The sequence below is a fragment of the Nocardiopsis alkaliphila YIM 80379 genome (assembly GCF_000341005.1).
Classification (GTDB): Bacteria; Actinomycetota; Actinomycetes; order Streptosporangiales; family Streptosporangiaceae; genus Nocardiopsis; species Nocardiopsis alkaliphila.
This window is the reverse complement of record NZ_ANBD01000140.1, coordinates 1-49,336: the sequence shown is the minus strand read 5'-3', so window position 1 is coordinate 49,336 and position 49,336 is coordinate 1. Positions and strand designations below refer to the sequence as shown.

45 protein-coding genes and 1 pseudogene are annotated in these 49,336 nt (G+C 66.5%); 24 read left to right on the top strand and 22 right to left on the bottom strand.

All coding sequences use genetic code 11. The annotated features are described in order from the left end of the window. A partial coding sequence (gene helR, locus D472_RS0119725; RefSeq protein WP_017606188.1) for an RNA polymerase recycling motor ATPase HelR occupies positions 1-2,007 on the top strand: 2,007 nt, incomplete at its 5' end. A 359-nt stretch (positions 2,008-2,366) separates the two neighbouring features. Here the strand turns inward: helR and D472_RS0119720 are convergent. After that, on the bottom strand, positions 2,367-2,798 hold the full coding sequence (locus D472_RS0119720) for a RidA family protein (RefSeq protein ID WP_017606187.1): 432 nt from the start codon (positions 2,796-2,798) through the stop codon (positions 2,367-2,369). Positions 2,799-2,973: 175 nt separating this feature from the next. Here D472_RS0119720 and D472_RS26025 point away from each other — a divergent pair, with 175 nt between their 5' ends. The 4 genes from D472_RS26025 (at position 2,974) to D472_RS0119700 (ending at position 7,399) form a co-directional block, all read left to right on the top strand. Continuing rightward, positions 2,974-3,975 carry a GlxA family transcriptional regulator gene (locus D472_RS26025; RefSeq protein WP_239643013.1) on the top strand — a complete coding sequence of 334 codons (1,002 nt, stop codon included), beginning with the start codon at positions 2,974-2,976 and terminating at the stop codon, positions 3,973-3,975. Between the two features lie 244 nt (positions 3,976-4,219). Further along, positions 4,220-5,140 carry a crotonase/enoyl-CoA hydratase family protein gene (locus D472_RS0119710; protein WP_017606185.1) on the top strand — a complete coding sequence of 307 codons (921 nt, stop codon included), beginning with the start codon at positions 4,220-4,222 and terminating at the stop codon, positions 5,138-5,140. Continuing rightward, entirely contained in the window at positions 5,137-6,744 is a 1,608-nt protein-coding gene (locus D472_RS0119705; protein ID WP_017606184.1) for an AMP-binding protein, read from the top strand. The genes D472_RS0119710 and D472_RS0119705 overlap by 4 nt, the downstream gene beginning before the upstream one ends. A 64-nt stretch (positions 6,745-6,808) precedes the next feature. Beyond that, a complete protein-coding gene (locus D472_RS0119700) occupies positions 6,809-7,399 on the top strand; it encodes a TetR/AcrR family transcriptional regulator (RefSeq protein ID WP_033304267.1) in 591 nt (196 codons plus the stop codon). A gap of 7 nt (positions 7,400-7,406) precedes the next feature. On the opposite strand, the gene D472_RS0119695 is transcribed toward D472_RS0119700, so the two are convergent. From D472_RS0119695 to D472_RS0119665, 6 genes and pseudogenes are all read right to left on the bottom strand, one after another. Next, positions 7,407-8,066 carry a helix-turn-helix transcriptional regulator gene (locus D472_RS0119695; protein ID WP_017606182.1) on the bottom strand — a complete coding sequence of 220 codons (660 nt, stop codon included), beginning with the start codon at positions 8,064-8,066 and terminating at the stop codon, positions 7,407-7,409. Next, positions 8,063-8,422 carry a ferredoxin gene (fdxA, locus tag D472_RS0119690; RefSeq protein ID WP_017606181.1) on the bottom strand — a complete coding sequence of 120 codons (360 nt, stop codon included), beginning with the start codon at positions 8,420-8,422 and terminating at the stop codon, positions 8,063-8,065. Before fdxA ends, D472_RS0119695 begins: the two co-directional genes overlap by 4 nt. Positions 8,423-8,697: 275 nt before the next feature. Continuing rightward, positions 8,698-9,690 (bottom strand): bile acid:sodium symporter family protein, encoded by a 993-nt coding sequence (locus tag D472_RS0119685; RefSeq protein ID WP_017606180.1) that lies wholly within the window; start codon positions 9,688-9,690, stop codon positions 8,698-8,700. A gap of 205 nt (positions 9,691-9,895) precedes the next feature. Then, positions 9,896-10,684 (bottom strand): hypothetical protein, encoded by a 789-nt coding sequence (locus D472_RS26020; protein ID WP_051046037.1) that lies wholly within the window; start codon positions 10,682-10,684, stop codon positions 9,896-9,898. 380 nt (positions 10,685-11,064) lie between these two features. Beyond that, a pseudogene (locus D472_RS27800) lies at positions 11,065-11,651 on the bottom strand (integrase core domain-containing protein). 119 nt (positions 11,652-11,770) lie between these two features. After that, positions 11,771-12,184: a nuclear transport factor 2 family protein gene (locus tag D472_RS0119665; protein ID WP_017606177.1), complete on the bottom strand. Its 414-nt coding sequence runs from the start codon at positions 12,182-12,184 to the stop codon at positions 11,771-11,773. An 87-nt stretch (positions 12,185-12,271) separates the two neighbouring features. On the opposite strand from D472_RS0119665, the gene D472_RS0119660 reads away from it, so the two are divergent. Beyond that, entirely contained in the window at positions 12,272-12,712 is a 441-nt protein-coding gene (locus D472_RS0119660; protein ID WP_017606176.1) for a MarR family winged helix-turn-helix transcriptional regulator, read from the top strand. A gap of 301 nt (positions 12,713-13,013) precedes the next feature. Here the strand turns inward: D472_RS0119660 and D472_RS0119655 are convergent, their stop codons facing one another. From D472_RS0119655 to D472_RS0119645, 3 genes are all read right to left on the bottom strand, one after another. Further along, positions 13,014-14,855: a BCCT family transporter gene (locus D472_RS0119655; protein WP_017606175.1), complete on the bottom strand. Its 1,842-nt coding sequence runs from the start codon at positions 14,853-14,855 to the stop codon at positions 13,014-13,016. Positions 14,856-15,220: 365 nt separating this feature from the next. Next, positions 15,221-16,720 (bottom strand): SulP family inorganic anion transporter, encoded by a 1,500-nt coding sequence (locus D472_RS0119650; protein WP_026117881.1) that lies wholly within the window; start codon positions 16,718-16,720, stop codon positions 15,221-15,223. Positions 16,721-16,924: 204 nt separating this feature from the next. After that, positions 16,925-17,332 carry a MerR family transcriptional regulator gene (locus tag D472_RS0119645; RefSeq protein WP_017606173.1) on the bottom strand — a complete coding sequence of 136 codons (408 nt, stop codon included), beginning with the start codon at positions 17,330-17,332 and terminating at the stop codon, positions 16,925-16,927. A 1,069-nt stretch (positions 17,333-18,401) separates the two neighbouring features. On the opposite strand from D472_RS0119645, the gene D472_RS0119635 reads away from it, so the two are divergent. After that, the gene (locus tag D472_RS0119635) at positions 18,402-18,725 is read left to right on the top strand and encodes a MerR family transcriptional regulator (RefSeq protein ID WP_017606171.1); all 324 of its coding nucleotides are present in this window, start codon (positions 18,402-18,404) and stop codon (positions 18,723-18,725) included. Positions 18,726-18,866: 141 nt separating this feature from the next. Here D472_RS0119635 and D472_RS0119630 read toward each other — a convergent pair whose 3' ends face one another. After that, a complete protein-coding gene (locus D472_RS0119630) occupies positions 18,867-19,172 on the bottom strand; it encodes a hypothetical protein (RefSeq protein WP_017606170.1) in 306 nt (101 codons plus the stop codon). A gap of 342 nt (positions 19,173-19,514) precedes the next feature. Between D472_RS0119630 and D472_RS28485 the strand changes: the two genes are divergently transcribed. The 6 genes from D472_RS28485 to D472_RS0119605 all read left to right on the top strand — a co-directional run bounded on the left by D472_RS28485 (position 19,515) and on the right by D472_RS0119605 (position 26,335). Next, entirely contained in the window at positions 19,515-19,670 is a 156-nt protein-coding gene (locus tag D472_RS28485) for a hypothetical protein (RefSeq protein WP_161625120.1), read from the top strand. 259 nt (positions 19,671-19,929) lie between these two features. Further along, a complete protein-coding gene (locus D472_RS0119625) occupies positions 19,930-21,675 on the top strand; it encodes a GMC oxidoreductase (protein ID WP_017606169.1) in 1,746 nt (581 codons plus the stop codon). Continuing rightward, positions 21,656-22,279, top strand: a complete 624-nt coding sequence (locus tag D472_RS0119620) for a hypothetical protein (RefSeq protein ID WP_017606168.1) — start codon at positions 21,656-21,658, stop codon at positions 22,277-22,279. Before D472_RS0119625 ends, D472_RS0119620 begins: the two co-directional genes overlap by 20 nt. Then, positions 22,276-24,213: a GMC family oxidoreductase gene (locus D472_RS0119615; protein WP_017606167.1), complete on the top strand. Its 1,938-nt coding sequence runs from the start codon at positions 22,276-22,278 to the stop codon at positions 24,211-24,213. Before D472_RS0119620 ends, D472_RS0119615 begins: the two co-directional genes overlap by 4 nt. After that, positions 24,210-25,400: a ferritin-like domain-containing protein gene (locus tag D472_RS0119610; RefSeq protein ID WP_017606166.1), complete on the top strand. Its 1,191-nt coding sequence runs from the start codon at positions 24,210-24,212 to the stop codon at positions 25,398-25,400. The genes D472_RS0119615 and D472_RS0119610 overlap by 4 nt, the downstream gene beginning before the upstream one ends. Further along, positions 25,397-26,335 carry a hypothetical protein gene (locus D472_RS0119605; protein ID WP_017606165.1) on the top strand — a complete coding sequence of 313 codons (939 nt, stop codon included), beginning with the start codon at positions 25,397-25,399 and terminating at the stop codon, positions 26,333-26,335. Before D472_RS0119610 ends, D472_RS0119605 begins: the two co-directional genes overlap by 4 nt. Positions 26,336-26,415: 80 nt before the next feature. Here the strand turns inward: D472_RS0119605 and D472_RS0119600 are convergent, their stop codons facing one another. The 7 genes from D472_RS0119600 to D472_RS0119565 form a co-directional block, all read right to left on the bottom strand. Beyond that, positions 26,416-27,417 (bottom strand): L-histidine N(alpha)-methyltransferase, encoded by a 1,002-nt coding sequence (locus D472_RS0119600; protein ID WP_017606164.1) that lies wholly within the window; start codon positions 27,415-27,417, stop codon positions 26,416-26,418. Beyond that, positions 27,414-28,409, bottom strand: a complete 996-nt coding sequence (locus tag D472_RS0119595) for an iron-containing redox enzyme family protein (protein WP_017606163.1) — start codon at positions 28,407-28,409, stop codon at positions 27,414-27,416. Before D472_RS0119595 ends, D472_RS0119600 begins: the two co-directional genes overlap by 4 nt. Beyond that, entirely contained in the window at positions 28,406-28,621 is a 216-nt protein-coding gene (locus D472_RS0119590; RefSeq protein WP_017606162.1) for a CDGSH iron-sulfur domain-containing protein, read from the bottom strand. Before D472_RS0119590 ends, D472_RS0119595 begins: the two co-directional genes overlap by 4 nt. After that, positions 28,614-29,267 (bottom strand): HemK2/MTQ2 family protein methyltransferase, encoded by a 654-nt coding sequence (locus D472_RS0119585; protein WP_193373497.1) that lies wholly within the window; start codon positions 29,265-29,267, stop codon positions 28,614-28,616. The genes D472_RS0119590 and D472_RS0119585 overlap by 8 nt, the downstream gene beginning before the upstream one ends. Before the next feature lie 192 nt (positions 29,268-29,459). Continuing rightward, complete coding sequence (locus D472_RS0119580; protein ID WP_017606160.1) at positions 29,460-30,107, bottom strand: bifunctional 4-hydroxy-2-oxoglutarate aldolase/2-dehydro-3-deoxy-phosphogluconate aldolase; 648 nt, start codon at positions 30,105-30,107, stop codon at positions 29,460-29,462. A 323-nt stretch (positions 30,108-30,430) separates the two neighbouring features. Continuing rightward, entirely contained in the window at positions 30,431-31,177 is a 747-nt protein-coding gene (locus tag D472_RS0119570; protein WP_017606158.1) for an IclR family transcriptional regulator, read from the bottom strand. A 21-nt stretch (positions 31,178-31,198) separates the two neighbouring features. Then, positions 31,199-32,113 (bottom strand): sugar kinase, encoded by a 915-nt coding sequence (locus D472_RS0119565; RefSeq protein WP_017606157.1) that lies wholly within the window; start codon positions 32,111-32,113, stop codon positions 31,199-31,201. 211 nt (positions 32,114-32,324) lie between these two features. Between D472_RS0119565 and D472_RS0119560 the strand changes: the two genes are divergently transcribed. The 5 genes from D472_RS0119560 (at position 32,325) to D472_RS0119540 (ending at position 37,885) form a co-directional block, all read left to right on the top strand. After that, positions 32,325-33,614 (top strand): amidohydrolase family protein, encoded by a 1,290-nt coding sequence (locus D472_RS0119560; protein ID WP_017606156.1) that lies wholly within the window; start codon positions 32,325-32,327, stop codon positions 33,612-33,614. Further along, positions 33,611-34,921 carry an alanine racemase gene (locus D472_RS0119555; protein ID WP_017606155.1) on the top strand — a complete coding sequence of 437 codons (1,311 nt, stop codon included), beginning with the start codon at positions 33,611-33,613 and terminating at the stop codon, positions 34,919-34,921. The genes D472_RS0119560 and D472_RS0119555 overlap by 4 nt, the downstream gene beginning before the upstream one ends. 41 nt (positions 34,922-34,962) lie before the next feature. Further along, positions 34,963-35,349: a RidA family protein gene (locus D472_RS0119550; protein WP_017606154.1), complete on the top strand. Its 387-nt coding sequence runs from the start codon at positions 34,963-34,965 to the stop codon at positions 35,347-35,349. A gap of 132 nt (positions 35,350-35,481) precedes the next feature. Beyond that, the gene (locus D472_RS0119545) at positions 35,482-36,981 is read left to right on the top strand and encodes a sodium:solute symporter family protein (protein WP_017606153.1); all 1,500 of its coding nucleotides are present in this window, start codon (positions 35,482-35,484) and stop codon (positions 36,979-36,981) included. Between the two features lie 403 nt (positions 36,982-37,384). After that, complete coding sequence (locus tag D472_RS0119540; protein ID WP_017606152.1) at positions 37,385-37,885, top strand: hypothetical protein; 501 nt, start codon at positions 37,385-37,387, stop codon at positions 37,883-37,885. A 500-nt stretch (positions 37,886-38,385) separates the two neighbouring features. On the opposite strand, the gene D472_RS0119530 is transcribed toward D472_RS0119540, so the two are convergent. Together D472_RS0119530 and D472_RS0119525 are read right to left on the bottom strand one after the other, a co-directional pair. Then, positions 38,386-39,915: a polysaccharide lyase family 1 protein gene (locus D472_RS0119530; RefSeq protein WP_017606150.1), complete on the bottom strand. Its 1,530-nt coding sequence runs from the start codon at positions 39,913-39,915 to the stop codon at positions 38,386-38,388. Positions 39,916-40,419: 504 nt separating this feature from the next. Continuing rightward, positions 40,420-40,839 carry an arsenate reductase ArsC gene (locus D472_RS0119525; RefSeq protein ID WP_017606149.1) on the bottom strand — a complete coding sequence of 140 codons (420 nt, stop codon included), beginning with the start codon at positions 40,837-40,839 and terminating at the stop codon, positions 40,420-40,422. A 372-nt stretch (positions 40,840-41,211) separates the two neighbouring features. Between D472_RS0119525 and D472_RS0119520 the strand changes: the two genes are divergently transcribed. Together D472_RS0119520 and arsB are read left to right on the top strand one after the other, a co-directional pair. After that, positions 41,212-41,496, top strand: a complete 285-nt coding sequence (locus D472_RS0119520; protein WP_017606148.1) for an ArsR/SmtB family transcription factor — start codon at positions 41,212-41,214, stop codon at positions 41,494-41,496. Continuing rightward, a complete protein-coding gene (gene arsB / locus D472_RS0119515; RefSeq protein WP_017606147.1) occupies positions 41,496-42,575 on the top strand; it encodes an ACR3 family arsenite efflux transporter in 1,080 nt (359 codons plus the stop codon). The genes D472_RS0119520 and arsB overlap by 1 nt, the downstream gene beginning before the upstream one ends. A 391-nt stretch (positions 42,576-42,966) precedes the next feature. On the opposite strand, the gene D472_RS0119510 is transcribed toward arsB, so the two are convergent. Beyond that, a complete protein-coding gene (locus tag D472_RS0119510; protein ID WP_017606146.1) occupies positions 42,967-44,457 on the bottom strand; it encodes an NAD(P)-binding domain-containing protein in 1,491 nt (496 codons plus the stop codon). Positions 44,458-44,551: 94 nt separating this feature from the next. Here D472_RS0119510 and D472_RS0119505 point away from each other — a divergent pair, with 94 nt between their 5' ends. Together D472_RS0119505 and D472_RS26900 are read left to right on the top strand one after the other, a co-directional pair. Then, a complete protein-coding gene (locus D472_RS0119505) occupies positions 44,552-45,451 on the top strand; it encodes a helix-turn-helix domain-containing GNAT family N-acetyltransferase (RefSeq protein ID WP_033304263.1) in 900 nt (299 codons plus the stop codon). Between the two features lie 463 nt (positions 45,452-45,914). Further along, positions 45,915-47,636, top strand: a complete 1,722-nt coding sequence (locus D472_RS26900) for a pyridoxal-dependent decarboxylase (protein ID WP_017606144.1) — start codon at positions 45,915-45,917, stop codon at positions 47,634-47,636. Here D472_RS26900 and D472_RS27790 read toward each other — a convergent pair. Next, complete coding sequence (locus D472_RS27790) at positions 47,591-48,127, bottom strand: glycine--tRNA ligase subunit alpha (RefSeq protein WP_083903536.1); 537 nt, start codon at positions 48,125-48,127, stop codon at positions 47,591-47,593. The two genes, D472_RS26900 and D472_RS27790, sit on opposite strands and share 46 nt — an antisense overlap. A 65-nt stretch (positions 48,128-48,192) precedes the next feature. Between D472_RS27790 and D472_RS0119495 the strand changes: the two genes are divergently transcribed. Then, a complete protein-coding gene (locus tag D472_RS0119495) occupies positions 48,193-48,699 on the top strand; it encodes a flavoprotein (protein WP_026117878.1) in 507 nt (168 codons plus the stop codon). Between the two features lie 14 nt (positions 48,700-48,713). Further along, positions 48,714-49,336 (top strand): helix-turn-helix domain-containing protein (locus tag D472_RS0119490; RefSeq protein ID WP_017606142.1); only part of this gene is annotated, 623 nt, incomplete at its 3' end.

The window sequence follows — 49,336 nt, the reverse complement described above, 5'->3', positions numbered from 1 at the left end:
CGGGCCGCCGGCGGCAACGTCCGTGAGGTCGTGGAGCGCGACATGGAGATCCACCGTCTCTCCTCCCGCCTACGTGCTCTGCGCCGCTTCGGCCTCGACCTGTGCCTGGGACGTATCGTCCACGAGGACGCCCCGAACGAACCCGTCTACATCGGCAGACTCGGCCTCACCGACCCCGACGGGCGTCGGCTCCTGCTCGACTGGCGCTCGCCGGCCGCCGAACCGTTCTTCGCCGCCACCCACGCCGACCCGATGGGTCTGAGGGGACGCCGCCGCTACCGGTGGACCCGAGGCCGGATCAGTGACTACTGGGACGAGGTGTTCACCGACGACGGGTTCTGGGGGCACGCCGCCCTCGATGACCAGTCCGCCTTCATCGCGAGCCTGGCCGAGGACCGGTCGGATCGCATGCGTGACGTACTCGGCACCATCCAAGCCGATCAGCACGCCATCATCCGTGCCGGTTCCGGCGGCGCCCTCGTGGTCGACGGCGGTCCGGGTACCGGCAAGACCGTCGTCGCCCTGCACCGCACCGCACACCTGCTCTACTCCGACCCGCGCCTGGGCCACCGCCGCGGCGGGGTACTGTTCGTCGGCCCGCACCAGCCCTACCTGGCCTACGTCTCCGACGTCCTGCCCAGCCTCGGTGAGGAGGGAGTGCGAACCTGCACCCTGCGCGACCTGCTTCCCGAAGGGGCCACCGCCCTGCCCGACCCTGACCCCGCGATCGCCCGCCTGAAGTCGTCCGCGAAGTTGGTCGATGCGATCGAACCGGCCGTGCGGTTCTACGAAAAGCCGCCCACCCAGGGGATGGAGGTCTCCACTCCCTGGGCCGACCTGTGGTTGAGCGCCGCCGACTGGGCCGAGGCGTTCGGCGCGGTGGAGGCCACGACCCCGCACAACGAGGCGCGTGAGCAGATCTTCGAGGAACTGGTCGAGATCCTGTCCGACGCCCTGACCAGGGCCCTGGGCGAGGAGGACGTCACCACCGACATGCTCCGGGACGCGCTACGGCGCGACCGAGAGCTGGTCGGTGCCCTCTACCGCGCCTGGCCGCTGCTGGAGCCCACCGACCTGGTCGGGGACCTGTGGTCCGTCCCCGCCTACCTGCGTATGTGCGCCCCCTGGCTGGAGCCCGACCAGGTCCGCGCCCTCCAGCGCCAGGACGCCCACGCCTGGACCGAGTCCGACCTACCGCTGTTGGACGCGGCCCGGCGGCGCCTCGGTGACCCGAAGGCGGCCGAGCGCAAGCGCCGCCACGAGGTCGCGGCCGCCACCGAGCGCGAACGTGTGTCCATGGTCATCGACGACCTCCTCGCCGCCGATGACGACGGTGAAGGACTCGTGACGATGCTGCACCACGCCGACCTGCGCGAGAACCTGGTGGACGAGGCCGCGCTGCCCACCGCCGACTCCGATCGGCTCGCCGGCACCTTCGCGCACATCGTCGTGGACGAGGCTCAGGAACTCACCGACGCGCAGTGGCGGATGCTGCTGGCGCGCTGTCCGTCCCGGAGCTTCACCATCGTGGGGGACCGGGCCCAGGCTCGGCACGGCTTCACCGAGTCCTGGAGGCAACGGCTGGAGCGCGTGGGGTTCGACCGCATCGAGCAGGCCTCGCTGAGCATCAACTACCGGACTCCGGAGGAGGTCATGGTGGAGGCCGAACCGATCATCCGGTCCGTGCTCGACGACGCCAACGTGCCGACCTCGATCCGCACCGGCGGACACCCCGTCGTCCACGGGTCCGTTGCGGAACTGGGTTCGATCATCGACGCCTGGCTCGCCGAGAGTCCCGAGGGGATCGCCTGTGTCATCGGTGACCCCACGTTCGAGGACGGGCCCCGGGTACGGTCGCTGAGCCCGCTGCTGGCCAAAGGGTTGGAGTTCGACCTGGTCGTGCTCGTGGATCCGGCGGACTTCGGCGAAGGGGTGGAAGGGGCGGTGGACCGCTACGTCGCGATGACTCGTGCGACCCGGCGTCTGGTCATCCTCACGAGTGCCTGACCGACGCCTCTCTTCGACGGAGGGCCACGTCACCGGAGCCGGCCCGCTCCATGGCCGGCTTCGGACGGCGGAACACGAACCGGATCGCCGCGACCGGTCCCGCGGCGATCCCGACGTACGGGCGCGCTGGTCATCGTCGAACAGGGCCTTGTGTGCGCCGGCGAGGCCTTCGAACCGACCCCAGAGGCGCGCGGTCCCCTTGTTCGCACGGCTCCTCGCCGCACGGCCGGCGAACCCCTTCACCCGGTCCCTTCCACGCCGGGCCACCACCGTCCACCCACTGGGCGGGGCGGTGGCCCGGCCCAGTGGAGAAGCCGAGGGGAGGTTCACGTCGACGATCTCGCCGCCTCGGCCAGGGCTCACACCCTCGCCACGAGCTTGATCTCGACCAACAATTCCGGGAAGGCCAACCCGGAGGTGCCGATCACGGTGCTGGCGACCTGTGGGTCGGGCCGGCCGTACGCCTCCTTGCGCACCGGGCCGGTGACGGCGTCCGCAGCCTCGACGTCCACCACGTAGATCGTTTCGTCGACGACGTCGTCCAAGGACGCGCCGAACCTCTCCAACAACCGGGACGCGTTGGCGTAGCACTGGCGCATCTGCGCTCCCGTGTTGGTGAAGTCCGTGACCCGACCGTCCGCCCCGACCGGTGCCGGGGCGATGAGCTCCGTTCCCTGGTGGGACACCTGACCGGATAGATGGATGACGTCGCCGTGTCTGACCGCCTGCGCGTAACCGTGCTCGTCCTCCCAAGGCACACCGAGGTAGTGGGTCTGCTTCTCAACGCTCATGGTGTTCTCCTCGACTCGTTCGACGACCGAAGGCCGGTTCGGACCGATCTCCTACGTCAGGGACACTATGGAGAAGGCGGGTACGCCGAACAGGGATGAGCGTGCCGCTCGTGGCAAGGATCGTGCCAGGTCGCACCGCACGGACGACGAGCCGGTGGATCGAGGGGAGTCGGACATGACGGGACCGGATGACGACGCCCTGGTGGTGGCCATCCTCGCGGTACCGCGCCTGTACGCCTTGGACGTCATGATCCCGGCCCACGTCCTGGGCCGCCATCCGGGATATCGGGTCCTCGTGTGCGGTGAGGTCGAACGGGGGCGTTCCGACGAGCCAGGGGGAGTGGGACCGGAGACGGTGGTGACCGAGGTGCGCGTGACGCACACGCTCGATGACGCCGTGAACGCCGACGTCCTCGTGGTTCCCGGGTACGCCGCGCCGCACTCGCCAGTGCCGGAACGGTACCTGCGGACCCTGCGCTCGGCCCACGAGAAGGGGGTGCGGATCGTGGGGATCTGCACTGGTGTGTTCGCGCTCGCCGAGGCCGGTCTGCTGACCGGGAGAACCGTCACCGTTCACTGGCGTCACGCCGAAGAACTCCGCGCCGCGTTCCCGAACGTGGAGGTCGCCGAGAACCGGCTGCTGGTCGAGGACGGACGGATCCTCACCTCGGCCGGGGCCAGCGCGGAGATCGATGCCTGCCTGCACATGATCGAGTCGGACTTCGGGACCGTGGCCGCGGACGCCGTGGCCAAAGAGGTGGTGACGGCGCCCGCCCGTGACGTGGCGGAACCGCAGTACAGTACCGTGCGGCCTGGCGCACGTGAGGACCTGCGCGCCACCCTGGACTGGGTGAGCCACAACCTCGGGGCGCCGATCACCGTCGACGTCCTCGCTCGACGCAGTCGGATGTCGCGGCGTACCCTCATCCGCAACTTCGACCGTGAAGTGGGGACGTCGCCCATGCGGTGGGTCCTGTCGCAACGGATCAAAGGCGCGCGCCGGCTGTTGGAGACGGGGGACCGGACGATCGAGAGGATCGCCGAAGAGACGGGGTTCGGGACCGCAGCGAACTTCAGGGCGATCTTCCGGCGTGAAACGGGGGTAGCGCCGAGCACCTACCGAAGGACGCACGGTGTCGACGTCGGAGCCCCGAAGGCGCCGGCCCACCCCTCCTGACGATGACGTCTCCATGTCGGGTGGCGGTCCGGCCGATCCGCCACCCGATCGCGTGTTCAGCACCCATCGCCCGGTGAAGCACGCCCACAAGCCATGGGCGTGCCTCCAAAGCGCGCCGTGACCTGCGCGAACCCAGTGACTCCGTCGAGGTCTCCGTCCGGGGGATCAGTGTCCGCAATTCATTGACAGTCTAGACGGACTGTGAAAATGTGTCGTGAACCACTGTAGGTGAAGGGGTGTGTCCATGACATTCAGCGGTAACACGGTCGACTACGACGTCCGTGAGCATCGTGCCTACATCACGTTGAACCGGCCCGACCGATTGAACGCGATCACCGCCGAGATGGCCCGGGAGATCAGCGCGGCCGTCACCGCGGCCAACGACGATGATTCGGTGCGCGTCATCGTGCTGAAAGGGGCTGGCCGGGCGTTCTGCGCCGGTTACGACCTGAAGTTGTACGCAGAGAGCGGCGATCAGCACCAGGGCGAGGTCTGGGATCCGATCCAGGACTTCCGGTTCATGAAGGCCAACACCGACCACTTCTTCTCGCTCTGGCGTTCGGCCAAACCCACGATCGCCCAGGTCCAGGGGTATGCGGTCGCGGGCGGAAGCGACATCGCCCTCTCCTGCGACCTGGTCGTGATGGCCGAAGACGCCGAGATCGGATACATGCCCGCGCGGATCTGGGGCTGCCCCACCACCGCGATGTGGGTCTACCGCCTGGGAGCCGAACGGGCCAAGCGCATGCTGCTCACCGGCGACACCATCGACGGCGTCCAGGCCAAGGAATGGGGGCTGGTCCTGGACGCCGTACCCGAGGACGAACTGGAGGCGGTGGTCGAAAAGCTCGCCGACCGCATGGCCGGTGTCCCCATCAACCAGCTCGTCATGCAAAAGCTCATGATCAACCAGGCCTACGACAACATGGGCCTGCAGAGCACCCAGAACCTCGCCGTCCTCTTCGACGGCATCACCCGCCACTCACCCGAGGGTCGCTGGTTCGTCGACTTCGCCCAAGAACACGGCTTCGGTGCCGCCGTCCAATGGCGCGACACCGGCCGCTTCATCCCCGATGGCGGCGGTCCCGTCCCGGATCGGGACGAGATCGCCCAGATGCGAGAAGAGCTCGCCGCCAAGGACGCCGCCAAGGAGAAGAACCGATGACGCACCTTCCCGAATCCCTGTGGCCGGCGGACACGAGTCGACCCTTGCTCGACGTCACGGTGGGTGGACTCCTGCGCGGGGCGGCGGCCGAAGCACCCGACAAGCTCGCCTTGGTGTCGGTCGCGCCGGGCCGTGAGGACCGCACCTGGACCTACGGTCGGTTGCTGGACGAGGCCGAACACGCGGCCGCTTGGCTGCTCGACCGGTTCCGGCCCGGCGAACACGTGGCGGTGTGGGCGCCCAACGTGCCCGAGTGGCTCGTGCTCCAGTACGGAGCCGCGTTGAGCGGACTCGTCCTCGTGACGATCAACCCCGCCCTACGCAGCGCCGAACTCCAGTACGCGCTCGACACCTCGCGCGCGGTCGCTGCCTTCTACGTCGATGACTTCCGCGGTACCGACATGGCGGCGATGCTCAAGGAGGTGCTTCCCGCCGTGCCCGCGGTCCGTGAGGCCGTCGCCTTCGAAGGCTGGCTCGAACAGGTGCGCGCCACCGAGAAACGCGCCGACCTACCGACCGTCGATCCCCAAGAGCCCACACAGATCCAGTTCACCTCCGGCACCACCGGCCGTCCCAAGGCGGCGGTGCTCGAGCACATGGCCATGGTGACCAACGCCGCCCACGTGCGTGAGCGTTGTGAAGCTCCCACCGGCGCGACCTTCGCCACCGCCCTGCCCCTCTTTCACACCGCGGGTTGTGGCCTGGCCGGCATGGGTTCGGTGCACGAGAGGGCCACACTCGTGCTCGGCGAGGTATTCGACCCCACCACGATGCTCACCGCGATGCAGGACCACCGCGCCGAGATCCTCGGCGGTGTCCCCGCCATGTTGCACGCCCTGCTCGCACACCCTGACCTGGAGGACTTCGACCTCGGCTCATTGAAGGTGGTCATGTCCGGCGGCGACGCCGTGCCACCACCCTTGGTCGAGGCGTGGGAGAAGCTCTGCGGAGCCACCGCCAGCGCGGTCTACGGGCAGACCGAACTCAGCCCCATCGTCTGCCAGACACGACCCTCCGACACCCGTGCGGACAACCTGTTCACGGCGGGACGGCCCTTGCCCGGCATCGAGGTGGCCATCCTGGACCCCCACACCGGTGAGATTCGCCCGGTCGATTCCGAGGGTGAGATCTGCGCACGCGGTTACTCGAAGATGATCGGCTACCTCGACATGCCGGAGGAGACCGATAAGACGATCGACGCCGATGGGTGGCTGCACACCGGTGACCTCGGAACGATGGACGCACGCGGATACGTGAAGGTCACCGGGCGCCTCAAGGACATGATCATCAGAGGTGGAGAGAACATCTACCCTCGAGAGATCGAAGAGGTGCTGACCAGGCACCCGGCCATCGCCGGGGCGACCGTCATCGGTCTGAAGGATGAGCGGTGGGGCGAGAACGTGGCCGCCATCGTCCGGTTGGACGAGAAACATCCGGCGCCCACCGCCGAGGAGTTGCACGACTACCTTCGCGAACACCTGGCGCCCCACAAGACACCCAAGGCCTGGTACGTCACCGACACCATGCCGACCAACGCCATGGGCAAGCTCCAAAAGTTCCGGCTCCGCGAACAGATCGAGGCCGGGGGACTCCGGTCGCTCTGACCANGACGATCGGCGGGGCCGCCCGCGCCCTCGGGCACGTCCCCGTCTCGTTAGGGTGTGGGACGTGAGTGGCCTGACCCGTAAGGAACAGCGCGCCAGAACCCATGAGGCGCTTCTCGACGCGACGATCCGCTGTTTGGTGACCCATGGGTACGCGGGCACGACGACGCAGCGGATCCAGGATGAGGCGGGGGTGTCCCGGGGTGCCCTGCTGCACCACTTCGGATCCAAGTCGGAGCTGCTCGTGGCCGCCATCCACCACATCGCCGAGATGCGGCTGCGTGAATTCAGTGAACTGGTCGCGGACCTGGGCGAGGGGTCCCAGGCCCTGGAACAGATGGTGCGGGCCATCCGGTCGGTGATGGCCGGGCCACCTTTCCAGGCCGCCATCGAGCTGTGGACCGCTTCACGCACCGACGAACAGCTGCGCGCCGCGTTGTTGCCCGCGGAGCGCAGGCTCGGTTCGGCGCTTCGGGGCCTGTTCAACGAGCACGCGGGCATCGCCGACCCCGAAACGGCCAAGATCGCCTTCGAATCCCTGATGGCGTTGGTCCGCGGCCTCGAACTCACTCGCATCATGCGTACCGACCAGAGCCTGGAGGATCGACTCATCGACGACTGGCTCGGCAACGTCGCCCGCCTGCGTGAGTACTGAACCGCCCCTACGAGGCTTCGACGGAGGCGAGGTGGGCCGAGCACAGGTCCGGTTCCACGAAGGCGTCCAGACGGTCGACCGTGAGGGGTGAGTTCCACGTCTCCAACGCACCTCGCATGAGGCCCAGGTGCAGGGAACACACCACCTCGCGCCGCTCTGCGGCCAGTTCCAGGAACGGGCAGTTCCGCAGGCCGATGTTCTGCGGGTCGGTCAAGGGGCGCTCGGGAGCGAAATCCAGTTCGTCGAGCAACCGCATCAGCAGCGCGATCGATTCAGAGGGTTCGGCCGTCGTCGCGGTCCGGGACGCCTGCCCGCGTCCCCATGAACGACCGGCCTCGATCGCCCGGTTTCGCGCGTCGGGTGTGGCGCAGAGGCTTTCGACGAGCGCCTCGGCCAACGCCCGATAGCGTCGCGGCCCCTTCGGGTCCATGCCCCGAACCGGACGGTACCGGCGGGCCGGGCGTCCGGGAACGCCGCGGTCGGTGGTCACGTGTTCGACCTGGCCGTTGGCGACCAAGGTCTCCAAGTGGAAGCGAACGGTGTTGGCGTGGACGTCGAGCCGCTCGGCGATCTCGGTGATCTCCATGGGCCGGCGGGTGTCACGCAGGAGGCGTAACACCTCCGCGCGGCGTCCCGTGAGACGCTGGTCCACCTTTGACTCGATCAACCCGTTTCCTTTCCCGGATCCGCTGAGGGCAGGCCCGCGACCAGCGGGGTGTCCACTCCCAGGGGGCCGATGTCGTCGGCGCCACCGGGGGAGCCCAAGGCCTGTTCACGGCCGGGCAACGGCGTGGCGAAGAACACCGCGTTGTCGGCCAGGTATGGTCCGAACTCTTCCGGCAGGTCGTCCTCGTAGTAGATGGCCTCGACCGGGCACACCGGTTCGCAGGCACCGCAGTCGATGCACTCGTCGGGATGGATGTACAGGGCTCGGGAGCCCTCGTAGATGCAGTCGACCGGGCACTCGTCCACGCAGGAGCGGTCCAGGACGTCCACACACGGTTGAGCGATCACGTAGGTCATGCTCCAGAGTTTATCCAACCAGAGGTTGTAAAAACTATTCTCAGGAGCAAAGACGCCCTTCAAGAACGCGAACGTCTCCGAACCCCGGGCACCGGCCATGCGTGAAACGCGCAAGCCGACGAGCATCCAGGAATCAGGGTTCACCCTCGACCCGTGCAGTGGGCCTTGGCGAAGATGGTCACCTGGGCCGCCTCCGTCGACGCTGGGGCGGGAGCTGGAATTCCTACCGGAGCCGTCGGGCCAGGCGGCCTCCGGTCGCTCGCCGCCCTGGTGTGCTACCCGCCGGTGCCCTGAGCAGAGGACACGGGCTCCGCCGTTCGGGCGAGTCGGCGGGCGATCACCCCGCACACCAGGAGTTGGATCAGGTGGAAGATCATCAGGGGGAGCACGTACATTCCGACCTGTTCGGAGGGGAACAGCAGGATGGCCATGGGAAGCCCGCTCACCTGGCTCTTCTTCGACCCGCAGAACATCAGCACGACACGGTCGGCCCGCTCCAGGCGCATCGATCGGCCGAGGCCGGCGAAGAGGGTGAGCACGATCGCCAGGAGCACGCACGAGACCAGGACGACCACGAGCAGTTGTGAGGGCGCAACGACCTCCCAGAGCCCTTGCGCCACCCCGATGCTGAACGCCGCGTAGACCACGAGCAGCACCGAGCCCTGGTCGACGAACGACACGACCCGCTTGTGCTCCTTCAACCAGGGGCCGATCCTCTTGTGCAGAAGTTGGCCGGCGATGAAGGGGACCACGAGCTGGCCGAAGATCCCGAGTAGGGACTCCGGGGTGATCTTTACGGTCGATCCCAACAGGATCGCGGCGAGCATGGGGGTGAGGGCCACACCGAGCACGTTGGAGATGGACGCCGAACTCACGGCCAGGGCCACGTTGCCACGCGCGATCGAGGTGAAGGCGATCGAGGACTGCACGGTCGACGGCAGGATGCACAGGAAGAGGAAACCGGTCGCCATCACCGGGTTCAGCACCGAGGCCGGTAGCGCGACGATCGCCAGTCCCAGTAGTGGGAAGACGACGAAGGTACAGCTCAGGACGAGGAGTTGGAAGCGCCACCGAGAGAACCCACGGCGGGTTTCGGTGGGGGAGAGCTTGGCCCCGTGGAGGAAGAAGAGTAGGAAGATCGCCACGACGGTGAGGTGATCGAGAACCTCCGCCGCCATCCCACGAGCCGGCATCAGCGTCGCGATGATGGGCACCAAGACCAGCAGGAGTAGGAAGGGGTCCAGGGACCGGGTCAGACGGGAGAACATCCGTCCACTCTCCCGTCGAAGTGCGTATTCGGGAAAACGGGTGTACCGAATCGACTGTACGCATCACCCCTGGTGGGCGCGGAGCGGGGGTCTACCCCAAGGCGCCCCGACGGTCGGGTTCGAGCCGGCCCGTGGTGAGGCGGTGGGCGGGTCCTTGGGCACCACGATGGGTCGGCCCCCGCTGGAGAGGGCCCGCAGAAGGGCTTCAGTCTCCCCGGCCGGGTCCCGACCTCGGTTCTTCTTCGCGTTCGTATCGCTGCCTGAGTATCTCTTGGTCCACAGGGCTCATCTGGTCGTAACCGACGTGTTCTCGCACCCGCCGGTCCAGCTCTCGCTCGTAGGAGATCTTCGTGCCGGCCCAAGCGATGACACACGCCGGCGCCACCGCGCCCGCCATCGCGAGGATCTTCCAGCGTGGTCGGAGCCTTGGTTCGTCCGACCAATGCAGGATCAGCGCGAAGGCGACGACCAGTGTGTAGACGGTGACGGTGGCGATGGTTCTGACGGGGTCGCTGCCCAAGCCCGGCGTTCCCGCCGCCCAGACGTGGGCCGACCCCGCCAACAGAGCGCACACCATCAGCGCCGTCGCTGTCCCATGACGTGGGAATCCCGATGATCTCAGGTGGAGGTGAAGGACCAGAGTGGCCAGGCGAAAAAGACCCAACAGAGGGGCACCGAAGACCAAGGGGAACCACAGGTAGTGAACCCTGAACATCATCACGAGGAAGGTGGTGACCAGGAAGGAGGCCCATCCGCCCAAGAGGACGAGGGCTGGATAGAAGACCGCTTCGAGCAGGATCGCCACAATCGTGGGACGGGGGAGGTGACCGTCCCTTTCCGGGAACGTGTTCTCGGGGGCGGGGGAGCCATCGGAAGGGTCGGGGGCGATGCGCGGGCTGGGTCCGCCCGGGTCGGTGACGTTGCGATGGGAGACGACCACGGGTGGGGCGCCCTCGATGAACCACTCGATCCGCCCGCTTGGTGCTTCAGCCACCTGGGCGGCTCCAGTACCGTCGAATGACGACTTCGTTTTCCCTCTTGGTCGGAACGGACCCGTACACACTGATGGATCTAGCCAGGTCGGCCTGGGCCAGACCTGTGCGTTGGCGTGCTCGGGCCACCCGGTGACCCGGTTCGGCGCAGTCGAGGGCCGTGTGTTCCACCGTCGAACACTCAGGTCCTCTGAAGCTGTTGGCGCACACCCCGACCGGCAGGGGAGGTGATGTCGGGTCCCGTGCTCACCAGATGCCGAGCCGGTGACCGTTGGAGCGCGGTAACAGGTCTTGCCATCTGCGAGCGTCAGGGCGATCACGCTCGCGACGGATCCAGGTTCAGAGACTGAACGATTCACAGGACGACCCAACCGCCACGGCACTAGATGTGCTGTTCGGTGAGGTTGGTGACACGGGCTGCTGGGACTTGCCCTCCGATCCCGGTGTGGGGCCGATGGTAGTTGTACCAGCCCAAGAAGTCGGGATAAGCGGCTTGGCGCTCGGCCTCGCAGGAGTAGAGGCGAGCGTAGGCCCACTCGGTGGCCAGCGTGCGGTGGAATCGTTCGACCTGGCCGTTGGTCTGGGGCGCCAGTGCCGGGTCCACCGGGCAGCGATGTCGAGCTCGGCGCAGGTTCGTCGCCAGGTGGTCTTGGTGTAGGCCCAGGCGTTGTCGGTCAACACTCGTTGGACAGTGACGCCGTTGGCGGCGAACCAGGCATGGGCCCGACGCAGGAATCCCGCGCAGGTCGCGGCTTTGTCATCGGTCAGGATCTCCGAGTAGGCCAGGCGGGAGTGGTCGTCCATGCCGGCGGGGCCGTGGGTGCGGTAGCGATCGGCCCACCGTTTGGCGGTGGTGTGGGCGACCTGGAAGCGTTCGGCGGCCTGGCGCAGAGTCCATCCGTGCTCGACCACGCAGCGGGCCAGGCGCAGTCGTCCGGTCGGGGTGAGTGGGGCGTTACGGTGGACCATGAGGGCCTCCTGGGCATCGGTGCAGACTTCGCGATCCACACCGGAACCAGAAGGCCCTCACCTGTGTCCAGCACCCGCTGCGGCGTTTCGTTTGTCACCAACGTGCCGGGACATCACATCTAGGCCTCACGGATCCAGAGCGGTCGGACCTCGTGTTCGGTGATGCGCCAGCCCGTTCGCGTGCGTGCCGCGGTGCTTGTCAAGCGCAGGCCGCCGATTCGATGTGGTGACTGTCCCTCACGGAAGTAGTACGCAATCGAATTCGCCGTAACGGCAGCCTGGTCGCCGTTGAGGTCCACCAGCAGGTCGGAGTGCGTGTGCTGAGTGCCCTCCCCTTCGACCTCGGATCTTCGTAGGAAGTCGGCGAGCTCTTGGATACCGCGTAACCGGCCTCCGCGCGGCGAATGCAGCGCCACGTCGTCGTGGAAGATGGTGGCGAGGTCGTCCCAGCGTTGCTCATCGAGTACGAGCGCGAAGCGAGTGAACAGGTCGGCGATGGCGAGGCGGTCGGTGATCAGTGGCTCGTCGGGCATGGAGTCCTCTTCCGTTGGATCCACTAACGTTGGTGACGCCAACTATACACAGGTTCGTTGGCCCTGCCAACGATGTATCTTGGCTTGATGGAGCAAACTCCCGCACGCTTGGTCGGTAAACCCAGTTGGCTGATCACTCAGTTGTCGGTCCACGCCCATCGGCTGGCGTCCGACGCCTTCGCTGAAGCGAACGCACGCGGCTACCACTACCGGATCCTGTCCTCACTCGACGAGTTCGGCACCGCGAGTCAGGCCGACCTCGGCCGACGCTCAAACATGGATCGCAGTGATGTCGTGGCTGCGATCAACGAACTCGCCGAGCAGGGCTGTGTCGAGCGCACGACCGACCCCGGCGACCGCAGGCGCAACCTCGTCTCCCTCACCAAGGCCGGAGAGCAGCAGTTAGGGCGACTCGACCGCGTCCTCGACAAGGCACAGGAGTCGCTCCTGGAACCGCTGACCGCTGAAAGCCGGGACACCCTGGTGTGTTTACTGAGTGAACTACTCGCTCACCACCAGCGCGGTTGATGGCTCAGGGACCTGGCCGGCCTCGGCTGGAGAGGGGAAGGGATCACCTCGATACCCACCGGACCAGTACGGGTACCAGGCCACCTGAGACGCTCACCCCACGCTCTGCCCACCCACCGGTGGCTCGGAGGGGAGGACGAGTCAACGAAGTACTACCGGGAAGGGACGTAGCCCTCACTTATGGGGAGTGGTGAGCGCACTCCCCACGGTGCCGCGCCGTCCGTTCTTCCGGCCCTGCCGGCACCGGGCGAGGTGCCTCGGTGGTGACAGGGCCGCGAACGTGACCTTCGGGATTCCTCCTCTACTGGGAGTCCTTCCCCTCGTCCTTCCCGTCCTGGTCTTCGGACTGGTCCTGGGGCTTGGAATACGGTGTCCGCTTCGGCTTGCGGCTGGGGCGCTTCATCGAACCGGTTCGGGCCGGCAGTGTGCCGGGTGTACCAGTCGACCGGATCTGCTTGACGTAGGGGTCGCGCAACACGGGTGGTTCATCGATGGCTTCGGGCTCGACGACCGTCTCCGAGGTGTCGTGCTCGTCCTCGTCCTGACGACGTTCGTACTCTTCCGGAGGCAAGACCTTCTTCCAGTTGCGTGTCCGCATGGGTGGCAGTTCTCCGGCGTCTTCCCGCAAGGCTCGGTTCAGCGCGTACATCTGGAAGTACCCCATCACGAAGAACGGCAGGCCGACGAGAACGATGATCTTCTCGAGCGCCGCCAGGCCGCCGGTACCGGAGAACACCAGCAGGGTGGCGGTCACCACGGCGATGGCGATGGCCCAGAAGATGCGCTGCCCCAACGGGTTGAAGTCCTCGTGGCCATTGGCCATCGTGTCGGTCACCAAGGCCGCGGAGTCCACCGAGGTGATGAAGAAGACCACCACCAAGAGGATGGCGATCACCGAGACGATGGCGGTTCCCGGATAGTGCTCCAAGAAGGCGAACAAAGCCCCAGGGATGTCCCCCTGCTCCACGACGTTCTCGACCAGGTCACCATCACGATTGAGTTCGATGTCGAAGGCGGAGAACCCGAAGACGCCGAACCACAACACCGAGAAACCGGCCGGAATGAGAAGTACTCCGGAGATGAACTGACGGATGGTGCGTCCCTTGGAGATCCGGGAGATGAAGATCCCCACGAACGGTGACCAACTGATCGTCCAGGCCCAGTAGAACACCGTCCAGTCGGACTGCCAACCACTGTCGGTGAACGTGTCGTTCCACAGGGCCAACTCCGGCAGGTTCACCAGGTAACTGCCCAGGGACTCGATGGTGCCCCGGAGCACGAAGAGCGTGGAACCCGTCAACAGGATGAAGGCCAACATGCCCACGGCTATCCAGATGTTCACGTTGGACAGGACCTTGATGCCACGGTCCAGACCCAACGCCACGGAGATCATCGCGACCCCGCCGACGACGCCGATGATGACCAATTGCCACACGGCGCTCTCCGGGACGCCGAGCACGCGGTTGATCCCGCTGTTGATCTGGAGGGCCCCCAAGCCGAGGGAGACCGCGACACCGAAGACCGTACCGACGATGGAGACGATGTCGATGAACCTGCCGATCGGCCCATGGATCCGTTCTCCCAGAAGCGGCTGGAAGATCGAACTGACACGCGGAGGCAGGTTCCGTTTGTGGATGAAGTAGGCGAAGCACAATGCGGGCAGGGTGAAGATCGCCCAGGTGTGCAGGGTGAAGTGGTAGAACGTGAAGTTCATCGCGTCCGCGGCGGCATCCACCGTTTCCCCCTCCACGCCTAGAGAGGGGCCTCTGGGGGGATCACCGAAATGGCTGATGGGCTCGGCCACGCCCCAGAACATCAGGATGCTGCCGATACCTGCGGCGAAGAGCATGGCGAACCAAGCCGGTCGGGAGTGCTCGGGTGGTTCGTCATCGGGTCCCAACTTCACCCGCCCGAATCGGCCGAGAGCGGTATAAATCAAAAAAACCAAGAACAAGGTGAGGCCGAAAATGTAGAACCAGCCCAGGTTGGTGTACAGCCACTCCGAGGCGATGGTGACGGCCGCGTCCACCGGATCGGTGAAGACGATGGTGATGACCACGAACGTGATGATCACGGCGGCCGAACCGAAGAAGATCGGTGGTGAGGTCCTCAGCCTCAGGAGATCGTGCAAACGGGTCAGCATGTGAACGGCTCCTCGAACTGGCGCCTGTGTCGAAGTCGGATGTGATCTCCTACCCCGCCCGAGCGTTGTTCCACGTGTCCGATATCGGACATGAGAGAGGTCTCCGATAAAGGGTCCTCGACCAAGAAGAACCTGATTACCAGAGACCTCGTACACACCCTAACGTTGACACGGAAGTTCGATCAGAACGACGCGCAATGAGAGGCATATGCGCTGTTCGTCGAATTCGTGGGAGGATCGTCCGGGTGGTGCTGTCGGTGTGGCCTCCACGATGCTCGGCCCCTCGGGCGGTTCTACTCGCCACGAAAAGGCCGAAGGCCCGTGCACGCCCTCGTGCACGAGCCTTCGAATCCATCGGCGGAAAACTAGTGCCCCGATGTCAGGGTCCCCGAGAGCTCCCCGTGCAGCCGACGGCTGGGTTCGTTCAGCCCGGTGATCTCCACCTCCACGCCATGGCGCTGGAAGTGCTCGTTCACCCGGTCCAACGCGGCCACGGCCGAGGAGTCCCACACATGGGCTCCGGACATGTCCACCACGACCCTGCTCAACCCCTGCTCGGCGTAGTCGAACCGGTCGACCAGGTCCCCGGTGGAGGCGAAGAAGACCTCTCCGTTGACCGAGTACACCCGGGTGCCGCCCTCGGGGTCCAGGACACTGGTGACGTCGGCCTGCATCGCGGCCTTACGGGCGAAGAGCACCATCGACACCAGCACGCCGATGATCACGCCCAGCGCCAGGTTGCTGGTCCACACGATCACGACCACCGTGACCACCATGACCAGGGTCTCGGTCCAAGGCATACGACTGAGGGTGGACGGAGCCAGACTGTGCCAGTCGAAGGTCACCAAGGACACGAAGACCATCACCGCCACCAGTGCCGCCATCGGGATCAACCCGACGATGTCACCGAGCAGCACGCACAACAGCATCAGGAACAGCCCCGCCAGGAAGGTGGAGATCCGCGTGCGAGCACCGGAGGAGACGTTGATCATCGTCTGGCCGATCATCGCGCACCCCGCCATACCGCCGAAGAGCCCGACGAGGATGTTGGAGATCCCTTGCCCCCGCGCCTCGCGGGCGTGGTCGGAGGAGGTCTCGGTGCGGTCGTCCACGAGCTTGGCGGTCAGCAGGGACTCCATCAGCCCCACCAGCGCCAGCGTGAGGGAGTACGGGGCGATGAGTGCCAGGGTGTCCCAGGACATCGGAACGTCCGGAAGCAGCGGAACCGGGAAGGAATCGGGCAGTTCGCCCTCATCGCCGACGGTGTGGGTCGAGAGCCCCATCGTGATCGCGGCGATGGTGAGCACCACGATCGCCACCAGCGGAGCCGGCACCGTCTTCGTCAGGCGCGGAAGCCCGAAGATGATCCCCAGCCCGATGGCGACCATGACGTAGGCCGGGACGTCGAAGCCGAGCAGGTAGGGCATCTGGGAGAGGAAGATGAGGATCGCCAGCGCGTTGATGAAGCCGGTCATCACGCTGGGTGGTACGAACCGCATCAGCTTCGACACCCCGGCCAGGCCCAGGGCGATTTGGATGAGCCCGGCCAACAGGGTGGCGGCGATCAAGTGGTCGAGCCCGTACTCGATCGACAACGGCGCGACCACCAGGGCCATGGCACCCGTCGCCGCGGAGATCATCGCGGGGCGTCCACCCAGAAAGGCGATGGATACCGCCATGATGAACGAGGCGTACAGCCCTACCCGGGGATCGACCCCGGCGATGAGGGAGAACGCGATCGCTTCGGGGATCAACGCCAAGGCCACGACCAGTCCGGCGAGGACGTCGGTGCGGATCTGGGCGGCGGAAGGCACCTTCGACCGCAAGGTGCGAACCGGTGTCACAGGCAGGTTCATTGAGCTCATCAGGTGTGCGGGCAGCCCGGACCCAGGGCTGCGGAGATCGTGGTGAGAGGTGTCGGGCTCAGGCCCGCGGGAGTCCGGGCGTTTCAGGGGAACGCCCACCGGCACGGCTCGGGAGGCCAACGCGGGAAACTCTACCCTTACGTAAGGTTAGAGATGGTGTGGTCTGACTGAGACAACGATCACCAAGGGTCGCGCCCCCGATGTTCAGGAGACGGCGGAACCGTGGGAGCGCTTGCTCCGCAGGCGTTCCCCGAACTCCTCCGCCATGGCCAACTGTTTGCGCAGGGTCTGACAGCGCGAAGCGATGGACTCCTCGAAGGCGTCCAGCATCTTGGTCAGGGCCTCACGCTCGACGGTCGGCGTCGTGGGGTCGTCCAATCGGTCCAAGGCCTCCAGGAGTTCACGGGTCTGCTCCAGGCTGAAGTCCAATGGTTTCATCCGCTTGATCAACTGGAGGCGATCCACGTCATCTTCGGTGTAGAGGCGAAACCCTCCGCGTGAGCGCGCCGAGGGCTCCACGAGGCCGACTTCCCCGTAGTAACGGATGGTCCGCAGTGACAGACCGGTGCGCTCGGCCACCTCGCCGATGCGCATGTGTCGGGCGCCGACCATCTTTACGCACACTCCCTTTCCCCGAGCCCACCCTAACGTCGGAACGGGGAGGGAACACACGGCCCTGGAGGAGGAGAACCATCCGCGTCCTCTTCGGTTCAGGGTCTTCCTGGGTGTCAGGATGGGCGGTGCCTTCTCGGCCCCGGCGAGAAGACCCGAGGTGGGGCCCCATCCAGGGCGATGACCCGAGGAACGGGATCTTCCCGGGTCTGAGAACCCACGTGCGGGCGCCACCGTGCCATCGGCGCGATGCCGCCCGCGTCCCCGACAGGGCTCACTCCAGGGCGTCCTTGATCTTGTCGTTCACCTCGCACGGACGTGCGGTCTGCGGCCCGCCCTGTGCTTCGGCCACCTCCATGGTCAAGCCCTTTGGTTTACCTTCCACACGGCGGTTCCGTCCCTGGAACGGGTACCGCGTGGCGAATACGGCGGACGTGGAGTGTCGGCCCTCCCTGCGGGCGCGTCTGAATCGGCGATTTCTCGGGTGGCCGGTCCCCTCTTCGGCCAACGAAGAAAATCTGTACTCGCCAGAGTAGACATGGCTTGCTCGCGCTGCTAAATTTACTGCCATAGCCACTGAGATACATGGCTGGACCACCGGGTTCGCCGGTGGAGAGTAGGACGGCTCGACGGTGTGCGCATGCTTCAAGACACCGGGGCCGGTAGTGCGGAAGTAGAGCAGTACCCGTAGTAACGCAGGACCGGCTTCCCGCCCACATGGGGGTGCCGGAGTAGTAGGAAGAAGGACGCGGTAGGGCTCGACCGGCGCGACGGTTGCACAAGCGTCGGGAGCCGGTAGCACCGTGAAGAGCACTGCACGAAGTGAGAACGAGAGGAGTAGATGCCATCAGGATCGCCCGGGCGAAGGGAAATTCCGCTCGGGTACCGCAGGGCCTGTTTCGGAAGAAGGTGGTCCCCGGTCACACAACCGCGATCCCCGCGTTTCCGTCCGGCTTGATTTCGGGACGCGGAAGACCGGCGATAGCCGGTAGGTGGTATTGAACTCTCGGGCCCCAGCTCCACGTGGCTGGGGCCCTCGACGTGCGTTCGAAAGAAGGAAGACACGCATTTGCCCCGTCCCGACATCGATGATCGGTTCGACGATGACGACTACCCCGCCTACAGCATGGGCCGAGCCGCGGAGATGATCGGTACCACACCGGCGTTCCTGCGAGCCTTGGGCCAAGCCGAATTGATCGAGCCCTTGCGCTCGGAGGGCGGACACCGCCGCTACTCGCGCTACCAACTCAGGATCGCCGCCCGGGCGCGTGAACTGGTGGACCAGGGCACCCCGATCGAGGCCGCGTGCCGGATCATCGTCCTGGAGGACCAACTGGAAGAAGCCCAACGCATCAACGAGGAACTACGCTCCACCGAACCATCCCGGGAATGACCCACGGGTCCGCCCATGCCCGTGGTCCGGACGAGGCTCCGTGCCGTGTCCTCGGTGAGCCGGCCGGCCTCGCCGGTGCCCACGGCAGGCCTCGATGCTCTCCCGCCGATCGTTGGAAGACCTTCTTGTGCCGGGAAACGGTCATCCGGCTTCCAGGTGGCGCAGGGCTTCCTCCCAACGATGACGCCGTTCCCGTCCAGCCATCTCCCACCAGGGGACCCCCCTTTCTCCCAGCCCGTGTTTGGCCCACGAGACCCGGTCCCTCGCCCTACGTTCGGCCTCGACGTCACCTTCCTTCCGAGCGGTGGCGATCTCCCGGCGGGCCGACATCAGATGGCGGACCAGGCGTTCACGCGTTCGGTCGGGCAGCATCGGATCGGAGGCTCGCCACCGTCGCCCTTGGATGAGGAGGTAGCGACCGTCATCGCTGCGTTCAGGTTCCGCCATGCCTTTGGCCCTACCCATCGAACCCCCGTCTTCGGCTTCCACCGCGAAGAAATCGAGACCGAAGCGATGAAGACGGCGGGAGGAGGGTCGATGGGCCCGGGCCGACCACCGAGAAGGCCCTCCGCCAGTTCTTGATCACCGACCGGGCGTGGGTCACGACATCCCCGGTCCGGCACACCGTGGCCGAGTGAGAGCGCGAATCGGCGGCCACCCGATCGAGCCCGCGGCGAGCGATGAACAGGCTGTTCAGAGGCGGTGGGCGCGTCGTATGGGTCCGCGCCGTGGACTCGAGGTTGAGGACATTCCAAAAGTGGAAAAGGCGAATCCTATATTGTTGCTCTCATGATTGCTGTGAGTTCGTCGAATCGTATGCGTGTTCGGCGTTTTGGAGAAAGGGCGGGGGAGCGGGTGGAAAACTCCACTATCGCAATGGTTGATTTAGATGAAATATTCATTATTTCGGTTGTGTTCCAGGCGGCGGATTCGGCCGGCGAGTGAGGGGATACTCCCTTCGATGCTCGCTGATCTCCCTTGTCTGGCCTTGGGGGTCGTGATCTACTTCAGCGCATCCGAGCCACCGCGAAGAACTCTTCGGGCCGCAGGGTCACATCTACGTCCTCTCTTGCGTCCTGGATTTCTGATTTCCGCAATGTCGCAGTTTCCGGTGGTTCGGCTCTGAACGGATGTCCGCTATTTCGCTGAGGAGATCCCGTCCGTGTACGAGCCGGCGCGATCGCGTTCAAGAACGCCGAAGGGCATGTCACAGCTCGATGCCTCCACCGCACCGCGACCTCTCGTGAAGCCTCATCGGGCGAACGAGGATCCGGTCGCCGCACACTACTGCAAGACCCTGGACGAAATTCAGGCGAACCACTACGACGTGGTCATCGTCGGTGGCGGGGCCGTCGGATCCGCCATTTCCCACCGTCTCCTCCAGAACGACCCGAAGGTTCGGGTGCTCGTTCTGGAGAAGGGCTCGTTCCTTCTCCCCGAGCACGTACAGAACCTGCACCCGCAATACCAGAGGCTCATGGCCGAGGCCATCGCGAAACCATGGGACCTGGCCCCGGGGACCACCTTCGACCTGGCGCCGCAGATTCCCTACCTGGGCGGTCGGGCGCTCTTTTGGAGCACCTGGATCCCGCAGCCGAAAAGGGAACAGATGGCGAAGTGGCCCGAGAAGGTCCTGGACGACCTGGACCATGGAGGATACTGGCAGCAGGCCAAGGACTTCCTCGGTGCGGCCCTGCCCAAAGAAATGGGTCCTGCGTTCACGAAGTTCCAACCCGAACTGATCGCTCGGTTGCGGAACGGACTGGGGCACATCCCGAACTTCCTGCCGGTCGAGAACGATGGTGACCTGATCGTTCCGCTCGCCTCAAGGGACACCGAGTCGGAGTTGAAGTACCGGAAGTTCAGTCCGGTGCCGCGACTGCTTCAGGACGCGACCGACCACGCCGATCGAATGCACATAGTGACCGGCTGCGAAGTACGGGAGATCCGACACCGGCGGCAGGCCCGGCACGACCAGGGGCCGAAGGGCCCTTGCCAGGCCACCGAGCTGGTCACGGCCCAGGGGAACCTCCCGTTGAGGAGCGCGAGACTCGTCCTGGCCAATGGCGTGGTCGAACCCACCGGACTACTGCAACGTTCGTTCGCCCAGATCCTGCCCAAGGGCGCCGGTACCAACCTCGGCGGGCACGTGGCCTCCTGGTTCTCGGTTCAGGTGCCTCGCGCGGGATGGAAGGACCTGGGCGACACGCTCCAGGTCGGTTGCACCTACCTCAGGGGCCGGGTCCACACCGGCGAGCGGACGGAGAAGGAGGAGCACCGCGACTTCCACATCCACCTGATGGGGGCCTCCAACCCTCACCCTGAGAGCGCGGTGGAAGACCTGTATCGACTCATACCCGACTCCTTCGACCAAGAGTTCCTCGCCGAACTCAGCGACGAGGACAACATCGGTTTCCTCGTGCACTGCCTTGGTGAGTGGCGCAGCACACCCGGGGATCAGGCGGGCAGCACGGTGAGATTCAAGGACGGCAAGACCCTGCTCGGCCTCAAGCCGAGTGAACGTGACCTGGCCCTGCGCAAAGCGATGGACGAGGCCGCGCGAAAACTGGTCGAAGAGGTCCTTTTCGCCGGCAAGGCACAGGACAAGGACAAGATCCGGTACTGGAACCCTGGTGAGCCCGGTAAACCGGGCGAATGGCAGAAGGAACTGCCCGCCGGACGGTTGAAGGACGTGCTGGTCCACGAATCCGGAACGCTCTGGATGGGAGAGCGGCCCAACGATTCGACGACCGGCGCGGACCCGATCACCGACCTGAACTGCCGGCTCCACGAAGTGGACAACGTCTACGTCGGTGGCGCCGCGACCTTCCCCACCTCCGGATCGTGGAATCCCACCCTGACCGCGGTCGCGCTGGGGCGGCGCCTGGCCGACCACCTCGCCCCACCCAAGAAGGAGGAGGGACGAACGCATGGCGAGCATTCCCGCTGACGTCCAGAAGTTCATCGAACAGTGCGTGGCGCTGACAGGCTTTTGCGAATTCGACCTGCACGCCACCGGAATGGGGCAGACGTATCTGGAGACCGCGCGCGACCAGGTGGGCTCGGCCAGGTTCGAGGAGTTCCTGAAGACACTCGCCCAGCGGGAGGGCACCCTGGTGAAGCCCAAGGACCTGGACTCCACCGACCGGGAGATCGCGCGCGCGGTGGTCTATCTCTGGTACACGGGCGCTTGGCCACGTCTGGCCGAAACCGCCCATACCGAGCTACGGCCGAACGAGACCAACACCGAGTTCGTCGTCTCCGCCGGTTCCTATGTGGAGGGACTGGTCTGGCACACGTTCAACGGTCACCCCGTGGGGGCCCGGCCACCGGGGTTCGGGACCTGGTCGGTCCGGCCCGCCGAGCCACCGAGCATCTGCCAGATCACCAAGGAGTGCGGGCTTTCCCAGAAACACGAGGAGGGGCACTCCGACGGGGTGGAGGCCGCCGTCCTCGCACGCCTTCGCCACCCCGGACCCCTGACGGCACGCCACGTTCCACCGTCGGTCGTGCCCGCCGCCCGCGCACCGCGACAGGAAGGAGACCCTCGATGACCGTGGAACGCACGGGTGAACAGGTCCATCAGGGACGATACGACGCCGTCATCGTCGGCGCAGGCTGGTCCGGGAGCCTGCTCGCCAAGAACCTCTCCGAGCGAGGCTGGACCGTCCTGCTCCTGGAGGCGGGGGAGGGCGGGACCCAAACCTGGGACGGCTACCTGGAGTCGGTGGCGACCTTCCGTTCCGCCGTGGCCAAGGTGCCCAACTCGGCCTACCACCGCAACGTCCTCGCGCCCTCGCCCGACGTGCTCGACCTTTCCCCACGGCCGAGTACGGGCAACGGCACGCCGCCCTACACCGCCCACGGCTACTTCGTGCAGAACGGTGCGCACCCCTACCGGACCGACTACGTTCGTGCTCTGGGCGGGGCGGGCATGCACTGGCTCGGCGCGGTCCCGCGTATGCACCCGGAGGACTTCGCCACCAAGACCCGATTCGGATACGGCCGGGACTGGCCGATCACCGCGGCCGACCTCCAACCCTTCTACGCCGCCGCGGAGCGAGAACTCGGTGTCGCCGGAAACACGAAGGAACAGCGCGAACTGGGGGTGATCACCGATCACGACTACGTCTACCCCATGCACGAGGTCCCGACCAGCCACATCGACGAGCACTGTCGCAAGATCGACGGTGCCACGATCACCGACGGTATGGGGGTCGAGCGCGAGCTGCGCGTGACCGGTCTGCCCCAGGCCCGCAACAGCACACCCAACCCGGGCTACGACTCCAAGAAGGGATACCGACCCAAGGGAGCGGTCGGTCTGCCGAACTATGGCGAGCGGTGCGTGGGCAACGCCAGCTGCGTTCCGATCTGTCCAGTGCAGGCCAAATCATCCCCGCTGCGCCTTCAGCACGCGAGCAATGACAAGGTCACCCTGGCCACACGCAGCGTCGTCACCCGTGTTCTGTCGGCACGGGGCAAGCGGGTGGACGGCGTGGAGTACCGCACCTACACGGGCAGTGGTACCAAGGCGAAGGCCGGCGCGCACCACAGGGTGAAGGCCGACATCGTCATCCTGGCCGGGCACGCCATCGAGAACGCCCGCCTGTTGTTGCACTCGGGCCTGGCCAACTCCAGCACGCAGGTCGGCAAGAACCTGATGGATCACCCGACCACGCTGGCGTGGGCACTGGCCGATTCCCAGGTCGGCCCCTACCGCGGCCCCGGGCACACCTCGGGTTGGGAGGAGTTCCGTTTCGGCAAGGGGCGCGAAAAGCGCTCACCGTTTCGGATCGAGATCAGCAACTGGGGCTGGTCGTGGTCCACCGGCGCCCCCATGAGCAACGTCGCCCAGGCCTTGGGCGTGGGTGGTGGGAAGAACGGCCGAGTGAAGGACGAAGGGCTCTTCGGGCCTGAACTGCGCTGGGCACTCGGCGACACCATCGGGCGCCAACTCCAGCTCCAGATCGCGGTCGAGCAGCCCGCCGACCCGCGTAACCGGGTCACCATCGCACCCGATCGTACGGACGCCATGGGCAATCCGAGGCCGATCATCACCTACGACCTGCACGATCACGTCCGCAAGGGTGTGTACGCGGCCTACATCGCCTCCAAGGGCATCTTCAAGGAACTCGGAGCCAAGGAGATGACCGACCACAGGCCGGTCGACGGTGTCCCTCCACTCGGTCACTTCCTCTACGACGGCACGGATCTGACCTACCAGGGCGCCGGGCACGGAGCCGGCACGCACATCATGGGCGAAAGGCCCGAGGACTCCGTGGTGGACTCCTACCAGAAGACCCATGACCATCCGAACCTCTACGCCGTGGGCTGCGGCAGCATGCCCTCGATCGGGACCAGCAACCCGACCCTGACCATGGCGGCCCTGGCCCTGCGCAGCGCCGAACGGATCCACCAGGACCTGCTCGCTCTGCGTCGGAAGGCCACCGTGGGCGCCGGCCTCAAGGCAGCCAAGGAGAAGCCGTGATCACCGCGTTCGATCTGGACGAGTACGGGTTCGCCGTCCCGAAGACCATCGAGGAGTTGCGCAAGTACCTCCAAGCGGCGATCGAGGTGGAACACCTGACCATTCCCGTCTACATGACGGGGATGTACACGATCCACCCCGGAACCAACAGTGAGGCCTACTACGTCATCCGCAGCGTGCTCCTGGAGGAGATGCTGCACATGACCCTGGCCGCCAACCTGCTCAACGCCGTCGGCGGAACGCCCAGGGTGGCGCATCCGGAGTTCATCGGTGAGTACCCGGTCCGGTTGCCGATGAGCAGTCAGGACCTTCCCGAGATCGGTCTGCGCCACTTCTCTCCCGAAGCGCTGCGGACCTTCCTGGCCATCGAGGAACCGCGGTCGTTCCACTCCGAAGCACCGATGGGGTCGGGCTGGACCTCCATCGGCCAGTTCTACGGGGCGATCGCTCAGGGGCTGTTCGGCCTTGTCGAGAGGCACGGTGAGACCCACGTGTTCACCGGTGACGAAAGCAGGCAGGTGGGACCGGAACACTTCTACAACTCCGGTGGCGAGGCCTTCAAGATCACGGACTGGGAGACCGCCCTGAAGGCCATCGAGGTCATCAGCGAACAGGGCGAGGGCGCACTCGACTCGATCTGGGACAGCGACGACGTCTTCTTCGGTCAGGAGAGCCAGCCGGCCCACTACTTCCGGTTCAACGAGATCATGATGGGTCATCGTTACACCCTGGCGGATCGGCCCACTGATCCGCCGAGCGGTCCTTCGATGGCCGTGGACTGGAAGGGTGCCTACCCGATCAAGGGCGATTCCAAGGTCGCCGACTACGAGCGGTACAAGGACAAGAGCGCGGTCTACGACAAGGCCGTCGAATTCAACCAGACCTACGCATTGTTGCTCTGTGCCCTGCAAAAAGCGCTCGACGGGGAACCGTCCACCATGGGATTGGCCGTGCCCTTCATGCTGGAGATGCGTGACAGGGCCGAGCAGCTGTACCGCAACCCGCACCCCGATCCCGAGTGCGCGAAACAGGGTCTGTTCGCCAGTGCGACGTTCGAGATCACCAGGCCCCATCTGGACCAGGCCAAGACTCAGGTCGAAGAATACGTCGCCGCGGCCGAACTCGATGATGAGGCACCGATGGACCTGTCCGGACTCACCGTAGCGACCAAGGGGCGATTCGCGTGAAAGAGACCGACCAGAAGCAGAGCCGGGACCAGGTCTTGCCCAACATCCCCAAGGGCTTCGACCTGCCCTTCTACTACGGGGCGTTCACCAACCTCGGTGTCGACTACCTCGTTCCCAAGGCGACCGCCGAGAACCTGTTGCGAGAGTGTGCGGGGCACGACGCGCTCGCGGTCGCGGAATTCGACGATGAGCAGGCGTGTCTATCGTTCAACTACCAGCTGTACTTCGGCCAGTTCTCCAACGGTGGCGCGGTCATCCAGGAGATCGAGTTCAACATCATCTCCTACCCCAAGGCACAGGCCCACCGGGTGCCGAAGCTGACCTACGAGCGGTACGCCAAAGGTGAGGACCAGACACACTACCTGGGGTTCTGGCGCTACCGCGTCGCCTGTGACTCCCCACTGGCGATCGCGGCCGGCGAGAAGTTGTTCGGCGAACCCAAGTTCAAGGCCGACTTCAAGACCGCCATTCCGGTCCCCAACGGGACCCCGGCCCAGGGCTCGGGGAAGTCGGGAGGCGGCGGGACCACGTGGTACGACACGTGGAAGGTGACGTGCCTGAAGGAAAAGGGCTCGAGCGCAACGGAGAAGAACGCGAAAGCCGAGTCGTACTTCACGTTCACCGTCGACTTGCGCGGGCTCCAGGCCAGGTCGGTCAGCACGGCACCGTTCACCGAGTACGGCCACCGAGAGAAGAAGGCGCTCGCCGCGCCACTGAACGTCTTTCATCCCTACCAGTGGTACGACCTGGCGAAGGCGAAAGAGCAGACGAACGCGGTGAAGAGGGTGACCCTGAAGCGGGGGACCGCTTCCGACGAACGGATCAAGTCCTTCCTGGACACGATCGGTACCCATGATCCGGTCGGTGCCTGGCTCTTCCAGTCACCTCCGGTGGCCGCGCAGAACCGGCCGTACTACGTGCCCACGCCCACGTAGTACGCGCCGATTCGTGGGGCGGGGCTCTCGGTCCTTCGGGCCCCGCCTCCCGTGTGTGCGGGTGGTCCGAGTGTGTTCGTTCAACTCGCGTCGCGATGGAAGAGGAAGAGTCCGTATCGGGCCTGGTGGTCCACCCACTGGGAACGCGGGACGAAGCCGTGGGCCCCCACCTCGTGGGCCAAACCTCGTTCGTCGAACTTCACCGAGTAGCCGACGTTGATGAACCGCCCGCGCGGTACGCGCAGCGTGATCCCCAGGCCCGGTATGGCCACCGTCCGGTCGGCACGGGCCTGGAGACGACCCTCCACCGTGGAGGTGGCCGCGTCGTAACACGCCTTGGGAACGAAGTCGTCGAGCACGAATTCGGCTCCGTACCGCTCGTTGAGCCGAGTGAGGTAGTTGAGCCGGAAGTCGGCGAAGGCCGAATGCCCGGGAGGATCGTTGTAACAGGTCTCCAGGGCCTCGCCGTCCTTGTCCAGGTCGGCGGAGAGCAGGAAGGCCTCACCCGGTTTCAAGCAGCGAGCGATCTCGCCGAGCAATCCGTCTCGTTCGGCGCGTGTGGCGTTGCCGAAACTACTACCGAGGAAGATGATCGCGAGCGGCTCACCGGTGTGGGTGCGCAGCCACTCCAGAGCGGCCTCGTAGCGTCCCCATAGGCCCAGGACCTCCACATCCTCCAGTTCCGAACGCAACGTGGCGGCGCTGGAACGCAGCATGTCCCGATCGACGTCGATCGGAAGGTAGGTGGTCCGGCGCAGACGCACGCATCGCTCCAACAGCAACCGTGTCTTCTTCGCGCTACCGCTGCCCAATTCCGCGATCCGTCCGCAACCGAGCGCCTCGGCGATCTCCCAGGCGTGGTGCTGGAGGAGGGCGCGTTCCACTCGGGTCAGGTAGTAGGTGGGCAGCTCGGTGATCTGCTCGAACAGCTCGGAACCGACCGCGTCGTAGCCGAGCCAGGGTGGCAGCCGGGGCGGGGCCTCTTGGAGGAGGTCGCGCACGACCGTGTCCTCCGGTACCTCGTCGGCTCCGGTGGTGACCGGAACGATGCCGGTGCCGGCATCGGATTCGGGTGGCCTCATGCTCGCCCCGCCCTCTCACGAAAGCTCGACTCGCCACGATTCCAGTGGTGGAACAGGTACTTCTCCAACCGATCGGCCAGGAAGACACTGCTTCGGATCCCGAACACGATGTCGGGGGCCAACTCGGGTTCGGCTCTCAACAAAGGCGTGATCACCTCACGCCTGATCAGCTGCTCGTGCACCGCGTCGGCCTCGACGTGTTCGGCGTAGAAGTCGATGGCCACCGGACCGCAGCCCAGTCTTCGCATGGCCTTGACCAGTCGGTCCGAGCCGGGGGAGGAGGTGAGTTCCACGGTGGCGAATTGCCCGATCAGAGCCCCGCGCAAGGCGCGGTGCAGCCCGCACAGCGACATGAAGTTGACCTCGGCCAGCATCTCGGCGGGAGCGGAGTCGACATAGGTGCCGTAGGCGTTGGAGAGGCCGAGTTCGGTCATCATGTCGGCGAAGAGTTTGGAGTGGGTCCGCTCGGGGTCGCCCGCGCCGTACTCGTCGTGCTGCACCGTCACCAGGGCGGCCTTGGGCGGGCCGTCCAAGCGTGGGATGACGAAGCTTTGCGGGTCGGCCTCCTTCAGGTGGTAGAGCGAGCGGTGGGCGACGTACTCACGTAGTTGCCACAGTCGCCCGTCACGGCGCAGGTGGTGGGAGACGCCGAACGCGTCGACGTGTTCAACCAGGAGTTCCTCGAGTTCACCTTCGACGTCCGAACCCGCCGGAACGTCGGCCCTGAGCGCGTTGAGGAAGATCCTTTCCAGTTCGGCGCGGACGACGAGCAACGCGGGATCCCATTCGAGGCCGGTGTCGACCTCCTGGAAACCCCGATAGTGGAGTTCGTAACAGCAGTACAGCGCCAGTTGGAGGTCCTCGCCGTAGGGCGAGGCGTCGGCCAGGACGGGAAGCTCGGGCGCCTCACCCCGCAGCGCGGACAGGACCGCCTCGGAGATGGGGCCACGAGAGGCGGGAAGCGTCGGTGCCTTCGACGTCGTCGCGGTCATGAGCGGTTCTCCTTTCCCTCCGTGTCGCGTACGCGTCGACGGTGGCTGGTGTCGCAGAACGGACGGCGACGACTGCGGCCGCACGTGCACAGTGCGGTGACCGCTCGTTCGCTGAGCACCCGTGTTCCATCGGGCATCTCCACGTCGACCGGGCCATAGACGAGGATGGGGCCCTCGCCGGTGACGATGACCCGACGAGGGTTCTCAGCCATGACGTGCCTCGATGATCACGAGTTCCTCCTTGGTCTGGGCCGGGCCGAGCAGCCCGCGGGCGCGCAGTGTCGAAGCGCGTGCCCGCAGTACGGGGCCGAAGGGGATGTGAGCCCTGGCGAGGACTTCGGACACCAGGCCGGCCTCCTTGAAGCGGGCCAACGTGGCCTGTTCGTCGGCGAGCACGGACTGCACGAGCAGGAGCCTGCCGTCCTCGTTGAGCACGGAGGGGGCCTCCGCGCAGATACGGTCCAACAACAGACGCCCGTCCGGACCGGCGTCCCAGCAGCGGGCCATCCGGTGGCGGGGCGGGAGCGGGGAGTCGGCGGGCACGTAGGGCGGGTTGGCGAGCACGACGTCGAAGCGACGCGTGGCCACGGGGGCGAACAGGTCACCGCGCAGGACCGTGGCCGGAACCCCGTGCAGACGGCTGTTGAGCCAACTCGCCATCACCGAGCGACGTGAAAGGTCGATCGAGGTGAGGCTGGCGGCTCCAGCACGGAAGGCCTCGATGCCCAGGGCCCCGGTGCCCGAACCGACGTCCAGGACCGAACGGCCGGTGAGAGGGCCTCGCCGACGTAGTACGTGACGGAGTAACGAGGTGTCTTCCTGAACTCGATAAACGCCCGGTGGCCTCACTAGCAACATGGAGAAAGGACTACCCGGACCGGGAACGTCCAATCTCGATCAACGACTCTTCAGGGTCATCGGAGCGTTGCTCGGGGTGGAGATCGGTCGGGTGGCGCGGGCCGGCCCCGATCCCTCTTCGGGATGGGAACACGGTGGGTAGGGCCTCCTCGTGGGCCCGGCGGGGTCACGTCGGCGACGTCGTTGGACGGCTCACCCTCGACGGAGGGTGGACAGGAACCGTTCCAGCGCGCCGTCACGAGCCAGGGACCGGCCGACGCCCACGCCGAGGGCGCCCGCGCCCAGGAACTCCGAGGCGTTCGTCGCGTCGACACCACCGGTGGCCACGGCGCGTACCTCGGGAAAGGGGCCGGTGAGGGCGGAGATCCAGGAAGGCCCCAGAACGTTCGCGGGAAAGGCCTTGACGGTGGTGATACCGAGTCGTACCGCCTTGCCGACCTCGGTCGGAGTCGCTACGGCCGGTAGGAACGGAATGCCCGACCGCACCGCCTCGGCCACGGTGTCCGTGTCCAGGCCCGGCGCCACACCGAAGCGGGCTCCGGCCTCCACCGCCCGACGCAGTCTCTCGGGTGTGGTCATGGTGCCCGCACCCACCGCGAAGCGGCCTTCGGCGGCGCGGACCACCGCCTCCAGGGTGGCCGGGTCCGACCCGCTCTCCTGAGTGACCTCCACCAATTCCACTCCGGCGTTCCAAGCCGCCCGTGCCGCGGCCACCGCTTCGTCCGGGGTGGCGCCCCGAAGGATCAGCATCAACGGGACCCGAGAGAGGCCCTTGTTGAAGAAGTCGGCCCATCCCGAGATCGGATCTTCCGTGCTCATTCCGATGTTCGTGCTGTTCATCTGAATCCTTTCGAGGAAACCCCGGCCTTCAGGCCGGGGAGGAAGCGAATCCCTGCGAGGCAGACCAGGAAACGGAGATTCGTCCCCCGGGCGAATCTTTGCTCACCGGGTGGTCGGGTGTGAGGGCCCCGGCCTTCGAACGGGGAAGGAAACGCTCTTCTCCTTCCTGGTCCAGGCTCACAAGAACCGTAAGCTCGCCCGCGCGATCTCGGACGTGGTCTGGAGCGAGTCGCGGTCGATGTTGGAGTGCAAAACGGCCTGGTATGGGCGGAAGTCGGTCACCATCGACCGGTTCTTTCCCTCCTTCAGGGAAGGGGAGGAGGTCAACGTGGACTCCACCCCAGTTCCTCGCTGATGTCATGTGCGGTGGTGATGAGTTCTTCGGTGAGGGAGAGCAGGCCGGGACGGTCGAGCACCATGCTGGGGGCCGATATCGAGATGGCCGCCCTTACCTGCCCGGCCGCGTTGAACACGGGCGCGGCCACGCAGTGGATGAACTCCTCGTGTTCGAAGTCGTCCAGCACCCAGCCTCGCTCCGCGGCCCGGTCGAGTTCCGTGTCGAGTTCCTCCCGCCGGGTGCGGGTGTTGGGGGTGTACCGGGGAAGCGGCGCGTCACCGAGCAGGGCACCGCGTTCACGTCGGGAAAGGTGAGCGAGGATCGCCTTGCCGATACCGGTGGCGTGCAAGGGGGCCAGCGCGCCGATGTGCGAGTACATGCGCACCGCGTGACGTGACTCGACCTTGTCCAGATAGACGACGCGGTCCCCCTCCAGCGCCCCCAGGTGGACGGTCTGTCCGCAGGAGGATCCCAGGTCACGCAGATGTCGCGCGGCCAGACCGCGAATGTCGAGTCCCTCCAAGGCGGCTGCGGCGAGGGTGGCCATACGGGGCCCCAACTGATAGCTGCCGTCGTCCGTGCGACGAACGAAACGCTGTTCTTCCAGGGTTCTCAACAGACGCAGTGAGGTCGTACGGTGCACGTCGAGACGTCGACCGAGCTCGCTGATCGTGGTGGGGCCCTCGGCCAGCTCCACGAGTATTCTCATGGCGCGTTCGACACTGCTGGACACCTGTGGTCCTCCCCTTGTTCGTTATGGGCGAGACCCCTGGGCAGGGGTGGTGCCAGTCTCCCAGTCCACGGGGGAGGGGACCTCCCGTGGTGGGATGTCGCCGTGGACTCCCAGTACGGTCCCCGCTGATCGGGCTCCCTCGGCCAGACAGGCGGGTATCGGGGCTCCGTTCAAGAATCGATCCAAAAAGCCCGCCGCGAAGGCGTCTCCGGCGCCGACCGGTTCGACGACCTCGACCGTGGGCGCCGGTTCGAACCAGAGCTCACCGTCGCGGAGGGCGGTGGCACCCTCCGCGCCCTGTTTGATGACGACCACTTCCGGTCCGCGCAGGAGGTCGGCCAGCTCCTCCACACTGTCGACGCCCCACAAGGCCTGCCCCTCGTCGAGCCCGCAAAAGACGATGTCGGAGCATCGTGCGAGGTCCAGCAGCCGGTCGGCGTTGTGGTCGCCGTGCAGAGCGGGCCGGTAGTTCACGTCGAAGCTGCGCAGGGTCCCCTCGGGTGCGGCCTTCATGAGCTCCTCGACCAGACCCGCGGCGGATTCGGACAGGGCGGCGGTGATCCCCGAGGTGTGCACGAGGCGGGGGCGCGACCGCCACACCTGGGCGGCGTCGTCCCGGTGCAGTGTGGAGGCGGCCGAACCTCGGCGCCAGTAGCGCACCCGTGTCCCCCGAGGGTGCGGTTCCTTGGTGTACAGACCGGTGGAGCGGTCGTCGTCGGTGCGAACGACGCAGTTCACGCCCTCGGCGCTGAGCCGCTCATGGATCCACCGCCCGAACCGGTCGTCGCCCAGGGCGCTGTACCAGACGACGGAGCGCCCTGCCCTTGCCAGGTGTACGGCGACGTTGGACTCGGCGCCACCGATGTCGGCGTGGAACCGGGGAGGGGTTCCCGGACGGTGGGGTTCGGGGGTCAGCAACGCCATCGTCTCGCCCACGCACACCGCGTCCCAGGGTTCGCTCCCTCCCCCGATGGGGGAAAGGGGTCCCCCGTGGACTGTGGTCCGTTGTGGCTTGCTCACCCACGACCTCCCGGTGGTTGCCCGCGTCATGCGGGGTGTTGACCTGCGTCACTGCGGAATGCTATTCAAGTTGTTGACAGATGCGCAACACTGCTGCGCACAGCGCAGCATGAGGGGGATGGTCAGAGTGTGGGACCTGCTGCTGTACGGCGGTCGCGTCATCGACCCCGCATCGGGACGGGACGAGACAGCCGACCTCGCCGTGCGCGCGGGCCGGATCGCCGCCATCGACACCGCGCTACCTCGATCCCGGTCGGCTCGAGCCGTCGACGTCTCCGGACAACTGGTACTGCCGGGCCTGGTGGACATGCACACGCACGTGTGGCACGGCGCCACCTACTGGGGTCTGGAACCTGAGGCCCTGGCCTGGCGCACCGGTGTGACGACCTGGGTCGACGCCGGATCCGCCGGCGCCTACGCGATGGAAGGGTTCCGACGCGTCATCGCCGACCCCGCGCCGTTTCGCGTCCACGCGATGATCAACGTCTCCGGACTCGGCCTGGTCGGCCGCACCGGCGAACACCACGTACTGGACAACCTCGACGTGGACGCCGCCACCGCCGTGGCCGCCCAACAGGGCGACCTGGTCTGTGGAGTCAAGGCGCGTATCGACCGCCACACGGTCGGCGAACACGGTCTGGAGCCGCTTCGTCGGGCGGTCGAGTTGGCACGGCGCATCGAGAAGCCGCTCATGGTGCACATCGGTTACGGTCCACCCGGGCTCGCCGACATCGCGCCGCTACTCGCCGAAGGCGACATCCTCACCCATTGCGCCACGGGGGCCGCCACCGACCTGGTCGTCGACGGGCGGCCCACCGACGCACTGTCACGGCTGAGGGACAACGGTGTCGTCTTCGACCTCGGCCACGGGTCGGGTGCGTTCGACTTCGACGTACTCGAAGCGGAACTGGCGGCCGGGGTCGTCCCCATCATCTCCACCGACCTGCACATTCGTTCCGTCTACGGCCCGGCCTTCGACATGCCGACCGTCATGGGCAAGGCACTCGCCGCCGGAATGGGCCTCTCCGAGACGGTGGCGGCGGCCACCGTGCGCCCCGCACACGCGCTCGGATTGGCCGCCGGAACCCTCGAGGTCGGAGCCACCGCCGACATCGCCGTCTTCTCCGTGGAGAAGGGCTCCTTTCCCACCATCGACGTGCACGGAGGAGTGCGCCAGGCTCCGCTGCGCCTCGACAACACCGCGACCTACGCCTCCGGACGTCTGCTCTCGCCCCGTGCCGCCGAACCCCCGCCCGTGTGGGTACCGCTCAGCGACGCCCAACGGCGGGCCGAGGCCGACCGCCGCGAACAGGTACGAACCTCGGTCCGACACCTGGACCGACCCGAGGACTTCGACGAACACTTTCCCCGCCCCGAACCCGCGGCGGGACCGAAGCAGCAGGGAGCGCCACGTTGACCGACCACCCTTCGCACCCCGTCTCTCCCACCGCTGGAGAAGGACTGCCCGCCGAGGCACTGGCCGCACTGGACACGCTCCCGGTCGAGGCCCGTTCCCTTCCCGAGAGTCCCACCACGGCCGCGCGGGTCCGCGCCGCCGGACTGCACCTACGCGACCTGTGGCTGCCCGCCGTCACCCTGGACGAGTCCGCCCTGCGACACAACCTGGAACGCTTCGCGCGCTGGTGCGCCGACCGAGGGCTCGACCTGGCCCCCCACGCCAAGACCACCATGTCACCGCACCTGTGGTCGGCGCAGTTGGAACACGGCGCCTGGGGCCTGACCGTGGCCACCGTCGCCCAGGCCCGCGTGATGCGCTCCTTTGGTGTTCCACGCGTACTCATCGCCAACGAGGTCGTGGAGGAGAACCAGCTCGCCTGGATCCGGGACGCCCTGGCCGACCCGGACTTCCAGATCCTGTGTCTGGTGGACTCCCAAACGGGGGTCCGGATCATGGAATCCGCCTTGGCCGACGCGGCACGGCCCCTGCCGGTCCTGCTGGAGTTGGGGGTCCAGGGACGGCGCACCGGGGTACGTGACATGGAGGAGGCACTGGCGCTCGCCCGGACGGTGGCCGCCGGTGAACGACTCGCCCTGACCGGGGTCGAGGCCTTCGAGGGGGTCTTCCCACAACGCAGGGACGACGACTCGCCCACCCGGGTACGCGGCTGGCTCGACCGCCTGTTCGACTTCGCACGGCGCGCCGACGCCGAGGGCCTGTTCTCCGGGGCTTCGGAGGTGATCGTCACCGCGGGCGGCAGCAGCTACCCCGACCTGGTCGCCGACGCACTCGCCGAACCGCCCGGGCTGTCGCTCCCGATCCGCAGAATCGTCCGTTCGGGCTGCTACCTCACCCACGACGACCTGTTCATGGAGCGCGCCTCACCCCTGCGCTCCTCCGCCGACGCCGACCCCCTACGGCCCGCCCTCAGTTGCTACGCGCGGGTGTTGTCCCGCCCCGAGCCGGGGCGGGCGCTGCTGGGCGTCGGTAAACGCGACGTGTCGTTCGACATCGATCTCCCCGTCCCCCGCGCACTGTGGAAGGGGGAACGCAGGACCCCGCTGGGCGAGACCACACGCGTCGTCGAACTCAACGACCACCACGGATTCCTGGAGTTCACCGGCACCGGTGAGACCGCCCCCGAGGTCGGGGACGTGGTCGAACTGGGTTTGTCCCATCCGTGCACGGTGTTCGACAAGTGGCCACTGATCCCGGTGCTCGACTCCGAACATCGGGTCGTGGACGCGGTCCGCACCCTGTTCTGACCGCGCCGATCGACCGGCGTACCGAAAGCAGAGGAAGACCCATGAGCAAGAAGAAGCAGATCGTCGCCACCCCGGACGCCGCTCCGCCCGGTGGCCCGTACTCCCAGGCGGTCATCGCCGGAGACCACATCCACCTCGCCGGCGCGACCCCGCACCGTACCGACCGCTCCCTGGTGGAGGGGTCCTTCGACGAACAGGCCCGCGCGACCTTCGACAACCTCGCAGCCGTGGCCAAGGCCGCGGGCGCCGACCTGACCGACGCCGTCCAGGCCAGGGTCTACCTGCGCGACCTGGCCGACTTCCAGGCGATGAACGAGGTGTTCGCGGAGTACTTCGGCGACGAACCACCGGTGCGTACCACCATCCAGGCCGACCTGCCCGGATTCCTCATCGAGGTCGACGCGGTGCTGTACAAGCCGGCCGAGTAGGGCCGGTCGCGCCATCCGGGAGGGTGCCCGGCCCACACCACGCCGCGCACCCTCCCGCTCCTTCCGCTCGGTCCCAGGCCCTCTCCCCTCGGACCGCGGCCGTCATCCCCCATCACTCTTGGAGACGTGATCATGATCGAAACCAACATGGGCTACATCGTGGCCCTGCTCGTCGCCGTCCTCTTCATGTTGGGCATCAGCTGGTGGGTGGCCCGACGCACCAGCAACGGCGAGGACTTCCTGCTCGCAGGACGCAAGCTCGGCACCCCCCTGGTGATGGGGAGCACCCTGGCCACCCTGGTCGGTACCGGTTCCAGTCTGGGCGCGGTGGGCTTCGCCTACCAGAACGGCTGGGCCGGAATGCTGTACGGGATCGGTGGTGCCGCGGGCATCTTCCTGCTGCTGTGGCTCTTCTCCGACGTGCGCAAGCACGGCTTCATGACCTTCGCCGAGGAGATGAGCTACTACTACGGAGCCAGCCGCGCGGTGAAGAGCGTGGTGGCCGTGCTGCTGTTCCTGGCCTCCGTGGGATGGCTGGGCGCGCACATCATGGGCGGCGCGATGTACCTGTCCTTCCTCACCGGAATGGACGCGGACATGGCCAAGATCGTCATCGCCCTCGGCTTCGGCGTCTACACCGTGGTCGGCGGTTACCTGGCGGTGGTCATCACCGACGCCATCCAGGGCACCATCCTGTTCCTCGGGTTCACCATCCTCGCGGTGCTCTCCCTGGTGACCGTCGGTGGGCTCGGTGGCATGCACGACGGTGTCACCGACGAGGCCGCCTCCATGTTGGGTGTCCAAGCCCTGGGCCCGGTTCCCGCGCTGTCCTTGGCGTTGGTCATCGCCGTGGGTGTACTGGCCACCCCGTCCTACCGGCAGCGGATCTACTCCGCGTCCAACGTCCGGACCGTACGGCGCAGCTTCCTGCTCGCCGGGGTGCTCTTCGCCGTGTTCGCGGCCCTTCCGGCGATCGCCGGAATGTCGGCCAGTGTTCTGGCGCCCGGTCTGGAGAACCCGGACATGGCCTTCCCCTATCTGGCGACCACACTGTTCCCGCTGTGGGTCGGCGCCTTCCTCCTGGTCGCGGGCCTGTCCGCGACGATGTCCTCTGGTGACTCCGACGCCATCGTCGGCGTGACCATTCTGATGCGCGACGTCTCCCAGTTGGTCACCGGTAAGCTCCCCAAGGCCGAGAACCTCGTACGCAACTCCCGCTGGGCCTTGGCCGCGGTACTGGTGTTGTCCCTGGTGTTCGCCCTGATGGCCACGACCATCATCGACTACATCACCCTCATGATCTCCACCGTGCTCACCGGTCTGCTGGTGGCGTCCCTCCTCGGCAAGTTCTGGCCACGAGCCACGTGGCAGGGCGGGATCGCCTCGATGCTCGGTGGTTCGGTGGCGGCCCTGGTCGTCAACAACGTGGAGTCGTTCACCGCGTTCTGGGGCAACGCCGTGATCCCCTCGCTCCTGGTGGCCCTGATGTCGGGCGTGATCGTCAGCCTGGTCACTCCGCGCACCCGCGTCTCCCGGGAAGAGGCACTGCGGATGCTCGCGCAGGAGCGTGCCACCCTCGACGTGGGCACCAAGCTGCGCGGTGGCGATGCGACCGAGCAGCAACCGAGCTGACCCGGAGGCCTTCGCGGGGGTCACCACTGGGATCCGGTCACCATCTCGGACCCCGGGGTTCATAGGACACCGAAGGTCGGTCGCTCCCCTCGGGCGGCTGAACACGACGCTCGACCGGGACCTGCCGGCCGAGCGTCGTCGCGTGAACGGTCGTCGAGGCCCCGGCACGCTCCCCTCACACGTGTGGCTCGGCTGGGCCCTTCGCTGACGAGCCCCTCCCGTCGAGGCGGTCGCGGACGCGCTGTGCCGGCTCGGCGTCGGTGATGAACGCACACGAGCCCGGACCGTACGGGGCGTGGTCGTTGAGCCGTGGAGGCATGTCCGAGAGCGCCATCGTGTGGTCCGACCCGGGCGATTTCTCGCCCGTGGGTGAAATGTCGGTGGAGATTCCTAGTCTGCGCTCATGACCGATCTCTCATTTCCGCCCATGCTGGAAGACCTCGCGAAGACCCGTGACGTCCAGAAGATGGACTTGGAGATGTACGAGGCGTTCGAGCATCCGGACGAGACCGCGCACTGGTACCGGCTGTGGACCGGGAACAAGGAGGTCGACGGAGGTGAGTTCCGCTTCTTCGGCATGGAGGGCGCGGGTGGCTATGTCGGCCTGTGGTTGGTTCGACGGGGACGACCCTTGATGGAGCAGCCGGTGGTCTTCCTCGGGTCCGAGGGGGAACTCGCGGTCATGAGCACCGACGTCGGAGCGTTCCTGTGGTTGGTGGCTCAGGGGTATGGGCCCCATGAGGTCATGGGATGGAGTGAGCCTTCGAACGAGCCCGATCCCCGGACATGGGAGATCGCTCGGCGGCACGCCCCGGACGCGTGTCGCGTTCCGGCAGAGATCCTTCGACGGGCCCAGGAGGAATTTCCGAACTTTCAGGAGTACATCGATGCGCGGTGCAACTGACGGGAGCAGGACCATGGTCCTGGGGCCGATCCCGGGGGCTTCCGAACGAAAGGCCCGGGACCTGGGCTGAGCGAGTCGCGCCCTGGACTTTGGTCGAATTCGACCACTCCCGACACCGACGTTCGTAGGCCCCTGGATCCCAGACCAGATGGGGGAGCACAGGCAACCATCTCTCCAACGAGGCCGCCTATCGCGACACCCCGCTGCGTGAGGCCACCGAGCGGGCCGCCGCCCTCGCCGCTCACGTGCACACTCCACCGTTGATGTCCGAGACGGAGGAGGGCATCACCGGCGCCGAGCTCGAAGAGGGCCGCGAGGCCATCGTCGAGCAGACCAGGGACACCGTGGTGGCCGCCGGGTCATGACGACGGAGCGGCCCGGTCCGCCCGGTTCGTTCGGGCGGACCGGGCGGACTCGGTATCGACGGCCGGATCGGTTGCGGATCGACCTCGCCGCCGATGGCGGATCCTCTGTCGAGTCGGAACCCGACCTCGGTGGCTCTACGGCGCGCCGGCGTAGGTCTCGAACTCGGCGACGCGTGGAGTGCCGTTCGAGCTCGTGATCTCGAAGTTGATCTTTCGCAGTGTCCTCGGAGCGAAGGTGATGACCCCCGCCCCACTACCGGTGGCCAGGGTGGTACCGGCGTCGTGGTCGACGACCCGCCAGGATCCGATGTTGCCCTCGGCCCCGGCCGCCTCACGGATGTTGATCGTGGACACCGTGGTGCTGGAACCCCACTTGACCGAGATGCGGCCGGTCGAGCCGTTCGGTGACCAGTAGGTGTTCGTGTCGCCGTCGATGACGTCTCCGTAACTGGTTCCGCTCGCCTTGCTGGAGCCGTCGGCTCCGGCCCCGAGGCTGAGGTTGGTCCCCACGGGAGGATCGGTCGGGTCCGGGTCGGTCGGGTCCGGGTCGGTCGGGTCGTCCGCTTGGCAGTCACCATCCGAGACTCGGTTGCCCGTGCCCGCACCGGCGGTTCGGCTCAGTACCTCGGGCAGACAGCCGGCGTCGTCGAGCAGGTAGGAGTACGGAATGCTCACCGAGGTGGTGGAGCGCGGGTCGGGGCCGGCGGGGTAGTTCTTGTCGCCCTGGCCGGACCAGGTCACGTTGTCGTAGATGTTGCCGCTGACCTCCCAGGAGCCCCTCTCGTTGGTGTAGAAGGTGCCCAGGACGTCCTTGGAGTCCTTGAAGTAGTTGTTCTCCACCTTCGCTCGGGCCCCGGCACGAGAGTTGATGCCGGACTTGTGCAGGTCCACGTAGTGGTTGTTGTACATGTGCCCGATGCCGCCGCGCAGCAGGGGAGCACGCGAGTCGATGTTCTCGTACAGGTTGTGGTGGTAGGTGATGTAGCCGTTGGAGAGGTCGCTTTCGCTGGATCCGACCAGGCCGCCCCGGCCGGAGTCGCGCAGGATGCTGTAGGAGAGGGTGACGTAGCGGGTGTTGTTCTTCAGGTCGAAGAGGGCGTCGTAGCCCTCCGATTCCCCACCCGACGCCTCCAGGGTGACGTGATCGACCCAGACGTTGCGGACGTCCTTCTCCATGCCGATGGCGTCACCACCGTTGGACGTGGGCGAACCGGATTTCTTGACGTTCCGCACGGTCACGTTCTGGATGATGATGTTGCTGGACTCCCGGACGTGGATGCCCAGCTGGTCGAACACGGCTCCGCTGCCGGTGCCGACGATCGTGACGTTGCTGATCTTCTTGAGCTCGATCACGTCGTCGGCGGTGTCGCAACCGGGACCCGACACCTTGGAGGTGTTGCCGTGATGGATGGTTCCTTCGACCTGGATGATGATCGGAGTGCTGGTGTCGGGCCGCTCGCACAGAGCCTGGTGGATCTGGGTTCCGGTCGTGGCCCGTACGGTCTGACCGCCCGTACCGCCGGTGGTACCGCCGTTCTGGGTGGCGTAACCCGTGGCGGAACCGGTATGCGCCGATGCGGGGGACACCGGCAGGGTCAGGCCGGCCGCGAGCATGGCCGCGGTGGCCAGTGTCGACACGAGTCGACGCGCGATGGATCGTCTCACTGCTTACCTTTCCTCGAGAAGGAGAAAGCGTTGACCGGGGGTGAACATTGACGCGCGCGTTCACTTCCCGAGAGTAGAGAAAGCGCTTTCCGTGTCAAGGGGGGTAATGCAAACGTTTGTAGCCCAGGAGAAGATCCCAACCTCCTATGACCTCTATTTCCTGCGGATTTACCCGTATCCGGTAGCGAAGCCCGAAGAACCACTCCAAGGAGTGCAACCGCTTGGAAGGGCCCGGTGCCCGGAGACGACGTCGCCGGGATCGGCTCGTTCCGTAGCCGTGGCCGGAACCATGAGAGGAACCAGGTCACTCTGAACAGAGGCAGGGGCAGGCCGTTCGTGGCCTCGTGCGGCGGCATGGACACAGAAGGGGGTGTGGCCTCGTGTCCGGCCGTGAACCGTGGTCACCGACCGAACATCGGTCGGGCCGGTCGGTGCGTGTTCCCGGTCCATAAGGGCGCACCTCGGCCCGCCCATGTTCCTCGTCGAGATCGGATTCAGGAGACGCTAAGCATCTTGGCGAGGGCTGAGCTCATCGATCAGTCCCTCGATCCGCTTCTTGATCTCATCGCGGATGGGGCGGACGGCCGCCACGCCCTGTCCAGCGGGGTCGGGGAGTTCCCAATCCAGGTAGCGCTTGCCGGGAAAGATCGGGCAGGTGTCGCCGCAACCCATGGTCACGCACACGTCGGAGGCCTCGACCGCGTCGGCGGTGAGGGTCTTGGGGCTCTGATCTGTGATGTCGATTCCCACCTCGGCCATGGCCTCGACCACCGCCGGGTTGAGCGTGTCCGCAGGCGCGGAGCCCGCTGAACGGACCTGGACCCGCCCTTGAGCGAGGTGGCGCAGCCAGGCGGCGGCCATCTGGGAACGTCCGGCGTTGTGCACGCACACGAACAGGACGGACGGCTTGTCGTTCTCGGTCATGAGGAATACCTCTACTTCGTTTCGCTGGTGATGGGGGCGAGGCCGAAAAGGCCAGGAGGTCGCGAAGGTGTGCGTCGATGGCGTCGCGGATTCGACCCGGTTCGGTGAGCGAGGCTCCGTGGGGGTCGGCCGTGCCTCAATCGAGATGGCGGCGCCCAGGGGCGACCGGGCATGCGTCGTCGCAGACCGGAGCGACCACACGGCCCTGGCTGCGGGCGGCTCCCAAGGTGGCGTTTTCGTGCAAGGGCGGCGATGGGTCAGATGTGGTCATGCGTGGGATTCCTCTGCGCGGGGAGCGGCCGTTGGGCATCTCATAGGCATCGGTCGATGAGATAATATCAGTGCATGCTGATATCAGTCGATGTTGATGTGATGAAGGTTCTGGCCGATCCGCTTCGGATGCGGATCGTGTCCCTGCTCGCTCACGAGACCTTGTGCACCACTCATCTGATGGAGGAGACCGGGGCCCGCCAGACCAATCTGTCCAACCACCTGCGACTGCTGCGCGAGGCGGGAGTGGTGGAGACCGAACCCTGTGGGCGCTACACCTACTATCGGCTGTGTCCCGAAGTCCTGGAGTCCCTCTCCGAGGGGTTGGCCGGTCTGGCCGCCACCGCCCGTTCCACGAACGTCGCCCAGAACCGGAGGCCCTGCTGATGAGCGGCCTTCAGGACACAACGCTCCTCGGGCCTTCCGTCGCGACACGGATGTCCATCCTGGACCGGTTCCTGGCGGTGTGGATCCTGCTCGCCATGGCCGTCGGCCTGGGCCTGGGACGACTGGTCCCCGGTCTGAACGAACTCCTGGCCGCCCTGGAGATCGGCGGGATCTCCCTGCCCATCGCCCTGGGCCTGCTGGTCATGATGTACCCGGTGCTGGCCAAGGTTCGCTACGACCACTTGGACACCGTCACCGGTGACCGGCGCCTGCTGATCTCCTCCCTGGTGATCAACTGGCTCGTCGGACCGGCCGTGATGTTCGCACTGGCCTGGATCTTCCTGGCCGACCTGCCCGAGTACCGCACCGGATTGATCATCGTCGGTCTGGCCCGCTGTATCGCCATGATCATCATCTGGAACGACCTGGCCGGCGGGCACCGTGAGGCCGCCGCCGTGCTGGTGGCGCTCAACTCCCTCTTCCAGGTCCTGCTCTTCGGGGTGCTGGGCTGGTTCTACCTGGACCTGCTGCCCGGCCGGCTGGGCCTGGACACCGGCGGACTGGACGTGTCCCCCTGGCTGATCGCCCTGAACGTGGTGATCTTCCTCGGTATCCCGCTGGCCGCCGGGTTCCTCACCCGCACGTTCGGTGAGAAAAGGATGGGCCGCCAACGTTACGAGTCGGCCTTCCTGCCCCGGATCGGCCCGTGGGCGCTGTACGGGCTGCTGTTCACCATCGTGCTGCTCTTCGCCCTCCAAGGAGAGCGGATCACCAGTCAACCGCTGGACGTGGCGCGTATCGCTGTTCCGCTTTTGGCCTATTTCGTCCTCATGTGGTTCGGCACGTTCGCCTTCGCCAAGGCGATCGGGATGGACTACGACCGCACCACCACGTTGGCCTTCACCGCGGCGGGCAACAACTTCGAGCTGGCCATCGCCGTGGCCATCGCCACCTTCGGGATCACTTCCGGCCAGGCCCTGGCCGGGGTGGTGGGGCCACTCATCGAGGTCCCGATCCTGGTCGCGTTGGTGTACGTCTCCCTGGCCTGGCGTAAACGCTTCCTTGCCGAGCGCCGGTAGGGGACCGCTTCAGGAGGAGAGCCCGCCATCGCGCAGCCGCCCCTCCCCTCTGGCCGCGCTCCTCAAAGGTCCGAACTCCCTGGCCACTCGCACCGAGAATCGCCAGTACCTCCAGCGCTACGAACACCGCCGGTACCCGTCCAACGTCCGGCCGGTGCCGCGCCCGCCCAAGCAGCGACCGTGATGACCTGCATGAGCGGGGTGTGCATGACGACGTTGAAGGTGGCGTAGTGCGTGATGTCCCAGCGGTCGGAGACGGCGGTGGTGTAGGGGGAGGGTGCCTCGTGCCATGTCCGTCACTACCGCGATGGCCTGGAGTGTTCTCCAAGGCCCGGGCGCGCCCCGACCATCGTGGAGGTGGACGCGCCAGGGACCCGTCCGAACGCAGGTGTCACGAAACCCGGCCTGGCCCACCCGACTCGACCTGTTGAGCAGGGCCGGAGCAGCAATCGCTTTCAGTGGCCGGGATCGCCTCTTCAGTGGATTCCGTGGAGACGTCACCGAGGGGGAGGAGTGGTGGTTCGGATTCGGCCGGGCCACCGTAGCGACCGCCCTGTTCCGCGGCGGGCTCCTCTAGGGCTTTGGGGGCGGGGCCGCAGCAACCGGCGGTGTCGGCCTTGACCTGGGTGGGGTCGTCGAAGGCCCCCGCGCCGCCGCACACTCCGCTCTCGGGCAGCACCAACTCCACACGGGCCGCACCCTCCTCGTCTCCGGCCAAATACGCGGCGATACTGCGCACCTGCTCATATCCGGTCAGTGCCAGGAACGTCGGCGCGCGCCCGTAGGACTTCATTCCCGCCAGGAAGAACCCTTCCTCGGGGTGCGAGAGCTCGGTAGCGCCGTGCGGGTAGACGGTGCCACACGAGTGCTGGTTGGGGTCGATGAGCGGGGCCAGCTCCACCGGTGCCTGGAGCGTGGGGTCCAAGTCCAGACGCACCTCGGACAAGAAGGACAGGTCGGGCCGGAATCCGGTCAGAGCCACGACCTCGTCCACAGGCTCCAGTTCCCGGCCGGCATCGTCCACCAGGAGCAGGCGGCCGTCCACCGACCGTATCTGGGCGGTACGGAAGCCGGTCACCACCTCGACGTGGCCCGCCTCGACGGCCGCACGGGCTCGCCGGCCGAGGGCTCCTCGTTCGGCGAGCTGGTCGGCCGCGCCCCCACCGAAGGCGTCCCCGACCTCGCCGCGACGCAGTACCCACACCACTTTCGTCCCCGGGCTCTGTGGGGCCGGCTCGGCCAGGGCCACCAGCGTGGTCAGCGCAGAGTGACCGCGTCCGACCACGGCGGTGGTTCGGCCGATATGACGGACCCGGGTTTCCTCTTCGCTCAGGTCGGGGATCCGGTAGGAGATCCGCTCGGCCGCAGTGGTTTCACCCAGCGTGGGCAGGCCGTCACCGCCCACCGGATTGGGTGAGCCCCAGGTGCCGGAGGCGTCCACGACCGCGCGGGCCAACAGCCGTTCCTGGCCGTCACGGGTACGCACACGCACGGTGAAGGGTTGCTCGGCGCGTCCGGTGTCCACGACCCGGTCCCGGCCCAGACGGCTCACCCCGGTCACTTCGGTGCCGAAGCGGACCCGATCGCCGAGGGCGTGGGCCAATGGGGCCAGGTAGGAGTCGATCCACTCGCGGCCGGTCGGGTAGTCGTCGTCGTTCGGGCGCTGCCAGCCGGTGGTGACGAGCAGCTTCTCCGCCGCCGGGTCGATCAGGTCGCGCCACATCGAGAACAGCCGCACGTGCCCCCACTCGGACACCGCCGCCCCGGCTCGGTCGCCCTTCTCCAAGACCAGGACCGGAAGGTCGCGTGCCAGCAATTCCGCTGCCGCCGCCAACCCTACGGGCCCGGCTCCGATCACCATCACGGGACGCTCGTCGACCATGACTCACCTCTTTCATTGATCATCATCTATGAAAGAGGACTCTATCGATGCTCGTCGATGGACGCAACCATAGACCGTCGTCGATAATGAGGACATGACCTTTGTGCCGCTCGAACACACCGAACGCTCACTTCCTTCGGCCGACGCCGAGACCTACGCCGCCTGGTTCGCTTGCCTGGCCGAACCGATGCGAGTGCGTCTACTCCACGCCATCGCCACCACCCCCGGCTCGGTCAGCGTGGGGGAATTGGCGGAGATGGTGGGCGTTCGCCAACCCACCGTCTCCCACCACCTGCGCAAACTCGCCGACGTGGGATTCGTGACCCTCACCAAGGTGGGCACCTCCACCCGGGTCGCCGTCAACCCCGAATGCTGCAGCGGCCTGCCCCACGCCGCGGACGTGGTGATGGGAGTACTCAACACGCGACCGTGCTGCCCCACCGACCTGCCCGCGGACGTCACCACCCGTGCCATGACCGACACGGACCTGGAGGTGGTCCGAGAGATCTATGCCCAGGGCATCGCCACCGGCCAGGCCACCTTCGAGACCGAGACTCCCGACACCGAGGCTTTGAAGAACAAGTGGATCAGTGGACACCGCTGGGTCGCCGAGGCCGACGGAGAGGTGGTCGGTTGGGCCGCGGCTTCGACGGTCTCCACCCGCAAGGTCTACGCCGGTGTGGCCGAGACGTCGGTGTACGTCGCCGAGGGAGCGCGAGGACGAGGTGTGGGCAAGGCCCTGCTCTACCGACAGGTCACCGAAGCCGACGCCGGCGGGCTATGGACGCTCCAGACCTCGATCTTCCCGGAGAACCGCGCCAGTCTGTCCTTGCACCACCAGGCGGGTTTTCGCACCGTGGGCGTACGTGAGCGCATCGCCCAGCACCACGGACGTTGGCGCGACATCGTCCTGCTGGAGCGCCGCCAGGGCGCCGGTTCGGACACGGGCGCGTCGACCACCTGTGGTGACGACGCCAGATGTGTCACCGGATGAATGGTCCGCCCCAAGCGGGAGCCACCGCGATACCCACACTCAGAACGAGGCCTCATCATCTCCACGGGCGACGGAGGGGGTCGCCGGGCACGCCGCGCCCGCCTCAAGGAGGGGTGCCGCCGGAGGCAGACGCCCGACGAGCCGAGCGTGACCGTGGGTGGGTCGGGGGTGTCGATGAGACCGGTGAGCACCCGGCGCACCATCCGTTCGAACAGTCAGGTGTGCGCCGGGGTGCCGAAGAGCACGCCCTCGATCTTGCTGAGGGCTGAGACAGCACGGAGCCGGGACGCTCACCGGGTGAGAGGGCCACAGTGTCCGCACACAAATAATGGCATGAGGTTGTCAATAAATTACACATAGTAACTACCGGTGTGGGTGAGGCCGTGCTCCATCGGGGCAATGAACATGGTCGGCGGATGCCTCCGCCGACCACGCCTCTGGTACCCACCGTCATGGAGAAGACATGGACGACGCCACGGACACGTCCCTCACCCGGCAGATGACGCCCTCGACTTCCACCCCGCCCACCACCGCCGAGGATCGCACGGCCCAAGCACCACCTGAGCTGGACGAGGCGAGGTTCAAGCTCGAACCCGGCGGGCTCGGCGATCAGCGTACCCGGGTCTTGGACGAGTTCCAGGCCTACCTGGACTACCAACAGCAGCACTTCCTTGGCTACCAGGTCAACCAGAGGCTCAGCGACGTCAGCTCCGACCTGGTGAAGCTGCTCGGCGTGCACACCAACAACATCGGCGATCCCTTCAAGGACGGCAACCTGCGCACACACACCAAGCACATGGAACGCGCGGTGCTCGCCTACTACGCGGACCTGTGGGGACTCAAGCCCCACGACGAGAAGGACCCAGAGAGCGCGTGGGGCTACGTGCTGAGCATGGGCTCCTCGGAGGGCAACATCTACGGCCTGCTCAACGCACGCGACTACGTGTCCGGCAAACACCTGCTACTGGAACCGAAGACGGACGACAGCCACATCATGCAGCTGGCCATGGCACAGGCGGAGCCGCCCGAACACGAGCAGAACGCCACCGAGCCGGTGATCTTCTTCTCCCAGGACTCCCACTACTCGATCGCCAAAAGCGCACACACGCTCGGTATCCCGACCTTCGGAGAGATGGGCAACGACCCGACCCGAGGCTATCAAGCCGACGCCATGAAGACCATGGGCACTCGGACCTGGCCGACCGAGGTGCCCTCCCACGGCGATGGCAGTATCGACCTCGACAAACTCACGGCGGCGGTGGACTACTTCGCGGGCAAGGGTCACCCGGTGGTGATCGTGCTCAACCTGGGCACCACGTTCAAGGGGGCCTACGACGACGTCAAGGCGGCAGTCGAGAAGCTGGGTGGGGTGTTCCACAAGCGGAACCTGTACGAGCGCGAGTTCACGGTCAAAAGCGGAGGGAAGGAGGAGGTGATCAAGCGTGACGGATTCTGGATCCACGTCGACGGAGCGCTGGGCGCCAACTACATCCCGTTCCTTCAGAAGGCGGGCATCACGGTTCCGAAGTTCGATTTCCGGCTGCCGAAGCCGGGGGTGAGCTCGATCGTGGCCAGTGGGCACAAGTACCCCGGCTGCCCCTGGCCATGCGGGGTGTTCATGACCCGGCGAAAGCTCCAGCTTCAGCCGCCGCCCATGGCGGAGTACGTTGGTTCTCCCGACACCACCTTCGCCGGTTCGCGCAACGGTTTCTCCGCGGCGGTGCTGTGGAACTTCTTCGCCAAGCACTCCCACGACGAACAGACCCAGATGGCCAAGAGCTGTCACGAGATGGCCACGTACACCTCGAAGCGCCTGAAGGAGGACGTCGAGCCGAAACTGAAGGAACGGCAGGAAGCCTCCGTGGAGTGCGAGCTGACCGAGCACTCGCTCAGCGTCCGTTTTCGAGCGCCGAACGAGAGCATCATCAAGAAGTACTCCCTGGCCACGGTCACCGTTCCGGCCGGAGGATCACGGGTGAAGACCTACGCCCACCTGTTCACCATGCCGCACGTGACCAAGGAGTTGATCGACCAGCTGATCACCGACCTGTTGCGCGAGGACGCCTTTCCGAAGGAAGTGGTGCGCACGGTGACCACGGAGACACCGATCCCGGAGCAGTACATGCCCGCCGAGGAGACTCAGGTGCTGCATGCTGTCGCCATGGACGATCGCGGTTTCGCTTGAGCCGACCGTGAACCAGGGGCCGATACACGGCGGCCGCGTCCGGCAGGAGGGGCGCGGCCGCCCGTGTTCCGCACCGGAAACGCCCCTCGCAACCGACGGGAGCGGGTCTGCGCTGAACCTGGAGCAGCAGGTGGTGGTGTAACTCGTTGAAGCAACGACCTCGTCCTGACCCGATGTTGCTTCGGTTCGGTGGACAGGTGTCGACGGGTGTGCCCGGTCGTCTGCGGCGGTGCGGGTTCGACAGTCGGTGCGGCCGTGGCCTTGTCCGGGGCGTGCGGGAAGGCGTTGAGAAGGGGGTGGCCGAGCTCGGCGCGCTTGTCGATCCACAGGGAGGCGATTTTGCGTGCCAGGCCGCGCATGGTCTTGAACGCGTCGGCACGTTCGGTGGTGGAAACCGCGCCCCGAGAGTCGAGGATGTTGAACAGGTTGTTTCGTGCCGGGTCTGATGGAGGCCGTGGAGTGTGCCGGGATCGCCTCCCGTCACTCTCCACCGCCCCTCGTCTGAGGATCGAGAAGCGGCGGCTTGTCAGCGTGGGCCGCCTCTAGACTCTGGCTCATGTCGAGAACCCTGTATCTGGTGTTGTCCGGAGCCCCCGCACCGGAAGGGGTGGTCGAGCTCGTTCAGGCCCTGCACAGCCACGGCTGGCACGTGACTGTGTTGTCCACCCCCACAGGCACAGACTTCCACGATCAGGACCAGTTGGCGGACCTGACGGGCGAACCGGTGCGCGTGGCGTTCCGGATGCCCGGGCAGGGCAAGCCCCTTCCTCCTGCTGACGCGGTGTTGGCCTGTCCGCTGACCTTCAACTCCACGAACAAGTTCGCCCAGGGGCTGGCGGACAACTTCGCGATCGCTCTGCTGTGCGAGATGGTCGGATACGGGGTACCCACCGTGGTGGTGCCGCACTGCAAACCCCAACTCGCCACCCACCCGGCCTTCACCCACTCCCTGGAAACGCTGCGCGCGATGGAACCGGTCACCGTCCTGCACGACCCTGACGCCCCCTATGAGAACCGTCTGCCCTCCTGGCAGCAGGTCATCGACACCGTCAACAGCCTCTGACCGAAAGGCACAGCGTGGACCCCGCCACTCGAGGCCAGACGATCAAACGTGCCCGACGACGGCACGGCTACTCCCAGAGCGTGCTCGCCGGACTCGTGGGACGCTCCGAGTCCTGGCTCTCGCAGGTCGAACGCGGCATCCTGTCGGTGGACTCCCACGAGATCCTCACCCGCCTGGCCCGTATCCTGCGCCTGGCCCGTATCCTGCGCCTGGACCTGACCGAGCTGACCGGAACCGAAACCGAGGCGGTCACCGACATGCGCTACGACGCCGCCCGCGCGATCGAGCGGGCCATGATGCGCTACTCCACCCTGGAAACCATCGTCGCCGAGACCGGAACCGAACCCCGCATCGACCCCGCCTCGCTCTCGGTCCAGGCCCACCAGACCTATGCCGCCTACCAAGCGGCCCGCTACGACGAGGTCGGACGCCGCCTGCCCCGGCTCATCCGCGAGGCCGAAGCCGCCGCGCACACCCCCGGATCAGACCGGCCTGCCGTGTGCTCGGCCCGAGCCATGGTCTACAACACCACCGCCGCCCTACTGCGCCGAGTCGGGGAGAAGGATCTGGCCTGGCAGGCCGCCGACCGCGCCATGTCAGCCGCCGAGTGGGCAGACCAAACGCTGCTGACAGCGGT

Excerpts from the sequence above, each read along its gene's own strand:
- D472_RS0119720 (WP_017606187.1), bottom strand. The coding sequence starts at position 2,798 with ATGAGCGTTGAGAAGCAGACCCACTACCTCGGTGTGCCTTGGGAGGAC.
- D472_RS26025 (WP_239643013.1), top strand. The coding sequence starts at position 2,974 with ATGACGGGACCGGATGACGACGCCCTGGTGGTGGCCATCCTCGCGGTA.
- D472_RS0119710 (WP_017606185.1), top strand. The coding sequence starts at position 4,220 with ATGACATTCAGCGGTAACACGGTCGACTACGACGTCCGTGAGCATCGT.
- D472_RS0119705 (WP_017606184.1), top strand. The coding sequence starts at position 5,137 with ATGACGCACCTTCCCGAATCCCTGTGGCCGGCGGACACGAGTCGACCC.
- fdxA (WP_017606181.1), bottom strand. The coding sequence starts at position 8,422 with ATGACCTACGTGATCGCTCAACCGTGTGTGGACGTCCTGGACCGCTCC.
- D472_RS0119685 (WP_017606180.1), bottom strand. The coding sequence starts at position 9,690 with ATGTTCTCCCGTCTGACCCGGTCCCTGGACCCCTTCCTACTCCTGCTG.
- D472_RS0119665 (WP_017606177.1), bottom strand. The coding sequence starts at position 12,184 with ATGCCCGACGAGCCACTGATCACCGACCGCCTCGCCATCGCCGACCTG.
- D472_RS0119660 (WP_017606176.1), top strand. The coding sequence starts at position 12,272 with ATGGAGCAAACTCCCGCACGCTTGGTCGGTAAACCCAGTTGGCTGATC.
- D472_RS0119655 (WP_017606175.1), bottom strand. The coding sequence starts at position 14,855 with ATGCTGACCCGTTTGCACGATCTCCTGAGGCTGAGGACCTCACCACCG.
- D472_RS0119650 (WP_026117881.1), bottom strand. The coding sequence starts at position 16,720 with ATGAGCTCAATGAACCTGCCTGTGACACCGGTTCGCACCTTGCGGTCG.
- D472_RS0119645 (WP_017606173.1), bottom strand. The coding sequence starts at position 17,332 with ATGGTCGGCGCCCGACACATGCGCATCGGCGAGGTGGCCGAGCGCACC.
- D472_RS0119630 (WP_017606170.1), bottom strand. The coding sequence starts at position 19,172 with ATGGCGGAACCTGAACGCAGCGATGACGGTCGCTACCTCCTCATCCAA.
- D472_RS28485 (WP_161625120.1), top strand. The coding sequence starts at position 19,515 with ATGATTGCTGTGAGTTCGTCGAATCGTATGCGTGTTCGGCGTTTTGGA.
- D472_RS0119625 (WP_017606169.1), top strand. The coding sequence starts at position 19,930 with ATGTCACAGCTCGATGCCTCCACCGCACCGCGACCTCTCGTGAAGCCT.
- D472_RS0119620 (WP_017606168.1), top strand. The coding sequence starts at position 21,656 with ATGGCGAGCATTCCCGCTGACGTCCAGAAGTTCATCGAACAGTGCGTG.
- D472_RS0119615 (WP_017606167.1), top strand. The coding sequence starts at position 22,276 with ATGACCGTGGAACGCACGGGTGAACAGGTCCATCAGGGACGATACGAC.
- D472_RS0119600 (WP_017606164.1), bottom strand. The coding sequence starts at position 27,417 with ATGAGGCCACCCGAATCCGATGCCGGCACCGGCATCGTTCCGGTCACC.
- D472_RS0119595 (WP_017606163.1), bottom strand. The coding sequence starts at position 28,409 with ATGACCGCGACGACGTCGAAGGCACCGACGCTTCCCGCCTCTCGTGGC.
- D472_RS0119590 (WP_017606162.1), bottom strand. The coding sequence starts at position 28,621 with ATGGCTGAGAACCCTCGTCGGGTCATCGTCACCGGCGAGGGCCCCATC.
- D472_RS0119585 (WP_193373497.1), bottom strand. The coding sequence starts at position 29,267 with ATGTTGCTAGTGAGGCCACCGGGCGTTTATCGAGTTCAGGAAGACACC.
- D472_RS0119580 (WP_017606160.1), bottom strand. The coding sequence starts at position 30,107 with ATGAACAGCACGAACATCGGAATGAGCACGGAAGATCCGATCTCGGGA.
- D472_RS0119550 (WP_017606154.1), top strand. The coding sequence starts at position 34,963 with ATGAGCAAGAAGAAGCAGATCGTCGCCACCCCGGACGCCGCTCCGCCC.
- D472_RS0119545 (WP_017606153.1), top strand. The coding sequence starts at position 35,482 with ATGATCGAAACCAACATGGGCTACATCGTGGCCCTGCTCGTCGCCGTC.
- D472_RS0119540 (WP_017606152.1), top strand. The coding sequence starts at position 37,385 with ATGACCGATCTCTCATTTCCGCCCATGCTGGAAGACCTCGCGAAGACC.
- D472_RS0119525 (WP_017606149.1), bottom strand. The coding sequence starts at position 40,839 with ATGACCGAGAACGACAAGCCGTCCGTCCTGTTCGTGTGCGTGCACAAC.
- D472_RS0119520 (WP_017606148.1), top strand. The coding sequence starts at position 41,212 with ATGAAGGTTCTGGCCGATCCGCTTCGGATGCGGATCGTGTCCCTGCTC.
- arsB (WP_017606147.1), top strand. The coding sequence starts at position 41,496 with ATGAGCGGCCTTCAGGACACAACGCTCCTCGGGCCTTCCGTCGCGACA.
- D472_RS0119510 (WP_017606146.1), bottom strand. The coding sequence starts at position 44,457 with ATGGTCGACGAGCGTCCCGTGATGGTGATCGGAGCCGGGCCCGTAGGG.
- D472_RS0119505 (WP_033304263.1), top strand. The coding sequence starts at position 44,552 with ATGACCTTTGTGCCGCTCGAACACACCGAACGCTCACTTCCTTCGGCC.
- D472_RS26900 (WP_017606144.1), top strand. The coding sequence starts at position 45,915 with ATGGACGACGCCACGGACACGTCCCTCACCCGGCAGATGACGCCCTCG.
- D472_RS0119495 (WP_026117878.1), top strand. The coding sequence starts at position 48,193 with ATGTCGAGAACCCTGTATCTGGTGTTGTCCGGAGCCCCCGCACCGGAA.